Here is a 50,174-nt window from a genome sequence, read left to right on the forward strand (position 1 = left end):
TCGATGGGCGTGCCGTCCACCATCCCGTTCGTCTCGCGCTGGGTGAACAAGCGCTACCAATTCTACGACACCGACGCGAGTTCGCTGCTCTACTCGATCCGACACGCCTGCGCGCTCGACGAGGACCGCAAGTCCTTCGACATCACGCCGGTGAACAACATCCACAGGCTCAACCAGGCCTGGGCGCGCGCCCGGGGGCGGCAGGTGGACGATCCGGAGCAGCCGGACACCTTCGTCCGCTATGGCGACCGGCCGTTCCAGCAGCAGTGGTTTCCCGGCACGCACGGCTCGGTGGGCGGCGGCAACCGTCAGCACGGGATTTCGAGCGGCGCGCTGGTCTGGATCGCGGTCGGCGCGCTGCGGGCGGGCCTGAAACTGGACTGGAGCGCTGAGTCCGAGCTGGGCCGGGCGAAGAACCCTCAGAACCCGGGCGGCCGCAACGCGCTGGCGCCGTTCCGCATCGGCAAGCGGGGCGAGCTTCTGAAGCCGTGGCAGTTCGACTTCATCGGGTTCATGACCGGCTACGCCGACCGGGTCGGGACGATTCCGAAGTCGAAGCCCCCCGCGCCGAAGAACCCCACCACGGCGGACGAGCTGAACGCCATGGCGCTGGAGCGGGTCGAGAAGGATCCCGGCTACCGCCCGGCGACGCTGAAGTTCCTCACCGGCGAGGCGCAGAGTAAGCCGTTGCACCGCTCGGTGGCGGAGGTGGTCCGGGTGGTGGCGATCGCCGGGGTCCTCCTGCTGACGTGGGGGATCGTACGGGCGTGGCCGGCGATCGAGGCCGCCGTGAGGGGCTGGTTCTGCGGCGGTCAGTGCGCCCTGTAGACGACCCGGCCGTCCACGACCGTGAGCACGGCCCGGCCCTTGGGGATCTCGGCCTCGGGCGCCGTCATCAGGTCCACCGAGAAGGCCGAGAGGTCGGCGCGCTTGCCGACCTCGATGGTGCCCAGCTCACGCTCGGCGAAGCGGGCGTAGGCCGGCGCCGAGGTGAAGAGCGCGAGCGCCTCGGCGCGGCTCAGCTTCTGGCCGGGCCGCCAGTCCGGCGCCGAGAAGCCGGCCAGGTCCCGGCGTGACACGGCGGCGTAGAACTCGATCAGGGGATCCCCCCGCTCGACCGGCGCGTCCGACCCGCCCACCACCAGCACCTTCGCGTCGCGCATGGACTTCCAGGCGTAGGCGCCGTCGAGGCGCTCGTCGCCGAGCCGCGCCGGGGCGAAGTGGAGGTCCCCGATCGCGTGGCTGGGCTGCATCGATGCGATGACACCGAGCTGCGCGAAGCGGGCGATGTCGGCCGGCCTGACGACCTGGGCGTGCTCGATCCGCCAGCGCAGGTCCCTGGCGCCCACCGCCGCATAGAGGTCGAGGACGTTGGCGTTGCCGCGGTCGCCGATGGCGTGGCTGGCGACCTGGACTCCGGCGGCCTTGGCCTTGTCCATGGTCGCCCGCATCTGCTCGGGCGTCGTGCGCACCAGGCCCCGGGTTCCCGGCTCGTCGGCGTAGGGCTCGAAGAGCGCGGCGCCGCGTGAGCCCAGCGCGCCGTCCTCGTAGAGCTTCACGGCGCGCGTGGTGACGCGCCCGTCGGGGGTGGCGCGCGGGCCGCCGGCGAAGAGCGGGGCGGCTTCGCCGGCGTCGACGGCGTTGTAGACGCGGAGCGGCGCGCGGCCCTCGGCCGCGAGGCGCTCGAGCAGGCCCACGTCGGCCCAGGCGACGCTCATGGAATGCACGCCGGTCCAGCCGTAGGCGGCTTCCACCCGGAACGCGGCCTCGAACGCGGCCCGCCGATCGGCCTCGGTGGGCGGGGTCCGGAGCCTGGCGACCAGGGCCATGGCGTTGTCGACGAGCATGCCGGTGGGGGCGCCGTCCGGACCCTTCAGGATCTCGCCGCCCGCCGGCGCCTGGGTCGCGCCGTCGATCCCCGCCGCGCGCAGGGCGGCCGAGTTGGCCACCAGGGCGTGGCCGTCCGCGCGCGTGAGCAGCACCGGCTGGTCGGGTGCGACGGCGTCGAGGTCCCGCCGATCGAGGAACCGGCCCTCGGGCCAGCCGGTCTCGATCCAGCCCCGTCCCCACACCGGACCGGAAGGCTTGCGGGTCTCCAGATAGGCCTTGAGGCGCGCGGCGACCTCGGCGGCCGACTTCGAACCCTCGAGGTTCAGCGAAAGCTCGCGCTCGCCGATCCCGCGCAGGTGCGCATGGCCGTCGGTGAAGCCGGGAAAGAGGGCCGCGCCCTTCAGGTCGATGCGCTCCGTCCCCGGCTTCAGCCGGAACGGCGCGTCCGCGTCGCCGACGAAGGCGATGCGGCCGTCCTGCACGATCACCTTCCGCGCCGTCGGCTGCGCCGCCGCGCCCGTGTAGATCGGGCCGCCGGTGATCACGAGGTCCTGGCCGGCGGCCGGACCGGCCAGCGCGGCGAGGCAGAGGAGAGCGGCGGCGAGTGATCTCATGACCGCGAGGCTAGTCGGTTTCGGGGCCGACGCCACCCGATGCGGGCGTCAGTGCGAGCCTTCCCCGCTCATGAGGTGGTCGTAGACCGCCTTGGCCGTCCCCGCGAGCGTCGTGGCCGCGGTCTGCAGCGCCGCGTTGCCCACATAGGTCTCGGCCTGCTCCGCCAGCCTGGCCAGTTCGTCGGCCACCTCGGCCAACTTCAGGTACACGTCGCGGTCGGTCATGCCGAAGCTTTCCGATGCTTCGCGCAAGCGCGCCAGTCCGCCATGTGCTAAAGCCGCTGAATGTTCCCGCCGCCCCTGCGTACCCCGGGCTCCAACCCCCTGTCGTCCGCCATGCCCTGGGTCTGGACCACGGGCATGGTCGCGGTGGCGTTCGCATTGCGCTCGGCGATGGAGCCCCTGCTGGGCGGCGGTCCCTCGTTCGCCGTCTTCTATCCGGCGGTGATCCTGCCGGCCTACGCCTTCGGGCGCGCGCCGGCGATCGCGGCGACGGTGGTGTCCTCGGCCATCGGCTTCTGGTGCTTCATCGAGCCGGCCTATGCGTGGAAATCGACGCCGGACTCCATCGCGAGCCTCCTGTTCTTCGTGATCACCTGCGCGGTGATGATCACGGTGATCACGGGCGCGACCCGTGCGCTTCGCCAGCTTTCGGGCGAACTCGGCCGCGCCCAGGCGGTCGCCGACAACCATGCGGCCCTCTTCCGCGAGCTGAATGTCCGGATGAGCCACCAGATGCGGCTGGTGGCCGGCGTGCTGGCGCTGCAGGCGAAGGGGGAGCCCGAGCCGCAGGTGGCCGAAAGCCTGCGCCGGGCCATGGAGCGTTCGCTGCTGATATCCCGCGTGCACCGCGACCTGGGCGGGCAAGGCGAGCAGGCGGTGGACTTCGACGCCTTCGCCGCGGCGTTGGCCCGGGCCATCTGCCTGGAGCGCGAGCAGCCGGCGGACCGGATCGAGATCGAACCGTCCGGCCTGAGGCTGAGCGTGGAAGACACCACCTCCCTCGCCGTGGCGCTGGCGGAGTGCCTGGGCGCGCTGTTCGACGCGGGCGTCAGCGGCCGCATGCGGCTGCGGGTGGACGCCCAGGGCCGGCAGGCCGAGGTGGCGATCATGGAGGCGGGCGAGAACGCCGAGGGTACGCTGGTGTCCGTCAGCAACGGCTACCTGCTGCGCGCCATGATCGAGCAGCTGGGCGCGGGGCTCGCGCTGCGGGCCGACGCGCGGGGCTCGGCCCTGGTCGTCTCGATGCCGCGGAGCGGCGCGGGCGCGGCGGCCGATCCGGGGTCCGCCGCCACGCTGCACTAGCCGGCCGCCGGGGTCCGTACTCAAGACCCGGCCATCCCGGCGAAGGCGCGCCGATATCGTATGGAAGCCGGCGGCCAGAGCCTCACCCGTTCAGACGGAACTGCCTGAACGGGATAATGAGGCTCCAAATCACGAGCTTGAGCGTGTTGGGCACGCGCTAGTAGCGGTCGAGCAGCACCTCGGCGATGAGGCCCGTGGCGAGCGCCATCAGAACGAAGTTGCCGTCCGCGTACACCCAGCGATAGCCGCGGGGCGGGGCGCGCAGGCCGTAGTAGTAGGGATCCTGCACGTAGAAGCGCCGGTAGCTCGTGGGCACGTAGGCGCCGCGCCGCCACGAGTAGCCGCGCGCGACGGGCCGATAGCCATAGCCGGGGGCGTACCAGTAGCCATTGCGCGCGCCGCGGTATTCGCGCCATTCGGCGCGGTTGCGCCAGGTCTCGGCCTGTCGGCGGTCGTAGCGGAGCTCGCGCCGCCCTTCGCGGATTTCCGCCCGGTCGCGGCGCAGCTCCCGCGCCTCGTCGCGGGTGATCACGCCGTCGCGGCGGGCGTCCCGCCGGTCCTCGCGATACTCGCGCCGGTCTTCCCGCAGTTCGCGGCGATCTTCGCGGCGCTCGTGCCCCGGCTGGGCGGAGGCGGCGATGGGGGCGGAGACGGCCGCGATGGCGACCGCGGCATAAAGCATGTGTTTCATTCGGGTCCTCGGGTTTCCCCAGCGGGGTCAGTGGATGTCCCTCGCACTGAACCCGTCCTGAACCCGCGACAGGCGGATCAGTTCACCGAACCCGGCGGCCGCGCCCGCACGCTCAAGCCTGCAATCTTCCGGACTCATCGCGCGCCTATCCTCGGGTCCGAGCCAGACGCCGATGGCGCCGGACTTGCAGTTCGAGGGCCTGCGGCGCTTGCCACCGCCGCCGTCCCGGCGACGTAATTGCGAACGGTACATGAGCTCCAAGTCCGTCGTCCGCCTGTCCGACCTCCTCGACGCCCGTGCGCCCACGGGCGCGCCGGTGCGGCTGCTGCTCGATTCCTGGGCCGAGGTGGAAGACGCGGTGCGGGCCGACGCGGGCGACACCCGCGAAGCGCTGAACGCTGCGGCCGAGGCCTTGCCCCCCGTGGCCGGCGCCATCGCCGACCGCCGTACGCTGGCCACCGCGGTCCTGAACCCGCGCGGCGACGTCTTCTACGCGGACGCGGCCTACCTCGCGCTGTTCCCGGACTCGGCCGACCTGCGACCTCTGCTGAAGCGGGCGAGGCGCGAGGCTCCGCTCGTGAGCCTGGTGGACGGCGCGGCGGGCGCGGCCTTCGTCGCCTGGGTGGGCGATGCGGCCGCCGCGGCGCGCTGGCCGCTGGACCCCGAGGCCACGGCGGCGCTCCGGGCCAGTCCCGAGCGCCTGGTGGTGGTCGTCAGCGCGCCCTCCCGGTCCTCGGAGCTCGCCCGGCGCGCCGCGCAGGCGCTGGACCTGACGGCGCTCGAGGCGCGGCTCGCGGAGGCCTTGCTGTTCGCCCCGAACCTGGACGTGGCCGCCGCCGACGCGGGCGTGGGCCGCGAGACCGCGCGCGACGCGCTGCGCCGCATCAACGCCAAGCTGGGCGTGCGCCGGACGCCCGAGCTGATCTCGCGCCTGGTCGGCCTGATGTGCGCCGCCCAGAGCCAGCAGGCGGGCGGCGACCCGACCGACGACGAAGCGGTTGCGCAGCACGCCCTGAACCTGACGCCCGCCGAGGCCCGGGCGGCGGCTCTGGTGGCCCGCGGCGCCACCGCGCCGGAAGCCGCCAAGGCGCTGGGCCTGAGCGCCGAGACGATCAAGACCCACATGAAGTCCGTGCTGGCCAAGACCGGGGCCCACAGCGCCAAGGACCTCGCGCGGCTGCTGGCCGAGGCCCGGGAGCTGGTCGCCCTGACGTCGGCTGCCGAGCCGGTCTTCGCGGAGGAGGAGGGCGGCGGGCGGCTGCGCATCCTGCCGTCGCTGGACGGCGATCGCCGGATCGCCCTGATCGACTACGGCCCCTATGACGGCGAGCCGGTCTTCGTGTTCCACGGCGCCGCGGCGGGTCGCCGCCTGCCGGAGGGCCTGAGATCGCGCCTTGCGGCGGCGGGCCTGCGTGCCCTCGTCCTGCAGCGCCCGGGGTTCGGGCTGACAGACCCTGCGCGGGGCGACTACGTGGAAACGGGCGCCGCGGACATGGCCGCCGCGGTGGAGCGGCTGCGCCTCAGGTCCGCCCATCTCCTTGGACGCGACACGGGGACGCCGGTGGCCCTCGCGTTCGCCGCCGCGTACCCGGAGCGTCTCGGCCGCGCCGCGCTGCTGAACCCCCAACCGCCCATGCGGCTCGCCCCGGACCGCGACAACTTCACCGGCTCGGTGCAGAAGCACCTGCTGCGCAATCCGGACCTGGTGGCCGCCTTCGCCGAGTTCCTGCGCCGGCAGGCCACCACCCAGCTCCTCGAGCGCATTCTCGCGCGCATGCTCGGCGAGGCGGCGTGCGACGCCCAGGCGCTGTCGGATCCCGCTGTGCGCCGTTTCCTGATCCGTGACATCCAGGCGCTCTGCGCGCGCTCGGCGCATGGATTCGCGGCGGAGCACGCGGTCTACGCGAACGGCTGGGAAGCGCCCCGCGACCTTCCCGCCCGCGGCTGGACGGTGGCGATCTCCGCCGGCTTCCCGAACCAGGTCGACCCCAGCTGGCTGGGACTGCGCGACCTCAAGCTGGTGGAGCTCGCCGGCGCGGGGATGCTGCCCCAGTTCACCCATGCGGCGGAACTCGCGGCGCTCCTGACCGGCTGAACGGCGCCCCCAATCGGGGGAGGGCGCCCCGCGCCCGCCGCCCTAGTCTCCCGGGCGTCAGGTAACATGGGGGCGTCAATGATCAGACTTCTCGCCACGGGCGCGGCGTGCGCCCTGCTCGCGTCTACGACAGCGTTCGCGACGGAGCCGCTGCAGGTCAGCTATCCCGCGGACGCCCAGATGGACTGCGCCGCGATCGCCACCGAGTCCGGGCGCATGGACCAGGTCATCGCGGACGCGAACGCCCAGATCGCCAAGGCGGAAAGCTCGGCCAAGGGCGCGGGCGTGGCGGGCGCCGTCGCCGTGGAAGGCATGCTTCGCACCGGCCTGCTCGGGCGCATGCCCGGCGTGGGCCAGATGGCCAACCAGGCCACCAACATGGCGCGGCAGCGGGCGGAGCAGGTGAAGGCTCAGGCGGGCCAGACCATCAGCACCGCCGGGACCCGCAAGGCTCTGCTGGCCGGCCTCTACTCGGGCAAGGGCTGCGACGCGCCGGCTGCGGCGGCGGCCCCCACGGAGCCGACAGGCTTCTAGCTGCGGCCGGGATCGGTTTGGCGCGCGCTCGCCGCGTCGTCAGAGGCCGGTCACCCGTGGACTCCGCGCAGGCCGGACGGGCGGGCGTGAGCCCCCATGCGACCTCCCGCGCGTCCGGCTTCCACGGGTGACCGGAACCGCCCGATCGCGCTCGCGCCAGCGGCGAAGCCGGTTGCGTCACGAGAAGGGTTCGCCAAAGGTATCGCCATGGCACTGAAGAAACGGACCGCGAGCGTGGTCGCGAGCGCGCTGATCAGCGTCGTCGTCGCGGCCATCCTGGTCGGGGTCGCGACGGCGGTGCGGGCTTCGCTGACGCCCTACCTGGGCGCGCTCTCCCCGTTCATGCTCTACGTGGCCGCGGTGCTCGTCGCCGGCCTGATCCGGGGGCCGTTCTGCGGCGCGCTGGTGATGCTGGCGGGCGGCGTGATCGGCTATCGGTTCTTCCTGTCTCCCAACGGCGTGGCGCAGCATGGGGCGATGATCGCCCTGATGCTGTTCTGGGGCGTCTCGGCGCCGGTGCTCGTCACGGCCAACGAGCTACGCAACCAGCTGGGCCGCGCCATGGCCCGGCTTTCGGCCGCCCTGGACCGCAGCGGCCGCACCGCCTGAACGGCGCGACTGTCGGGTCGGTGACTCTCCTCCGGCGCGAATGGTGTATGGTGCCGCTGTCGCCGGACGACGGGCCGACGATAGAGAGACAGGGACAAATCCCCGTGCTCCCGCCAGCTGAGAGGGAGTTTCGACCAATGCTCTTCACGTTCTACCCCTGCCGAGCGGACGGTTCGTCCACGGCCCTGGAAACCTTCGACTGCGCGGACGACGACGGCGCCCTGAACCGCGCGGAGCGGGTGCTGGCCGAGCACCTGAGTTCGGTGGAGGTGGTCGTGTGGCAGGGCGAGCGCCGCGTCGGCGCCGTGAGCCGGGCGGCCCTGCCGGCCTGAAGGCCGCGCCCCCTTGCCCTGAGCGGCGGCATCAGCCAAAGCGTTCTCATGCCCAAGGTCTCCCGCGCCATCGTCGCGGTCCGTATCCTGACGGCCGTCAGCGTGGCGCTGGCGGTCATGTGCGCCGTGCTCGCCTGGGCCTGGAGCGCCGCGCGCGAGGAGGCCGCCTGCTGGCGCACCGCCGCGGAGTTCCAGCTTCAGCCCGAGGGCGGCTGCCCGGGCGGCTGACGCGGCCGGGCGCGACCCCTGCGGCGACGACGATCGCCGCGGCGCTCAGGCGTTGAAGCGGCCGCCGACCACGCAGCTCGCCTTGCCGTCCTGCATCCTGATCGTCGCCCGCTGGCCGTAGGGCGGCTGGAAGGTGACCGGCCCGTCGACCGTGGACACCGTCACGGCGCCCGGATTGTTGAACATGCAGACGTGGTAGGACTCGCCCGGCCACCACCACCGCTCGGGCACGGCCGCGCAGCTGACGGCGGCGAACTGCCGGGTGATCTGGTGGCCGCCATAGCTGAACTGCCGCGGCGCGCTGCGGTGGTTGGTGGCCCAGGACGCCGGCGTCTCGACGATGTCGCACGGGGGGCCCGTGAACGACCACTCGGTCTGCAGCGCCCGCGCCTCGCTCCAGGTCTGCCAGACGACGAAGCTGGGCAGGGCGCAGACGAGGGCGAGGCAGATCACGGCCTGCGCCGCCAGGGCCCACCAGGCCCGCCAGCCGCCGCCGAGGGTCCGGGGCGCATAGGTCTGCGTCATCCCGCCGGTTCCGCGCTCGTCATGCGAGGGAGGCTACTTGCTGAGCCCGCCGCCGTCGACGGACTCTAGTCGGAAAGGCGGATGTCCACGCGGCACCCGTCGGGCGTCGCCACCAGCTCGAGCGAGGCCGCGCCGAAGCGCCACAGCGCCGTGGCCGCACGCCCCGACCGATGAATCCGGACGCGGCCGAGGTAGAGGCTGACCTCGTCTGCGGTGAGCCGCAGGTCGCCGGCGGGATCGCCGCCTCGGCGAACGAGGGCGCTGAATGCGGTCGCCGGGCGGTCTCGCGGGGCGTGCGGATCGAGGGCGGCGGAAAGCGGTCGTACGAGCCCGGGCAGGAACGGCTGCGCCGTGGGGATCTCGACCCGGCCGTCCGTCTCGCCGAAACGCTGGACCAGGTCCGCCGCCGTCAGGCGCCAGGGGACGCCGCGCTGGTCGAGCAGGGTGTGTATGGGCGTCGCGTCGGGCGGTCCGCTCCAGCGCTGCGTGGGATCGTGCGCGCGGCGTCTCGACCGAAGGCTCCCGAACAGGCGGGCGAGCGGCATGGTCAGGGATGATGCGCTCCAGGCCGCGCAAGGCCAAGCTGTTTCGCCGCGCGGGTCGCGGGGCGGCTCAGCTCGACATCGCCTTCTCGAGCGCGAGCGCGAGGGAGACGCAGGCCCCGGCGGTGAGCGTGGTCGAGAGCATCGGATACCGGCTGGGCGTGTCGGGCGTCTGGTGGTCGAAGAGCCACTGGATCAGGAAGGCGGCGATGAAGCCGCCGAGAATCCAGGTGTCCGGCGCGCGGTTATGGGCGAGCAGCACGACCCACGCCGCGACGGCGCACATGGCCGAGAAGGCCTGCCGGGTCAGCCGCGGACTCGGCTCGCGGGTCTCGAGGCCCCACCGGACGCCCCCGAGGAACGCCAGAACCACGGCGCTCCAGCCGAGCAGGCCCGTCAGCGCCGCGCGCATCAGGTCGGCGGGGCCGAAGCAATACAGCAGCGCCGCGACCGGGAAGGGCGACAGGGCGAGGAGGGCGATCGCCCAAAGTCCCGCCGGGATGGATTCCGCCCGCGGAACGGACCGCACGTCATCCATGAGCAATCATTCTCTCCGGAATGCCGTCGAAGCCGCCCAACCGGCCCCAAGCGCAAACGCCATGGCGGCCAGACCGTAGGACCATGGGCCCTGATGAGCCCAGACGTAAAGAGCCCTTTCGATGCCGACCTTTTCGACCGTGAGGGTCCGGGTTCGCCGCGAGACGGCGCGCCCGTTCTGGAACAGCAGGATGTCGACGCGATAGACGCCTGTCGGCGCGCCCGTCGGAAGCGCGATCTCGGCCCGGAAGAGCCCGCGGTCCACAAAGCGCACGCCGCCGTCGTCCTCGTGGTAGAGCCCCGCCTTCTCCTTCAGCCGCACGACCGCCCGCCGCCACACGAAGTAGTCGCCGCCCAGGCGCGAGACCACGACGTCCTTGACGCCGTAGCGGGTCTCGACCCGCTGCTCGGCCGGCGCGTTGATGGTGAGGTGGTCGATGCCCGCGCCCAGGCGCCGCAGGGTCCCGAAGGTGGCGATGTCCCCCAGCGGCCGGTTCGAGGCGGCGCGGTAGAACCCCGGCGCGCCGCGGAAGACCACGGGGCGGCTGTTGAGCCATAGTCCGGCGACCTGCTGCTTGCGGGACAGGCGGACCGGCTGCTCGGGTCCGCGGACGAGGATCACCACGTCGCTGGGCCGGGCCGCGGCGTCGAAGACGGCGCCGTAGAGGACGATGCGGGCGCCCCGGAAGTCCGACTTCACCTGTACGGTCGCGTCGGTGAGCGCCGCCGAGATCACCGGCGACGCCGCGGCCGCCGGAGAGGGCGGGAGGGGCGGCGATGGCGGCCCGGGGGCGGCGATGGCCGCCAGCGCGGCGAGAGCTGCGATCATCCGCTTGCTCCCGACAGCAGGACGAAGGGCTCCTCCGGAGCCAGGAACAGGCCCAGCCCCATGCGCAGCCCGACGATGAGGACGATGAGGGCGAGGATGGCCCTGAGCTCCTCCGCCCGGAAGCGGGACGAGGCCCGCGCGCCGAACTGAGCGCCGATGATCCCGCCCAGGATCAGCAGCGCGGCGAGCAGGATGTCGACGGTCTGGTTGCGTCCCGCCTGCAGCACGCCGGTCAGGCTGGCGGTCACGATGATCTGGAGGAGGCTCGTGCCGACCACCATGCTGGCGGGCATGCGCAGGACGTAGACCATGGCCGGGACGAGGATGAAGCCGCCGCCGACGCCCATGATCGCCGACAGCACGCCCACGAAGGCGCCGAGCATGAGCGGCGGGATGACGCTGATGTAGAGCCGCGAGCGCGGGAACCGCATCTTCAAGGGAAGGCCGTACAGCCAGATCGGCCGGCGGTCGCGCCGGGGCGGCTTGGGCTCTCCCCGGCGGCGCCGCAGGATCGCGCCGAGGCTCTCGATCAGCATCAGGCCGCCGATCACGCTCAGGAACAGCAGATAGGACACCGACACCACCAGGTCGGCCTGCCCGAGGAGCCGCAGCCAGCGGAAGAACTCGACGCCGGCGAAGGCGCCGACGACGCCGCCGGCCGCCAGGACCCCGCCCATGCGCAGGTCCACCGCCCGGCTCCGGCTGTAGGCCATGACGCTGGACATCGAGGACGCCGCCACATGGTTGGCCATGGACGAGACGGCGACCGGGGCCGGAATGCCCAGGAACACCAGCATCGGCGTCATCAGGAAGCCGCCGCCGATGCCGAACATTCCGGAGATGAAGCCCACGACGGCGCCCAGGGCGACGATGAGCGGCGCGTTCACGGAGACTTCGGCGATGGGCAGATAGATGTCCACGGACCCGCGCTACGACCGGAGCGGGTTCGAGGTCAACGCGCCGCGGTGATGATGGGGCCGCCGTCGACCTGCTCGCGCCGGTATTCGGCCAGGGCGCGATCGTAGGCGACGCTGGCGCGACCATCGATGGGGCCGCTGTAGTAGCCGAGGCGGGCCAGGACGCCCTGGGTCTGCCGCACGTTCATGGACCCGCCGGCCAGGCTCGCCCCGCCGCCGGCGGCCGGCTCGCGGGACGCCATGGGCTTCGCCGCCGGCTTCGTCCGCGGGCTGAGGTCGCTCAGCGCGCGCCGGGCTTCCGCGTCGCCGCGCGAAGCCGCCTGACCGAACCAGTGGCGCGCTGCGGCGAGATCCCGCGGCACGCCGCTGCCGGACTGATAGAGCAGGCCGAGATTGTACTGGCTCTCGACGACGCCGGCCTCGGCCGCCTTCCGGAACCAGCGGGCGGCGCTGACCGCATCGGCCGGCCCGCCTTCCCCCCGGAAGAGATAGACCGCCAGGTTGTGCATGGCCTTGGCGTCGCCGGCCTCGGCCGCCAGGATCGTCAGGCGACGGGCTTCCACGGGGTCGCGCGGCAGGCCGGCTTCGCCGCTGTCGTAGAGCTGGGCGAGATACAGCAGCGCCGGGGCGTGACCCGTCTGGGCGAGGGCCTTCAGTTGCGGCAGGGCGCCCGGAAGGCCGGCCTCCACGTCCGCCCGGACCTGGGCGAAGACCGGGGGCGGGGCGCGGTCGGTCGCATCGACCGGCGTGGCGGCCAGCGACGCGGGGCCGCGGGCCATGGCGGCCCGCGACGTCTCGGGCAGCTTCGCCTGTTCGACGGCCGGAGCCGGGCCCTGCATGAGGGTGAGGCCCGCGGCGCCGACGCTCAGGAACGCCGCGCCGCCGGCGATCATCATCGCGGTCTGCAGCGCGGTGTTGGGCGCGGGCCGGCGAGGCTTGGCGCCGAACCCCTGGAACAGCCGCCCCGTCGCGGACGCGGAGTCGACCCGCGCGCGCATCTCGAGCGGCTGCGCCTTGGCCGCCCGCGCCGCGACCCTTGCGCGCTCGATGACCTCGCGCGTGGAAAGCTCCGCGTTCGCCTCGGCCGTTTCCTTGCGCGACTCGAACAGCGCCTCGTCGACGTCATCGGCGATCGGCGCGAACTCCTGCGGGATGTCCGCTTCGGGAACGTCCAGGTCGAGGCGGCGCCAAGGCGGGCTCACCACCTCGTGCTCCGGCTCCGCCTCCGCGCGCGACAGCAGCTCGGGCCCGAAGGGCGCGGCGGCCGGGTCGGCGGCGCCCGCGTTCAGGTTCCGCACGATGTCGGTCCAGTTCGGATCGGCCGCTTCGGTCTCCGGCGGGGCCGCAGGCGCGGCCTCGACGGCGGCGGCGAGGTCCTCGTCCTGTGCGGCTGCGTCCGCAGCCGGGCGCCCGGACAGGGATTTGGTGACCTTCGACAGCTCGGCCTGCAGGCGCTCGAACGCCTCGGCCTGCGTCTGCTCCTGGCGTGCGAGCCGCAACTCCACCGCGCCGGCGATGCGCGCCACCTCCGTCCCCACCTGATCGATGGCCTCGGCGCTCTTCGCGTCGACGTCGCCGAGCTTCCGGCTCACCGCCTCGGCCATGGCGAGCACCTGGCGGCCGATGTCTTCGACCGCCTGCACGGAGCGGCGCTCCGCCGCGCGGACCTGCTCGGTGAGCTCCGCGAACCGGGTCTCGATGCCGGCCCCGGCCGCCGTGGAGAGCATCTCCGCCACCTGGCCGCGGGTCGCCTCGACCTTCTCCGTGAGAGTCTGGGCCAGGGCTTCGAAGCGCGCGTCCAGGGGAGCCGCCGAGTGCCCCGCGCCCCCCTCGACCGCGGAGAGCCGCCGGTCGAGGCCCGCCAGGGCGTTCGTCAGGTCCTCGAGAGCCGTCGTCGTGTGAGCCTCAGCCGCCGCGAGGCGCTCGCCCAGGCGTTGCAGCACGGTCTCGACCACGATCTCGGGTTCGGCCCGGGCCAGTCGCGTCTCGAGCGCGCGGAGCGCCTCGGCCGACCGCGGGCCGGCCGGCTCCGACTCCAGCCGTCCCAGGCGCTCGCCCAGGCTGCCCTGGTGGGTCTGGGCCTCGGCGAGCAGGCTTTCCAGATGGTTCGAGCGCGCCTGCTGCTCGCGCTCGGACGCCTCGATCCGCGCCAGGGCCTGGCGGACCGAATGCTCGATGCCGTTGATCGCCAGGCCGGTGCGCGTTTCCGAGGCTTCGATGCGGTCGGTCAGGCGGTCCAGGGCCGCGGCGACGCCGGCGAGTTCCGGCTGTGGCGGCGCGCTGGGGACGGGGCGAAGGCGCGGCTCTTCCGCCATGCGCGACAGGCGCTCGCCGAACTGGCTCTCGACCGTGATCTCGTCGGGGATGTCATCCTCGAGGATGACTCGGTTCAGCCACTCGCCGAGCGTCATGCCCGAGCGCCTGGCGAGGTCCTTGGCGACCTCTCGGGCCTTGGGGTCGATCCCCTTCACGCTCCAGGGCGCCCCCGCGCTCATCCGAATCGCATCTCCGATGAAGGGAAACGCTACCGGCCATTTGTGGGGGTGTAAACGAAGCCTTAACGCAACATATAGTGGCGAACCACCGTTCCTGTGGATGGCGCGACGCGATTGCGCTAGGGCTCCCGCATGGATATCCGCACGGCGCTGGCGCTCTCAGGAGCCTGTCTGGCGGTCGGCGTCCTCGCGGGCTGGCGGGGCGCGCGACCACCGGATCCGATGCGGGGGCCGCGCATGGTTCCCTGGCGCTTCCTCATGCTGCTGGCGGTCTCGGGCGCGATCATCTTCGGCTTTGCCGCTGCGCAGCTCGCCGGGTTCGGGCCGCCGCCTCGCTAAGCCGCCGCCTTGGGCTCTGAGGCGCCGGGCGGGTCGCCGTTGCGCTTCGGTCGTTTCGCGAGGCCGGCCATGCCGCCCGAGGCCAGGAGGCCGGCGTCGGCCATCAGCCGCGGGATCGCCCATTTGCGCGGCGCGGCCACGAAGCGGGGCTGCCAGGTCGGGTCGTACTTCGCCTTGTAGTGACGCACGCCCTGGAAGTTGTAGATCTCCTCGCCCCGGTCATAGATCAGCCGGCCGACCCGGCTGAGCGTCGGCGCGAGGGGACGGTCGTCGAGCCCGGAAAGCGGCGCCATGCCGAAGTCGAACGCGGCGTATCCCTGCTCCTGGCCCCACCGGATGAGCTCCACGAACAGGAAGTCCATGATCCGCGGCGGGCCTTCGGGCACGAAGCGCATCAGGTCGATGGAGAAGGCGCTGCGGGAGGCCACCGGCCAGAGCGTGGCGAAGGCGATGATCCGGCCGTCCCAGCGCACGACGGCGATGGGGAACTCCAGCACATAGGGCTCGATGAAGCCGCCGAGGGAAAATCCCTTCTCGCCGCCGGCGTGCGTCTCGAGCCAGGCGTCCGAGATGCGGCGGAACTCGGGCATGAGGGGCGGGATGTCCGGAGGCTGGATCATCTCGAAGACGGCGCCGTCGTCCTTGGCGCGGCGCCACGCGCGGCGAAGGTTGCCCCGGCGCGTGCCTTCGATGGTGAAGCTCTCCAGGGGCGCCACCGCGCCCTCGCCCATCTTCTGGATGGCGAAACCCAGCTCGACGATGTCGGGCAGGTCGTCGGCCTCGAGATTGTAGAAGCCGGGGCGGGCCGCGTGGGCGTCCGCCAGTTCGCGGAACCGCCAGAGCAGTTCCAGGCGCTCGTCGCGCCGCCCCACGGTCGAGCCCAGGGCGATCCAGCTGCGCCCGCGGACGCCGAACATGAGGAAGCTCTCGCCCGAGGCGGAGAACAGGAACCGCTTGTCGCCGAGGAGGGCCAGGTTCGACGTGGGCCGCGCGACCTCGGCCTTCGCCAGGATCGCCCTGACGCGGTCCAGGTCGGGGTCTTCCTCGCCCACGATCGGCGGCATCGCGGCCGATCCCAGCATGCGCCAGACCCCGAAGACGAACAGCAGGATGGCCGCGCCGCCCCAGGCCCGGAGGGAACGCGCGGCGTCCTCGTCCGCCATCACCTGCCACCAGGGGAATTCGCCGTAGTCCGCGTTCTGGAACGACCACAGGCCGATCATCCCCGCGCCGAGCAGGAAGCAGGCGGCGGAGAACAGCCACCCGGGGGTCACCTCCATCCGCGTGAGCGCGGCCTTCCGGGGAAACGCATGGTGGAACGGCGCGAGGGCGACCGCGAGCGCGGCCAGCATGGCCGTCTCCTCCCACACGAAGCCCTTGATCAGGCTCAGCGGGGCCGCGACCAGCAGGGTCACGATGGTGGCGGCCCAGGCGGCGTCGAGCCGGGCGCGCAGGCCGAAGGCCAGGACCACGAGGACCAGCCCGAGGATGCTCGACAGGAAGTGGCTGATCTCGATCAGGATCGCCGGCTCGATCTCCATCACGCGTATGAAGCGCGTGGGGATCGAGGGGCGCGCGCCGGACGCGAGCAGCAGCACCCCCAAGGCCAGCGTCAGCAGCGCAGCGCCCCAGGGGGCGAGGGCGGTGACGGCGGGATGGCGGAGAAAGCGCATCGAATCGCTTGTATAGGCGACGTTGGCTGCGGTGTGCTCAAACGTCCGTTTGATTGCCCTTGCCCGTGGTCCGGCGGTCGCTAGAGTTGGCGATCAAAGTGCAAGTATCTTGGGAGACCGGCATGGCCGATTTCGGCGCCTCGGAGCTCGACGCGTTCGCCCGCGAAGTTCGCGCGGAACTCGCCGCAATGTATCCGCCCGAGCTGAAGGACGGCAGCGCGCGGACGGACCCGGAAGCGGTCTGGGGCGGTCGCCGCTTCGCCGGCTCGGACGATCCCCAGGTCACCTGGATGAAGCGCGTGGCGGCCAAGGGCTGGACCACGCCCACGTGGCCCAAGGCCTACGGCGGCGCCGGGCTGTCGGCGGCCGAGGCGCGGGTGGTCGAGAAGGAACTGGCGAAGTACCGCCCGCCGCTGCTGGCCTTCGGCATCTGGATGCTGGGGCCGGTCCTGCTCGAGTACGCCAACGAGGAGCAGAAGCAGGAGCACCTGCCGAAGATCGTCAACGGCGAGATCCGGTGGTGCCAGGGCTACTCCGAGCCGGGGGCCGGCTCGGACCTGGCCGGGCTCGCCACCCGCTGCGAGGACAAGGGCGACCACTGGCTGATCAACGGGTCGAAGATCTGGACCAGCTATGCCGATAAGGCGGACTGGTGCTTCTGCCTGGTCCGTACCGATTTTTCGAAGAAGCACGAGGGCATCAGCTTCGTGCTGATCGATATGGCCTCGCCGGGCGTCGAGACGAGGCCGATCCAGCTGATCTCGGGCGAGAGCCCGTTCTGCGAGACCTTCTTCACGGACGTGAAGATCCCCAAAGGCAACCTCGTCGGCCGGGTGAACGGCGGGTGGGAGATCGCCAAGCGCCTGCTGCAGTACGAGCGCCAGAACATCTCGGCCGGCTTCGGCGAGGGCGGCTCGGCGGGCGGCGCCTCGGGCGACCTGGCCTCGATCGCGAAGACCTACGGCGCGGCCGAGGACCCGGACCTGCGCCGCCGGATCACCGAGAACAAGATGAACTTCCAGGCGCTGCGGCAGACCATCGCCCGCTCGGCCGCGGAGTCCCGGGCCGGCAACGGCCCCTCGGCGACGACGTCGATCATCAAGTACGCGGCCGCCGAGTTCGCCAAGGAACGGTCCGAGCTGATGATCGAGGCGCTGGGCCACCAGGGCCTCGGCTGGGACGGCCCGGGCTTCGAGACGCCCGAGATCATGGCCACCCGCGGCTGGCTGCGGACCAAGGCCAACTCGATCGAGGGCGGCACCTCGGAAGTGAACCTCAACGTGGTGGCCAAGCGCGTGCTGGGCCTGCCCGACCCGAAATAGGAGTACCCCGATGGCCGACTTCGGCGGCGCGGACCTGGACGCCTTCCGGGTCGAGGTGCGGGACTGGCTGGACGCCAATTTCCCGAAGAGCCTGGCGAACGACGTCAACGCCCAGCTGGCCAAGCTGCAGGCGCGGCCCGAGAGCGAGGACGCCCTGAAGTGGCGCCGTGCGCTGGGCGCCAAGGGCTGGGGCACGCCGACCTGGCCGACGAAATACGGCGGCGGCGGGCTGTCGCGCGATCAGGCGCGGGTGCTGGCCGAGGAGATGGCGAAGGTGGGCGCCCGCAACCCCATCGGCGGCATGGGCGTGTCGATGTTCGGCCCGACCCTGCTGGAGTACGGCAGCGAGGCGCTGAAGCAGGAGCACTTCCCCGGCATCGTCTCGGGCGATGTCTGGTGGTGCCAGGGATACTCCGAACCCGGCGCGGGTTCCGACCTTGCGAGCCTGCAGACGCGGGCCGAGGACAAGGGCGACCACTTCCTCGTAAACGGTTCAAAAATTTGGACTTCTGGAGCTCAGTACGCCGATAGGTGTTACTGCCTGGTGCGTACCGATACCTCAAAGAAGCACGAGGGGATCAGCTTCTTGCTGATCGACATGAAGGCGCCGGGCGTCGAGGTGCGGCCGATCCTGCTGATCAACGGCACGTCGCCCTTCTGCGAGACCTTCTTCACCGACGTGAAGGTGCCGAAGGACCAGCTGTTCGGCCCGCTGAACGGCGGCTGGACCATCGCCAAGCGCCTGCTGCAGCACGAGCGCGACGGGATCGGGGCCAGCCTGGGCGCCGGGAACATCGGCGGGGCCGCGGTCGTGCCGACGGTGATCGAGGCGGCGAAGGCCAATGTGGGGCTGGACGCGTCCGGCCGGTTGGCCGACCCCGACCTGCGCCGGCGGGTCACCGAGCACCTGATGGAGAACCGGGCCTTCCAGCTCACCGTCAGCCGCCAGCGCGACGAGGCCAAGGCGGGCAACGGGCCGTCCAACCTGGCCGCCGCGATGAAGTACGCCGGCGCCAAGATCGCCCAGGACCGCAACGAGCTGGTGATCGAGAGCCTCGGCCACCAGGGCCTGGGCTGGGACGGCGAGGGCTTCGGCGCCGGCGAACTGGCCGCCATGCGCTCCATGCTGCGCTCGAAGGCCAATTCCATCGAGGGCGGCAGCTCGGAGATCAACCTCAACGTCGTCTCGAAAAGGGTTCTCGGTCTGCCGGACCCGAAGTAAGGTCTTAGAAGAAGCGGTACGAGAAGCCGCGAATAGGGAGAAACGGCGATGGCGGATTCCGGCGGCGCCCTGGACGCGTTCCGCGCCGAGGCGCGGGCGTGGCTCGAGGAGAACTATCCGAAGTCGCTGCGCGAGGACCGGCGCGCCGGCGAGCGCGCCATGGTCGGCGGCTTCAAGCCCGAGGGCGACCACCTGCTCTGGAAGCAGCGCATGGCCGAGAAGGGCTGGGGCACGCCGACCTGGCCGAAGAAGTACGGCGCGGGCGGCCTGTCGCCGGCCGAGGCGCGGGTGCTGCAGCAGGAGATGGAGCGCATCGGGGCCTACAACCCGATGGTGGGCATGGGGCTCTCCATGTTCGGCCCGACGCTGCTGGAATACGGCACCGAGGAACAGAAGCAGCGGCACATTCCGCCCATCGTTCGTGGTGAAATCCGCTGGTGCCAAGGGTATTCGGAGCCCGGCGCAGGGTCTGACCTGGCGTCTCTGCAGACAAAGTGCGAGGACGCCGGAGATCACTGGAAGATCAACGGCCAAAAGATCTGGACAAGCGGAGCGCAATACGCCGACTGGTGCTTCTGTCTTGTTCGAACCGACACCTCGAAGAAGCATGAAGGCATCAGCTTCGTCCTGATCAACATGCACCAGCCGGGCGTCGAGACGCGGCCGATCCGGCTGATCGCCGGGTCGTCGCCCTTCTGCGAGACCTTCTTCACCGACGCGCGGGCCGAGAAGGACGACATGGTCGGGCCGCTGAACGGCGGCTGGACCATCGGCAAGCGCCTGCTGCAGCACGAGCGCTCGGGCCAGGGCGGCGGCCGGATGACCGGCGGCGCCTCGATCTCGGACCTCGCCAAGAAGTACGTGGGCCTCGACGACGAGGGCCGGCTGGCCGACCTGGACCTGCGCTCGCGGGTCGTGGCCAACCAGATGAACGCCAAGGCCCACGCGCTGACCATCGTCCGCGCCATCGAGGAGTCGAAGGGCAACGTGAATCCCTCGGCGACGACCTCGGTGATGAAGAACTCCGGCACCTGGATCGGCCAGGAGCGGGCCGAGCTGGCGCTGGAGATCATGGGCCACCAGGGCCTGGGCTGGGAGGGCGAGGCCTTCGACAAGGACGAGCTGGAGGCGGTGCGCAACTGGCTGTCGGGCAAGGCCTGGACCATCTTCGGCGGCAGCCAGGAAATCCAGTCGAACATCGTCTCGAAGCGGATCCTGGGCCTGCCGGACACGACGCAGGCGGTGTGACATCCGTCATGGCCCGGCTTGTCCGGGCCATCCACTGGGCTGTGAGGTGACGGTTAGAGTGCGGGGCGCCGCCATCCGTCGCCTTCGACTCACAGCCCAATGGGTCCCCCGGACAATCCCCCGGACGAGCCGGGGGAGGGGGATGACGACGGGCAGCGGCGACGATGGGCTGGGAACAGGGAGGAGCTGGGCATGGCTGACTTCGGCGGACCTGATCTGACGGCGTTCCGGGGCGAGGTCCGGGACTGGCTGGCGGCCAGCTTCCCCGCGTCGCTGAAGGGGCAGGCGCCTCCGGAGGGGCGGGAGCTGACGCCGGATCAGGACGCGTGGCGCAGGGCCATGGGCGAGAAGGGGTGGGGCGTGCCCACCTGGCCCAAGGCCTATGGCGGCGGCGGGCTGTCGCGGGCGGAGGCGAGGGTCATCGCCGAGGAGCTGGCCGCCATCGGGGCCTACAATCCGATCGGCGGCATGGGCGTCATGATGTTCGGGCCCACGCTGCTGGAGTACGGCAACGAAGAACAGAAGCAGCGCCACATCCCGCCGATCGTCCGCGCCGACCTGCGCTGGTGCCAGGGCTTCTCGGAGCCCGGCGCGGGCAGTGATCTGGCGTCGCTACAGACCAAGGCGGAAGACAAGGGCGATCACTGGCTTGTCAGCGGCCAGAAGATCTGGACAAGCGGAGCCCATACGGCCGACTGGTGCTTCTGCCTCGTCAGGACCGACAACACGAAGAAGCATGAAGGCATCAGCTTTCTGCTGATCGACATGCGCTCTCCCGGCGTGGAGACGCGGCCGATACTGCTGATCAACGGCACGACGCCCTTCTGCGAGACCTTCTTCACCGACGTGAAGGTTCCGAAGGAGAACCTCGTGGGGCCGCTGAACGGCGGCTGGACCATCGCCAAGCGGCTGCTGCAGCACGAGCGGCAGGGCATCTCGGGCGCCAACCAGACGGGCGCCCCGGGCGTGACGCCGGGCGGGCCCATCGCGGCGAAGGCGGCGGCCTATGTGGGCCTCGACGACACCGGCCGGCTGGCCGACCCCGACCTGCGCCGCCGGCTGACCGAGCACCTGATGGAGGAGCGGGCGTTCCAGCTCACCGGCCGGCGCGCGGCCGAGGAGGCGCGGTCGAACTCGGGACCGTCGGCGGCCAGCTCGGTGCTGAAGAACGTCGGCTCGAAGGTGCGGCAGGACAAGGCCGAGCTGACCGTCGAGCTCCTGGGGCACCAGGGCCTGGGCTGGACGGGCGAGGCGTTCCACGCGGACGAGTTGGGCGCCACGCGGGCCTGGCTGCGCGGCAAGAGCGGGACGATCGCGGGCGGGTCCTGGGAGGTCCAGCTCAACATCATCTCGAAGCGCATCCTGGGACTGCCGGAGGCGACGCAGAAGGGGTAATGTCGAGCTTTCCAGTCATCCCGCGGCTTGTCCGCGGGATCCATGCCGAGGCCGAGCGCGGCGGAACGATGGGTCCCGCGGACAAGCCGCGGGATGACGGTCAGAGATTTTAGCGAGGACGGATATTTCCGATGGCTGATTTTGGTGGCGGTGCGGATCTCGACACCTTCCGCAAGGAGGTCCGCGAGTGGGTGGAGGCGAATTTCCCCGCCTCGCTCAAGGGCAAGCCCAACCCGATGGCGGGCGAAGGCCGGGCCGAGAAGCCCACGGCCGATCAGGAAGCCTGGCGCAAGGCCGTCGGCGAGAAGGGCTGGGGCACGCCCACCTGGCCGAAGGCCTACGGCGGCGGCGGGCTCTCGCCGGCCGAGGCGCGCGTGATCCAGGGCGAGTTCGCCCGGGCCGGCGCCTACAACCCCATCGGCGGCATGGGCGTCATGATGTTCGGCCCGACGCTGCTGGAATACGGCACCGAGGCGCAGAAGAACGAGCACATCCCGCCCATCTGCCGCGGCGACCTGCAGTGGTGCCAAGGGTTCAGCGAGCCGGGCGCCGGCTCCGACCTCGCGGCGCTGTCGACGAAGGCCGAGGACAAGGGCGATTACTTCGCCATCACCGGCCAGAAGGTGTGGACAAGCGGCGCGCAGTACGCCGACTGGTGCTTCTGCCTGGTGCGGACCGACCCGTCGAAGAAGCACGAGGGCATCTCGTTCGTGCTGATCGACATGCACCAGCCGGGCGTCGAGGTGCGGCCGATCGTCCTGATCAACGGCCAGGCGCCCTTCTGCGAGACCTTCTTCACCGACGCGCGCGCCGAGAAGAAGGACCTGGTAGGCCCGCTGAACGGCGGCTGGACCATCGCCAAGCGCCTGCTGCAGCACGAGCGCAGCGGCATCTCGGGCATGGGCGGCGGCATGATGGGCCCCTCGCTCTCGGACCTCGCCAAGAAGTACGTGGGCGTGGACGAGGAAGGCCGCATCGACGACCAGGACCTGCGCAACCGGATCATCCGCAACGCCATGGAGACCAAGGTCTTCCAGCAGACCGCGTTCCGCGTGATGGCCGAAAGCCGGGGCAATTCCGGTCCGTCGGCCGCCACCTCGATCATGAAGAACGCCGGCACCTGGATCGCCCAGGAGCGCCACGAGCTGACGCTGGAGATCATGGGCCACCAGGGCCTGGGCTGGGAGGGCGAGGCCTTCGACAAGTCCGAGCTCGAGATCGTCCGCGCCTGGCTCTACGGCAAGGCCTTCACGATCTTCGGCGGCAGCCAGGAGGTGCAGTCGAACATCGTCTCCAAGCGCATCCTGGGCTTGCCTGACCTTACGCAAGCGAAGTGATGGATTGACCACGGACCACACGGACAACACGGACGAACGCGTGACAGGACCAGCCGCGGGAAACTTGAGTGGAGGCGCGCCGACGGCGCGCGGTCCTGCCAGCGGCATGTCGATTGTCGGTGTGGTCCGTGTGGTCCGTGGTCGAAATTATTCTGGTCGCCGCGCCGGCGGCGGACTTTATTGAAAACGCACAGAATTTCACGAGGAAAGACATGGCCGTACTGACCGAAGAACAGAGCATGCTGCGGGACTCGGCGAAGAGCTGGGTCCAGGAGAAGTCGCCCGTCACCGCCTTCCGCAAGATGCGCGATAGCGGGGCCGAGCTGGGCTACGACGTGGCCGCCTGGAACGAGATGGCCGAGATGGGCTGGGCCGGGGTGATCATCCCCGAGGAGTACGGCGGCTCGAACTTCGGCTACCTGAGCCTGGGCCTGGTGCTCGAGGAGCTGGGCCGCACGCTCACCGCCTCCCCGCTGATCGCCTCGGGCCTGGCCGCGGCCTCGGCCCTGATCCTGGGCGGCAACGACGCCCAGAAGGGCGAGTGGCTGCCGAAGATCGCCGACGGCTCGGCCGTGGCGACCCTGGCGGTCGACGAGGGCCCGCACCACCGGCCCGACAAGGTCGAGGCGACCGTCTCGGGCGGCAAGCTGACCGGCAAGAAGACCTTCGTGCTGGAGGGCATGGCCGCCAACGTCTTCGTGGTCTCGGCCAAGGAGAACGGCCAGGTCGAGCTCTTCCTGGTGAAGGCCGACGATCCGGGCGTGTCGCGCCAGAAGCTGTCGCTCGCCGACAGCCGCGGGGCGGCCAATGTCGAGTTCAACGGCGCGGCGGCCGAGAAGCTCTCGGGCGGCGCGGCGCTGCTCGAGAAGGTGCTGGACCGGGCGCGGGCGGGCATCTCCGCCGAGATGCTGGGCGCCGCCACGCAGGCCTTCGAGACCACGCTGGACTACCTGAAGACCCGCGTGCAGTTCGGCCAAGTCATCGGCAGCTTCCAGGCCCTGCAGCACCGCGCGGCCAAGATGTTCACCGAGCTGGAGCTGTCGCGCTCGGCCGTCGAGGCGGCGCTGGCGGCCATCGACGCGGACTCGCCCGACGTGCCCGAGCTGGCCAGCCTGGCGAAGGCCAAGATGGGCGACACCTTCCACCTGATCTCGAACGAGATGGTGCAGATGCACGGCGGCATCGGCATGACCGACGCCCACGACGCGGGCTTCTACCTGAAGCGCGCCCGCGCGGCCGAGGCGGCCTACGGGAACCAGGCGTTCCACCGCGACCGCTACGCGCGGATCCAGGGGTACTGATCGCCCCGACATCGCCGAGTTGACGGAGCCCCGTCGGTCGAGAGACCGGCGGGGTTTTCGTTCCTGGGGGAGGGGCTCTCGTCTTCCTTTCCCGCTCGCGGGAAAGGGGGACCGTCCGCCGACGCCGGCGCAGGCCGGCCGGAGAGCGGATGGTGGAAAGGGCAGGCGGCCGGCAGGGCGGATGGGCTCGCTGCAGCATGGCGTCGGGACTGAAGCTTTCCCTCTCCACCCCCCGCTCTTCGGCGGGCGGTCCCCCTCTCCCGCTCGGCGGGAGAGGAAGGGCGTCCGGGTCTGGCGTGGGTGGGGGGCAGGTGGCCTAGCGCCCGCCCTGCAGCACGAAGAACTGGCGGTCGGGGTCGGTCTGGGGGAGGCGCTGGCCGTCGGGGAGGACCACGACGGCGCCGTCGGGGGCGTATTGCAGGATGTAGGCCTTGCGCACGGCGTCGCCGAGGTTCGGGCCGGTGCGGTGCGGGGCGAGGGAGGAGAAGACCACGACGTCGCCGATCCGCGCGGGGGCGGCCACCGCGTCGGGCGCGGCGTCCAGGCAGACGAGGCCGATGTCGGTGGGGCGGTGCTCGAGCGTGCCCAGGCGGTGCAGGCCGGGCGCGATCCAGGGGCAGCCGTTGGCCTCGTCCACGTCGACCAGCGGGATCCAGAGGGTCAGGTACTGCTGGGGCTCGACGAACGAGTAGCCGTTGTCCTGGTGCCAGGGGAAATCCTGCGGCTTCTCGGTCTTCTTGTAGACGGCCTGGTCCCAGTAGAGGCGCACGTCGGGGCCGATGAGGTCGTGGACGATGTCCTTGATCGCCGGATGGGCGGCGAAGGCCCGCAGGACCGGGGAACGCTTCACCAGGTGCAGGGTGAAGGTGATGGCCTCGGCGTCGGTGAGCCGCACGCGGCCGCCGCGCGCGCGGGCGAACTCGGCGTGGGCGGCCTCCATCGGGTCGATCTCGGCGGCGACGGCGGCGATCTCGGCGGGGGTGAAGGCGCCGCGGACGACACAGAAGCCGTCGCGGTTGAAGCCGTCGATCGCGGCCGGCGACAGGCGGCGCGCGGGCTCGGGACGGGCGGGGCGCCATTCGAAGCCCTCGCTCTGCGGGTGGCGGCGCGGGGCCGTGCGTTCGAGGGGGCCGGGATCGTCCATGGGGGCGGCTTCACATTGCTGTCGGCATAGGTAAATGCTGCGCGGCCAGCCGAGTCGAGGACCCACGCATGAAGACCCGCGCCGCCGTCGCCTTCGCGGCCAAGACGCCGCTCGAGATCGTGGAGCTGGACCTGGAAGGCCCGCGCGCCGGCGAGGTGATGGTCGAGATCAAGGCGACGGGGGTGTGCCACACCGACGCCTACACCCTGGATGGGCTGGATTCGGAAGGCATCTTCCCGTCGATCCTGGGCCACGAGGGCGCGGGCGTGGTGGTGGAGGTGGGGCCGGGGGTGACCTCGGTGGCCGTGGGCGACCACGTGATCCCGCTCTACACGCCGGAATGCCGGCAGTGCAAAAGCTGCCTCTCCCGCAAGACGAACCTGTGCACGGCGATCCGGGCGACCCAGGGCAAGGGCCTGATGCCCGACGGGACCAGCCGGTTCTCGTACAAGGGCCAGACGATCCACCACTACATGGGCTGTTCGACCTTCTCGAACTACACCGTGCTGCCCGAGATCGCGGTGGCCAGGATCCGCAAGGACGCCCCGTTCGACACCGCCTGCTACATCGGCTGCGGGGTGACCACGGGCGTGGGCGCGGTGGTGAACACCGCCGGCGTGGAGCCGGGCAGCCGCTGCATCGTGTTCGGCCTGGGCGGCATCGGGCTGAACGTGATCCAGGGCCTGAAGATGGTGGGCGCGAGCCAGATCGTGGGCGTCGACATCCAGCCCAAGCGCGAGGAATGGGGCCGCAGGTTCGGCATGACCCACTTCGTCGACCCGCACCGGCTGGGCGACAAGGACCTGGTGGCGCACCTGGTGGAGCTGACCGACGGCGGCGCGGACTACACCTTCGACGCCACGGGAAACACGACGGTCATGCGCCAGGCGCTGGAGGCCTGCCACCGCGGCTGGGGCGAGAGCATCATCATCGGCGTGGCCGAGGCGGGCAAGGAGATCGCCACCCGGCCGTTCCAGCTGGTCACCGGGCGCGTCTGGAAGGGCACGGCGTTCGGCGGCGCGCGGGGCCGCACCGACACCCCGAAGATCGTGGACTGGTACATGGACGGCCAGATCGAGATCGACCCGATGATCACCCACCGGCTGCCGCTGGACCGCATCAACGAGGCCTTCGACCTGATGCACGCCGGGGAGAGCATCCGCACCGTCGTGGTCTATTAGGACCCGCAGAAGTAGTACGTCCGTTCGCGGGGCGCCGCAGGATCCCGGGTCCCGCGCCGGCTCCGGACCCGCTCCGCCGAGCGCCCAAGAGGTGGGCGCCGTTAACCATGTTACACAACTCACAGAAGAATCCCGTCGGGTCCCCAGCACGCCGTGGTATCTGGTTAGCCAGGCTTTAACGCCGCCACGGGCCATGGAGGCGCCGGGGCGGCCCGCTGTCTGGGGGTCATGACACATGCGTAGCTTGTTCCTAGCGGTCGCTTCGGTGGCTCTGTTGACGGCGACGTCGGCGGCGGCCAGCTCGATCAGCAACATCAACGCCACCGCGGGTTCGCGGGCGAACGTTCCGGGCAGCGGGGAGTGCGTGTCCTCCGTCTGCAACAACAACATCGACCTGCCGGGCGGCGAGGGCGTGCTGCGCAACGCCCCGGGCTCGACCGGCGGGGCGGCTTACAACTCGTTCGTGAACATTGGGCCCTCGTCGATCTTCTTCGAGAGCTCGAACTCGACGTCCGAGGGGAATTTCAGCTCGTTCCAGTCGTTCTCGACGGTGAGCTTCGACTTCCTCAACTCCGAGGACGCGCCGGTGGCGTTCCACTCGGAGATCACGCCCCAGGGGCTGGGCATGTACCTGGCCGACACCAGCGGCGGCTGCCTCTTCACCAACAGCTGCGTCCAGGTCTCGCACCACGTGGCGCAGCTGTCCGACCTGTACGCGCCCGGCGAGACGAACGGGATCATCGGCGCCGTCGGCTTCCAGTTCGACATCCTGGACAACGGCGACACGCTCTACACCCTGTCGGGCTTCCTGGCGCTGGCGCGCAACGCGCTGGGCTGCGACGGCTACTGCGTGGTCGACGCCCTGGGCGAGGAGGCCTTCTACGAGGGCGACTTCCTGGTGGAGGCCACCGGCGCGCGATCGCTGAACGGCTTCGCGCGGCAGACCGACCCGACCGACACCTCGGCCATCGCGTTCGGCTGGGACGCCACCCCGGTGCTGCTGTCGCTGCTGCCCGGCGAGCACACCATCGAGTACCGCACCTCGGTGTTCAGCATCACCAACACCGACTGCATGGGCATGACGAGCGAGATCTGCCTGGTGGCCTACTCGGGCTTCGGTGATCCCATCGGCCGGGGCGGCGGGATCGACGCGCTCCGCGGCGACCTCCGCGCCGGCATGTCGTTCGGCAACATGCCGGGCGGCCTGGGCGGCTTCGACGCCGAGCCGTTCCACGACCTGCCGGGCGGGCTGATCCAGGGCCTGAACTTCTCGCCGGCCCGCTTCTCGCTGCCGGTGTTCCGCAACGGCGTGCTGACCTACGACTCCAGCACGAGCGGCGCGGTGCCGGAGCCCGGCACGTGGGCCCTGATGATCCTCGGCTTCGGCGCGATGGGAGCGGCGTTGCGGCGCCGTCGCATTCCGGCGCATATCTAGCGTCGGCATGACGCAAACAGAGTCGCCCGGGGGCGCGCCGTCGCAAGGCGGTCGCGCCTACCGGGCCTTCATAAGTTACAGTCACCGCGACAAGCAGCACGCGGCGTGGCTCCACCGCACGGTGGAGGCCTACCGCATTCCGAAGAAGCTGGTGGGCAAGGAGACCCCGATCGGGCCCGCGCCCGCCCGTCCGTCCCCCATCTTCCGCGACCGTGACGAACTGCCGGCGTCGGCCGACCTCGGCGGCGAGCTGATGTCGGCCCTGCAGCGGTCGATGTTCCTGATCGTCATCTGCAGCCGCGCCTCGGCCAAGTCGCACTGGGTGATGCAGGAGATCCTCAGCTTCAAGCGCATGCACGGCGAGAGCCGGGTGCTGGCCCTGATCGTCGACGGCACGCCCTACGCCTCGAACACGCCGGGCCAGGAGGACGAGGAGTGCTTCCCGCTCAGCCTGCGCTTCAAGCTGGGGCCCGACGGCCAGCTCTCGGACGTCCCGGCCGAACCGATCGCGGCCGACATGCGGCCCGAGGGCGACGGCAAGCGCCTGGCGCAGATGAAGCTGATCGCGGGCCTGACCGGCCTGCGGCTGGACGAGCTGGTGCAGCGCGAGGCGCAGCGCCGGAACCAGCGGCTGATGATGGTGGCCTCGGGCGCCATGGCCGGCATGGTCGTGACCGGCGGCCTCGCGGTCTACGCCAACTTCCAGCGCATCGAGGCCGACCGGCAGCGCCTGATCGCCGAGAAGGAGAGCGCCGCCGCCCGGGCCGCCTCGGACTACCTGGTCGGCACCTTCGAGCTGTCGAACCCCGCCACCGAGAACCCGCGCACCATCACCGCCCTGACCATCCTGGGCCGAAGCGCCGAGCGGGCGCGCACCGAACTGGCCAACCAGCCCGAGATCCAGGTGCGGCTGCTGGCGACTCTGGGCCGCGCGTACAACAACCTCGGCCTGCTGGGCGAGGCGAAGACCGCGGTGGAGTCGTCGCTGCCGGCGATCCGCAAGGCCGGCCCGGACGGCGCCGAGGCGCTGCTCGTGCTCTCGGCCACCTATGTGCGCCAGGGCGCGCTGGACAAGGCGGCGGCCACCGTGAAGCAGGCGGTGGCGCTGCTGGGCCCGGACCCCGAGGACCACCCCGAGCTTCGCGCGCAGGCCGCGCTGACCGAGGGGCGGATCGCTACCTCGCGGTCCGACGTGAAGGCGGGCGTCGCCGCCTTCGACCGCGCGCTGGCGTTCTATCGGGTCGCGCCCGACGCTTCGCCGCGCGACATGGCGGTGGCCTACAACAACCGCGGCCTGCTGCTCTCGGACGACGGCCAGTTCGACCAGGCCGAGGCGTCGCTGAAGCAGTCGCTGGCCATCTTCCGCCGCGCCTCGGGCGAGAACCACCTGCTCACCGGCCGCGCCTGGTTCGCGCTGGCGCAGAACTCGTTCAACGCCGGGAAGCTGGAGGGCGCCGAGAGCGAGATCGCCCAGGCGCTGAAGATCCAGCGCGTGGTGCTGGACGGCGACAACCCCCTGCTGGCCGACACGCTGTCGATGCAGGGCCAGATCCTGCAGGGCCGCGGGAAGCTGGCGGAGGCCGAGCGGGCGCTCCGCGAGGCGGTGTCCATCTACCGCAAGGCCTTCGAGGGCCAGCCGCACTACCTGATCGGCATCGCCGACGTGTACCTGGCGCTGATCGAGAGCGAGACCGGCCGCACCGAGGCGGCGCTGGCCACCCTGGCCGACGCCAAGCGGAACTACGACGGCAGCTACGGCGAGATCCACCCCAACCACGGCGACCTGCTGGTGAACCGGGCCAAGGTGCTGGCGCGCGCGGGCCGCATGGGCGAGGCGCGCGTCGACTGCGCGGCGGGTATCGACATCCTGCGCAAGACCCTGGGGGCGAACGCCAGCTTCACCCGGCAGATGGCGGCCGAATGCGGCGCCCTGGGGACCTCGCGCCAGGCGCGGCTCTGATCGCCGCGCACGTTCGGGAAGCACGGAGTCTGTGGGTCCCGGTCTTCACCCGCGGCGAAACCGGGATGGCAGCGGGAGGAGGAGCGGTCAGTCCTCCAGTTCGTACACCACCATCTCGGTCCCCTTGAACCGGCGGCTCTCGTAGAGGCCTCGCGCCTCGACGTTGTCCAGTTCGGTGCCGAGCCAGGCGTACGCGCAGCCGCGCTCGCGGCCCCACGCCAGCAGTTCGTCGAGCAGCCGTCCGCCGATTCCGCGCCGCCAGAGGGCCGGCGTCACGCCCATGTTGTCGATGTAGAGCCCCGGCGGCTGGTCGGGCGACAGGTGCACGATCCCGCGGGTCTGGCCCACCACCTGACCGTCGGCCATCGCCAGCACCATGAGGTGCCGGTCGTCGGCCAGGTAGCCCGCCAGGAAGGCCGGCGAGATGTCCTCGTCGAAGACATCCTGCGCCACCCGGTCCAGGAGGCCGGCGTCCGCGGGCCCGACGCGCACGATCTTCGTTTCCATGGCCGCGACCTTAAGGGTTGCCACCGGCTTGTGAACAGCGGCAGGGTCCAAACCTGAACGGGGCGTCAATTCCGGTCTCACCGACGCGAAGGCCGGGGCCCCGAGGGAGGCCGGATCCATGACCCGTTTCGCCATCGCCCTTCTGGCCGCCACCGCGCTTGCGGGCGCCGCCGGCGCGAAGACGCTCACCGTCACCCCGGGCCCCGACGCCCAGGAGCGCATCCAGACCGCGCTGCTCGACGCCAAGCCGGGCGACGTCGTCGAACTCGCCGCAGGCCGCTACGACCTCACCGACGGCCTGTCGCTGGACGTCGACGACGTGGTGGTGAAGGGCGCGGGCCCCGACAAGACCGTGCTCTCCTTCAAGGGCCAGAAGGGCGCGGGCGAGGGCCTGCTCGTGACGTCCGACCGGGTGACCCTGCGCGACTTCGCCGTCGAGGACACCAAGGGCGACGGGTTGAAGTCGAAGGGCTCGGACCAGATCAGCTTCATCAACGTGCGCGTCGAGTGGACCGGCGGCCCGAAGGAGACCAACGGAGCCTACGGCGTCTATCCGGTCTCATCCTCCAACGTGCTGGTGGACCGGACCCTCGTGCGGGGCGCGTCCGACGCCGGCATCTACGTGGGGCAGTCGAAGAACATCGTGGTCAAGCGCAGCCGCGCCGAGTTCAACGTCGCCGGGATCGAGATCGAGAACTCGATGAACGCCGACGTGTTCGACAACGTGGTCACCCGCAACACCGGCGGCATCCTGGTGTTCGACCTGCCGAACCTGCCGGTCATGGGCGGCCATTCGCACCGCGTGTTCCGCAACCAGGTGGTCGACAACGACACGCCGAACTTCGCGCCGAAGGGCAACATCGTCGCCGGCGTCCCCGTGGGCGCGGGCATCATGGTGATGGCCAACCGCGACGTGCACGTCTTCGAGAACCGCATCGACGGCAACCAGACCGCCGCCGTCATGCTGGTCAGCTACACCCAGAAGTTCGACGACAAGGCCTACAATCCCCTGCCCCGCGACATCGTGGTGCGCGACAACCAGCTGGGCCGGAACGCCTGGGACCCGCAGTTCAGCGGCGGGCAGGTCATCAAGGCCATGCTGGGCGGCAAGGTCCCGCCGATCATGTGGGACGGGGTCACCACCCACGCCCAGAGCCCGGGCGTCGCCAAGGTCCGCATCTCGGACGGCCCGGTGCTGAACCTCAACCTCCCGGCGCCGGGGCAGGTGGAGGCCGCGAAGCCCGCCATCACGCCCACCGTGGGCGACGTGCACGTCGCCGAGCCGAAGGCCGTCGTGCTGCCCAAGACGCAGGCCGACCTTGGCGCCTGAGTCCGATCCGGTGTGATGCGTCTGGGTCTTGCCCTTCTCGCGGCGCTGGCCAGCCTCGGCGCCGCCCCGAAGCCCGAGCCGGTCGCGCTCGAGGCGCTGCTGGCCGAAGCGCCCGCCCCCAGGCTCAGCGACTACCGCCTGTTCGCCGACGCTGCCGGCCGGCGGCCGAACGGGGGCGTCACGCCCTACGCCCTCAACACGCCGCTGTTCACCGACTACGCCGAGAAGTTCCGCTACCTCTACCTGCCGCCGGGGGCCAAGGCGCGCTACCGCGCCGACGGCGTCTTCGACTTCCCGGTGGGCGCCGCCCTGGTGAAGACCTTCGCCTATCCGGCCGACCTGCGGCGCCCGGACCAGCAGGTCCGCTACCTCGAGACGCGGCTCCTGGTGCGCAAGGCGGACGGCTGGGTCGCCCTGGCCTACGTCTGGAACGCCGAGCAGACCGAGGCCGTGCTGAAGCGCGCCGGCGCGCGCTTCGAGGTCGCGTTCACCGACGGCCAGGGCGCGCAGCGGCGCATCGACTACGCCGTCCCCAACCAGAACCAGTGCAAGGAGTGCCACCAGCTCGACAGGACGCTGCAACCGGTCGGGCCCAAGGCGCGCAACCTCAACGGCGACTTCGCCTACGCCACCGGCCCGGAGAACCAGCTCGCGCACTGGACCCGCCAGGGCCTGCTGGCCGGCGCGCCGCCGCCGGGGCGGGCGCCGCGCACCGTACGCTGGGACGACCCGGCCGAGCCGCTCGAGGCGCGGGCGCGCGCCTACCTCGACGCCAACTGCGCCCACTGCCACCAGCCGCGCGCCATCGCGTCCAACTCGGGCCTCTTCCTCAACGTGGAGGAGACGCGGCCCTCCCACCTCGGCGTCGGCAAGGGGCCGGTGGCGGCCGGCCGCGGCTCGGGCGGGCTGAGCGTGGGCATCGCGCCCGGGCGGCCGGACGCCTCGATCCTCGCGTTCCGCATGGCCTCGAACGAGCCCGGCGTGATGATGCCCGAACTGGGGCGCTCGCTCGTCCATGACGAGGGCGTCCGCCTGATCCGCGAGTGGATCGCCGCCATGCCGGCCTCATGAGGGTCACCCGGCGCGCCGCGCTGGCCGCGGGCCTCGCCACGTTCGCCGTTCCGGCCGCGGCCGACGGGATCCGCGACGCCGCCCCGCCCGCCACGGACGTGGCCGCCTGGCGCGCCTACGAGGCGCGGCTTCGCGCCCGCATGGCCGACGCGGGCGGCGGGCGCTTCGACCAGACGGCCGCCCGCGCGGCCTTCGACCTCGGCAACGCCGCGCGCCGCGCGGCCGGCGCGCCTCCGCTCGAATGGCACGAGGACCTCGCCCAGGCGGCCCGCGCGCATGCCGGCGACCTCGCGCGGCGGGGCTACGTCGAGCACCTCTCCCCCGAGGGGTTCGACCCCAGTCATCGCTTCTGGCTGCTCGCCCGCCGCACCATAGGCTCTCCGTCCGAGAACATCGGCTACCACTCGGGTGCCCCGGTCGGCGCCGACCACTTCCTGCGCACCTGGCGGCGAAGCCCGGGGCACTGGGCCAACCTGCTGCGCGCCAGCCACTCCCACGGCGGCTACGCCTTCGTCCGCGGGCCCCGCCAGGCCGTGGCGGTCGGCCTCTACTGCCGGCCGCTGGCCGAGCTGGACGAACCGCTGCCCTTCCAGGCCACCGGACCGGACATCGCACGCGCCTTGCGGAACCTGCCGGCCGAGCTGCGGCCGCGCCTCGCCGTTCCCCAGGGCTCGCGCCTCGGCCGCGTCGAAGGGGCGCCTCCGGTGATGCAGATCACCGCGCTGCGCCGCGTGGACGTCGGCCGCGCGGACGTCATCGGCGGCCCGATCTTCCTGGCCGCCCCGGGTCCCGCGGCGGGCTGAACCGGCGCAGGGCGGCCTCCAGGCTGACGGCGCTTGCAGAAAGGCTGGTTTGCCGGACGCCGCGGAACCCCGCTAACCCTCGCAGCCACGCACTTCCGGAGCTTCGCCTTGGCCGACCTCTTCTCGCCGCTGTCCTTCGCCCACGGCCCCGCCATGAAGAACCGCTTCATGCTGGCCCCGCTCACCAACCTGCAGAGCCATCCCGACGGCCGCCTCTCGGACGACGAGTACAAGTGGCTCACCATGCGGGCGCAGGGCGGCTTCGGCCTGACCATGACCTGCGCGGCCCACGTCCAGGCGGTGGGCCAGGGCTTTCCGGGCCAGCTGGGCATCTTCGGCGACCAGCACCTCGAAGGCCTGACCCGCCTCGCCGCCGGCATCAAGGCCGCCGGCAGCGTCTCGTCCGTGCAGCTTCATCACGCCGGCAACCGCAGCCCGAAGGACCTGGTCGGCACGCCCGTCTGCCCCTCCGACGATCCCGAGACCGGCGCGCGGGGCCTCTCCCTGGGCGAGGTGGAGCAGCTGGTGGAGGACTTCGTCGCCGCCGCCGTCCGCGCCGAGCGGGCCGGCTTCGAGGGTGTGGAGATCCACGGGGCCCATGGCTACATCCTGGCCCAGTTCCTCTCGCCCGAGCTCAACCGGCGCGAAGACCGCTACGGCGGCTCGGTGGAGAACCGCGCCCGGATCGTCCGCGAGATCCTCGACGGCGTGCGCGCCCGCACCGGCCCGGACTTCCAGCTCGGCCTGCGCCTGTCGCCCGAGCGCTTCGGCCTCAAGCTGGCCGAGATCCTCGAGACCGCGCAGGCGATCCTCAGCGACGGCAAGATCGACTACCTCGACATGAGCCTGTGGGACGTCGCCAAGGAGCCGGTCGAGCCCGAGTTCCAGGGCCGCAGCCTGATGAGCTGGTTCACCGCGCTGGACCGCGGCCAGGTCCGGCTGGGCGTCGCCGGCAAGGTGACCTCGCCCGCCATCGCCGCGAAGATGCTGGACGACGGCGCCGACTTCGTCCTGATCGGCCGCGCCGCGATCCTGCATCACGACTTCCCGGAGCGGTCGCGCGACCCGGCCTTCACGCCCGCGCCGCTGCCGGTCACCGCCGAGCACCTGCGCAACGAGGGCCTGGGCCCGGCCTTCGTCACCTACATGTCCACCTGGCCCGGCTTCGTTCAGGCGCCGGAGACCGTCGAGGCCTGATCAGCGCGTAGGGGTCCCGGTCTTCCGCTGCGCGGAAACCGGGATGACAGCGAGGGAGAAGCGCCCGGGGGCGGCCTATTCGGGGGGCCGTACGGCCGTGGGGGCGATGGCGGCTGGCATCGGGCCGCCGGTCGCCCAGTCGAGCAGCTCGACCGGATGCACCACGGGCATGCCCACCGCCGGCGAAAGCTGCGCCATGCAGCCCACGTTGCCCGCGGCCAGCACCTCGGCGCCCGTGGCGAGGATGTTCGCCGCCTTGCGGTCGCGCAGCCGCCCGGCCATCTCGCTCTGAAGGATGTTGTAGACCCCGGCCGAGCCGCAGCAGAGGTGGCCCTCGGCGATGGGACGCACCTCGAAGCCGGCCTCGGCCAGCAGCCGCGGCGGCGCCGCCTTGATCTGCTGGCCGTGCTGCAGCGAGCAGGCCGCGTGGTAGGCCACCGTCGGGCGGCGGATGCGGACCACCTCGGGCAGGCCCGCCTCGGCGATGAACTCCAGCACGTCCCGGGCCTGGGCCGCGGCGCCCGCCCCCGGCTCGCCCAGCAGCCGGCCGTAGGCCTTCAGCGCCGTGCCGCAGCCCGCCGCCGTGGTGACGATGGCGTCGACCCGTCCCGCGCGGGCCCAGGCGGCCAGGTTGGCCCGCGCCATCGCCCGGGCCTCGTCGGCGCGGCCCAGGTGTTCGGAGATCGCCCCGCAGCACCCCTCGCCCTCGGCCAGGATCACCTCGTAGCCAGCCCGCGTGATCAGCCGGATCGCCGCGGCGCGGACCTGCGGCGTCATGGCAGGCTCGACGCAGCCCTGCAGCAGGATCACCCGCCCGCGGGTCTTGCCGCGCGGCGGCTGAGGCGCCTGCGCGGCCCGGACCCGCGCCGGCACGAGCCGAAGCAGCGCCGCCAGGGGCGCGAGCTTCAGCCGCGCGAACGCCGGCTCCAGCGGCCGCGCCAGCCGTCCCAGCCGCAACGCCCAGCGCAGGCGCGTCCGGTTGGTCAGCACCGCCGGGATCAGCGCCCGCAGGGTGCGCTCGAACCACGGCCGGCGATGGTTCGCCTCGATGTGCGCCCGCGCATGGTCGATCAGCTGCGCGTAGTCGACGCCCGAGGGGCAGGTCGTCGTGCAGGCGAGGCACGACAGGCACCGGTCGATATGCGTCACCGTGGACGGCGCCGGCGGGCCGCCGTGCTCGAGCATCTCGCGGATCAGCTCGATCCGGCCCCGGGGACTGTCCCGCTCGTCGCCGGTGAGCACATAGGTCGGGCAGGTCGCCGTGCAGAAGCCGCAGTGCACGCAGGTACGGATGGCGGCGGCGGACGCAGCCGTCTTCGGATCGGCGAGCTGCGCCGGGGTGAACGCCGTCCTCACGCGCGGCCCCGCGTGTCAGGCGGCCGGACCGGCCGGCGGCGGGACGTCGGCCGCAAGGCCCTCGAGGGGCGACTCGAATCTCCAGCGCAGGCCATCAGGCGCGTAGCTTACCTCGGATTTGCGCCCCGCGCCCCGCAGCGCCGTCTGGATCAGCCGCGACCCGAAGCCCAGGCGCTGCGGGGCCGCGACCGGCGGGCCCCCGCTCTCGACCCAGTCGACGATCAGCTTCGATCCCTCCGGACGCCACGAGATGGAGACCCGGCCGCCGGGCGACGTGAGCGCGCCGTACTTCATGGCGTTGGTCGCCAGTTCGTAGAGCACGAGCGTGAAGCCGAGCACCACGCCGCTCGCCAGCATCAGGTCCGGCCCCTCCAGCTCCACCTGCGCCGGGTCGATGCGCGGGACCCGGAGCGTCGCCTCGGTCAGCGCGCGCAGCGGGGCCGACTGCCAGTGGGCGGCGAAGAGCAGCTCGTACGCCTCGGCCATCGCCGCCAGCCGCTCGTCGATCAGCGCCGTCGCGGCTTGCGGATCGGGCGCGGCTCGCAGGGTCTGGCGGACCAGCGACTGCACCACGCTCAGGGTGTTCTTCACACGGTGCTGCAGCTCCTGCACCAGCAGCGCGTGCTGGGCCTCGATCCGCTTCATGTCGGTGATGTCGCGCGAGATGGAGAGCAGGTGTCCGACACGGCCGTCGCCGCTGCGGATCGGCGAGACCATCACGTCCCACCACTTCATCGTCCCCTTCGCGGTCGGCGCCTCGGCCTGGAAGCGGCCCACCTCGCCCGCGGCGGCGGCGGCGAGCGCGGCCATCGCCGCCGTGCGCCCCGGCTCAGGGAAGTTGTCGGGCCAGTACACGCCGCGCAGGAGGGCGAAGTCGTCGACCTCCATCACCCGGCGGCCGCCCTCGCTCATGAACTGCAGCCGGCCCTCCCGGTCGATCAGCTTCACGCAGTCGTGGCTGGCCGACATCAGGTCGTTGAGCAGCACGCCCCGCTCCACGAGGTCGGTGTCCAGTCGCCGCAGGTCGTCGAGTTCGGAAGCGGCGTCGCTGCTCATGTCCGTCGGCGGGCTTTCCTTGCATCCGCGCCGATGTCGGCGCTCGTCCCGGGGGGCCGGGCCAGATAGCACAGGTTTTCGAATTCAGGCGCCCTCCATGCGCCCGGGATTGAGGATGCCCAGCGGATCGAACGCCGCCTTCACGCGCGCCTGCAGCGCGCCCAGCGCGCCCTCCCGCGGGCCGAAGGCCTCGCCGCCGCGCAGCCGCAGGGCGTGCCCGCCGAGGCCCGCCGCCACCGCCCGCACCTTCGCCGCCGGCTCCTCGGTCAGCAGCCAGGCCAGGCCGCCGCCCCAGTCGTAGAGCGCGTCCCCCGGCAGCCCGTGCGGCCCTTTCCAGCCCGAGGCCGGCGGCAGCGAGAGCCGCCACAGCGGCCGCGGGTCGCCCGCGAACGCCTCGACCTCGCGGATCTGGCCCCAGAACTCGGCCGAGTGGGCGCCCGAGAGCTCGTCGATCCGGCCGAAGCCCTTCAGCGCGCCGTAGAGCGCCTCGGCCCGCGCCGCCACCGACGTGTCGAAGCCCTCCAGCCGCAGCGCCGTGACCGGCATCTCGGCCTTCAGCGGCCGCGCGCGGGCGGCGAAGCTGGGCAGGTGCGCCGCGGCCGACACCTCGAACGGCCCGTTCAACGCCGCGGTCATCGCCTCGCTCGCGCGCACGTCGGCCAGGCCGAACAGCAGCAGGGTCGCCTCGGCGCGCGGCGCGGGCATCACCTTGATCGTGACCTCGGTCAGCACCGCCAGCGTGCCCCACGACCCGGCCATCAGCTTCATCAGGTCGTAGCCCGTGACGTTCTTGACCACGCGCCCGCCGGCCTTGAACGCCTCGCCCCGGCCCGACACGGCCTCGAAGCCCAGGAAGTGGTCGCGCGCCGCGCCCGCCCGGATGCGTCGCGGCCCGGACAGGTTCGCCGCCAGGATCCCGCCCAGCGTCGGCTCGCCGAGCGCCGACAGGAGCCGCGTCCAGCGCGGCGGCTCGAAGGCCAGCATCTGGCCCTTGGCGGCCACCAGCCGCTCCAGGTCCGCGATCCGCACGCCGGCCTGGGCGGTCAGCGTCAGCTCCTCGGGCGAATAGTCCACGATCCGGTCCAGGCGCGCCGTCGAGAGCACCGCATCGACCGGGTCCATGCCGCCCAGGCCCCGCTTGGTGCCGCCGCCTACGACCTCCACGTGGCGCGCCGCCGCGCCGGCCTCGGCGACGATGGCGCAGACCTCCTCGGGGCTTGAGGGCTTCAGGACCTTGATCGCCTCGTCCAGCATCAGAACCGCGGCAGCTCCGGGAACGCCAGCTTGCCGCGGTGTACGTGCATCCGGCCCAGCTCGGCGCAGCGGTGCAGCGTCGGGAACACCTTGCCGGGGTTCAGCAGCAGGCCGGGATCGAACGCGCACTTCACGCGCTGCTGGCAGGCGAGGTCGGTGGCGTCGAACATCTCGCCCATCAGGTCCCGCTTCTCCACCCCCACGCCGTGCTCGCCGGTCAGCACGCCGCCCACGGCCACGCACAGCTTCAGGATATCGGCCCCGAACGCCTCGGCCTTGTCCAGATCGCCCGGCCTGTCGGCGTCGTACAGGATCAGCGGGTGCAGGTTGCCGTCGCCGGCGTGGAAGACGTTGGCCACGCCCAGCCCGTACTGCGCCGACAGTTCGCCGATGCGGGTCAGCACCTGCGGCAGCGCCCGCCGCGGGATGGTGCCGTCCATGCAGAAGTAGTCGGGGGCGATCCGGCCCACGGCCGGGAACGCGGCCTTGCGGCCCGCCCAGAAGGCCAGCCGCTCGGCCTCGTCCTGCGACACCTTCACGAAGTCGGCCCCGCGCTGCGCCGCCAGCGCCCGCACATGGCCGGTCAGCTCGGCGCACTCGGCCTCGGGGCCGTCCAGCTCGACGATCAGCAGCGCGGCGGCGTCCACCGGGTACCCGGCGCCCACGAAGGCCTCGGCCGCGCGGATCGCCGGGTTGTCCATCATCTCCAGGCCGGCGGGGATCACGCCTGCGGCGATGATGTCGCCCACACAGGCGCCGGCCGCCTCCACCGACGGAAAGCCCAGCAGCAGCGCCTGCGCCGTCTGGGGCTTCGGCAGGATGCGCACGGTCACCTCGGTGACCACGCCAAGCAGCCCCTCGGATCCGGTCACCAGGCCCAGCAGGTCGTAGCCGCCGGCGTCCATCGCCTTGCCGCCCAGCCGGACGATCTCGCCGCTCATCAGGACCAGCTCGCAGCCCAGCAGGTTGTTGGTGGTCAGCCCGTATTTCAGGCAGTGCACCCCGCCCGAGTTCTCGGCCACGTTGCCGCCGATGGTGCAGGCGATCTGGCTGGACGGATCGGGCGCATAGTAGAAGCCCTGCGCCTCCACGGCGGCGGTGACCCCCAGGTTCGTGACCCCCGGCTGCACCACGGCGCAGCGGTTGGCGTAGTCCACCTCGAGCACGCGGTTGAACTTGGACAGGCCCAGCACGACCCCGTCGGCCAGCGGAAGCGCCCCGCCCGACAGCGAGGTCCCGGCCCCGCGCGGCACCACCTTCACGCCGTTCGCCTGGCACCAGCGCAGCACCTGCGACACCTGCGCCGTCGTCTCGGGCAGCACGACGGCCAGGGGCGTCTGCCGATAGGCCGACAGGCCGTCGCTCTCGAACGGGACCAGCGACGCGGGGTCCGACACCACGCCTTCGCCGGGCACGATCCGGCGCAGGGCGCGGACGATCTCGGCCTTGCGGGCGATCAGCGCGTCGTCGGGCGCGGGCATCCTCATGGGCGGGACCGTAGGCGCAGACTCGACCCCGCGCCAGCGCGCCGGCGCCAGGCTCTGGCGTGACCCCACGGCAGGGCCGGAATACTCGCCCCCGCGCGGCTCCAGACCCCTGCAGGAAGGCATCCATGACCGACATCCTCGACCTTTCGGGCCGCGTGGCCCTCGTCACCGGCGCCGGGCAGGGCGTCGGCCGCCAGATCGCCCTGCACCTGGGCGGCGCCACCGGCAGCGGCGGCGTGGTGGTGAACGACTACGTCCTCGACCGCGCCGAGGCGGTGGCCGAGGAGATCCGCGCCGCCGGCGGCAAGGCGGTCGCCGCCCAGTGCGACGTCTCGAACCACGAGGCGGTGAAGGCCATGGTGGCCAAGGCGTCCGCCGACCTCGGCCCCATCGGCATCCTGGTCAACAATGCCGGCAATGCGGGCGCGACCCCCTCGGCCGAACTGGGCAAGCCCTTCTGGGAGACAGGCCCCGACGTCTGGCAGAGCTTCATCGGCGTCAACCTGTACGGGGTCATGAACTGCACCGCGGCGGTCATCCCGGGCATGCTGCAGCGCCAGGCCCCCGGGCGCATCGTCACCATCATCTCCGACGCCAGCCGCTGGGGCGACGCGGGTCTCGAGATCTACGCGGGCGCCAAAGCCGGCGCGGCCGGCTTCATGCGCAGCTGCGCCCGCTCGCTGGGCCGCTACGGCATCACTGCCAACTCGGTGGCCATCGCGCTGACCGCCACGCCGGCCGTCGAGCGGACCCTCAAGGGCGACCCCGAGCGGCTGAAGCGCACCCTGGAGAAGTACATCATCCGCCGCCCGGGCCAGCCCGACGACGTGGCCAACATGGTGCTGTTCCTGGCCTCCGACGCGTCCAGCTGGATCACCGGCCAGGTCTATCCCGTGAACGGCGGCTTCTCGTTCGCGCTATAGGACGTCTGGCTCAAACAGACTGTCATCCCGCGCGGCGCCTGGCGGTCAGCGGATTTGGCGGAGCGGCGACGCGGCCGCGGCGTCGCGCTTGTCCGCCGGGCCGCGGCCTGCCATGCCGCTTCGGGCGGGTGCTCGCGGCCTGGACATGAGCGGGGTGGGGCGATGAACAGCAGCGGCGCAACCGCCCGCAACGCCGCCGGCTTTCCGGCCTACCTCTTCGCGCACGGCGCCTGGTTCCTGGCGTTCGGCGTGCAGATGGTCATCTTCCCCTACCTCGTGCGGGTGGTGCTGCAGGAGAACGAGGTCCGCTTCGGCGTGGCCCAGATGTGCCTGCAGCTGCCGACCACGCTGCTGATCCTGCTGGGGGGCTTCGTCGCCGACCGGGCCGACGGCCGCCGCATCGTCGTCGCCGCCTGCGTCGCGGCCACCGTCACCTTCCTGGGGCTCGGCCTCGCCGTCGCCGCCGGACGGCTCACCTACGGCCTGATGATCGCCTACGCCCTGATCGTGGGCGTGATCGGCGCCTTCGCCACCCCCGCCCGCGACGCGCTCCTCAGCCACGTGGCGCCCGACCCGGCGAACATCCAGCGCGCCGTCTCCGGCGCCTTCCTGGCCCAGTTCGTGGGGCAGATCCTCGGCATGCTGCTCGCCATGGCGACGCCGATCATCGGGGTGACGGCGCTGCTCCTGGGCCAGGCTGGCCTGCTGGGGCTCGCGGGCGTCGCGGCCACGCGCATGCGGCCCCGGGCGAGCGGTGAGCGGCCGCCGCGCGAAGGCCATCCGTTCCGCTTCCTCGGCCGCCAGATCGCCGAAGGCTTCGCCGCCGTGCTCGCCTCGCCGGTGATCGCCCCGGTGCTGCTGCTCTCCATCGGCATGGGCGTCTGCTTCTTCGGCGCCTTCTCCGTGCTCCTGCCGCTCATCGTGCAGGGATACTTCCCGGACACCGCCGACGGCCGCGCGAACCCGGCCATCGCTACCGCCCTCGGCGCCTTCACGCTCTGCTTCTGGGTCGGCTCCACGGTCTCGGCGGTGCTGCTGATGCGCCGCGGCGCGCCGCGCCGGAAGGGCGCGGCCTATCTCGCCGCCCTGGCGTCCGGCGCGCTGGTGCTGCTCGCCTGCGCCCTGCCCATGCCGCTCTGGACCCTCTGCGCGCTGAACTTCGCCTGGGGCCTCGGCGGCGGGGTCGCCATGACCCTGGGCCGCGGCTTCGTCCAGGAACACGCCCCGCCCGAGACCCGGGCGCGGGTGCTGTCCATCTTCACCCTCGGCCAGATGGGCGGCGCGCCGGTGGGCGCCGTGGTCTACGGCGTGCTGGCGCACGCGGTCGGGCCGCGCCTGGCCATCGTGGCGCCGGCCCTGCTGATGGGCGCGATCGTCGCCGCCGTGGCCGCCCGCTCGCGCCTGCTCCAGCTCAGAAGCTGAAGATCCGGTCGCCGACCCCGCGGGTCTGGACTTCCCCTTCGTCGCCCTGCGAAGGTGCCGAGGACCCACGCCAAGGACCTTCGCCATGAACGACGTGCCCGCCTCCAAGCTCGCCCGCGACCCGCGCATCGATCCGCGCATCAAGGCGGTCTTCGGCTGGCCCGACCGGCCGCCTGTGGGCGACATCGCCTCGCGCGAGGCCCTGATCGCCGAGGCCAACACCCCCGCGGCGCTGGCCGCCGAGGCCGCCATGCAGGCGCTATTCGACGCGTGCGACAGCGAGGCCAACGCGCCGAGCGCCGGGCTCTCCATCCGCCGCGAGACCTACGTCTCCCAGCCCGACGGCAACACCATCCAGGCCGCGGTCATCCGCCCCGACACGGCCGAGCGCCTCGCCTGCGTGGTCTACCTCCACGGCGGCGGCATGCAGTCCATGAGCGCCTTCAACGGCATGTACGCGTCCTGGGGCCGGATCATCGCCGCCGCCGGGGTCTGCGTGGTGATGCCCGACTTCCGCAATGCGCTGCGGCCCTCCTCCGCGCCCGAGGTGCTGCCGTTCCCGGCCGGCCTGAACGACTGCGTCTCGGCCGTGAAGTGGGTGGCGGCGAACGCCGAGGCGCTGAACATCGACCCGGGCCGCATCGTCGTCGCCGGCGAGAGCGGGGGCGGCAACCTCACGCTGGCCACCGGGCTGAAGCTGCTGAAGGACGGCGACATCGGCCTGATCCAGGGCCTCTACGCCCTGTGCCCCTACATCGCCGGCCAGTGGCCCCACCCCGACAACCCTTCGTCGGTGGAGAACAACGGCCTGCTGCTGGAGTTGCACAACAACCGCGGCGCCATGGCCTACGGAATCGAGCATCTGCACGCGAAGAACCCGCTGGCCTGGCCCGGCTTCGCCACCGAGGCCGACGTGCGCGGGCTGCCGCCGGTGGTCATCAGCGTCAACGAGTGCGATCCGCTGCGCGACGAGGGCGTGAACTTCTACCGGCTGCTCCTGCGCGCCGGCCAGCCCGCCCGCTGCCGCCAGCTCATGGGCACGATCCACGGGACCGAGATCTTCTCCATCGCCTGCCCCGAAATCAGCCGCGACACCGCCGTCGACCTCGCCCGCTTCGCCCGCGGCGCCTGAGCCGGAACGGCCCCGTCATCCCGGTTTCGCCGCCAGGCGAACACCGGGTCCCGGTCTTCCGCTGCCGCGGAAGCCGGGGTGACAATGCCCCTAGTTCGCGGCGGCGTAGGCTTCGAGCGCGGCGATGTGGGCGGCGGCCTGGTCAGGCGGGAGGAACGAGCCCTGGAAGCTGTTGCGGGCCAGGGTGACGAGGTCGGCCCGGGACAGGTCGAGGGCATTTGCGATCTGCACGTAGTTCTCGCCCACGTAACCGCCGAAATAGGCGGGATCGTCGGAATTGACCGTGGGCCTGAGGCCCAGGTCCAGCATGCGCTTCAGCGGGTGCTGGCGCAGGTCGCTGACGCCGCAGAGCTTGAGGTTTGAGAGCGGGCAGACGGTGAGCGTCAGGCCCTCGGCGGCGAGGCGCTTCACCAGCGCGGGATCCTCGAGCGCGCGGTTGCCGTGGTCGATCCGGTCGACGTGCAGCAGGTCGAGCGCCTCCCAGACGTAGGCGGGCGGGCCCTCCTCGCCGGCGTGGGCGACGCGCTTGAGGCCCCGCTCGCCCGCGGCGGCGAACACCCGGGCGAACTTCGACGGCGGGTGGCCGACCTCGGAGGAGTCGAGGCCGACGCCCACGATGCGGTCGAGGTAGGGTTCGGCGGCCTTCAGCGTGGCGAAGGCGGCGTCCTCGTCCAGGTGGCGCAGGAAGCACAGAATGAGGCTGGAGGTGATGCCGAGGTCGCGCCCAGCCTCGGCCATGGCGCCCAGCAGGCCGTCCGCGGCCACCGCGAACGGCACGCCGCGGTCGGTGTGCGTCTGGGGGTCGAAGAACAGCTCCACGTGGCGGACGCCGTCGGCGGCCACGCGGCGGAAGTAGGCCATCCCCATGTCGTGGAAGTCGCGCTCGGTGAGCAGCACCGCGGCGCCCTGGTAGTAGATGTCGAGGAAGTCCTGGAGGTTGCCGAAGGCGTAGGCCGCCCGCACCTCCTCCACGCTGCGGAAGGGGATCGCCACCCCGTTGCGGCGCGACAGCTCGAACATCAGCTCGGGCTCGAGGCTGCCCTCGATGTGCAGGTGCAGCTCGGCCTTGGGCAGGCCCCGGATGAAGGCGGAGAGGTCGCTCATCCGATTGTCGTCGCGCCTGCGGCCCCCAGGGTCAAGGGGCGGGTCAAGGGCCGGGTCCAGGCTTGCGGAAGCGCAGCATGAACTGGTCGGTGCGGCCGCGCACGGCGGGGTCGAAGACCGATGCGGTCCGCGGGTCGGCGGGATTGGCGAGCTGGTCGCCCGCGGCCTCGAAGCGGAACCCAGCCGCCTCGGCCTCGCGCCGGACCTGGGCCGGATCGATCCGGTGCAGGCGGTCGGGTTCGTCGCCGCGGTGGTCGACGACGACGTAGGTCCCGCCCGGCTTCAGCGCCCGGAAGACGGCGGCGTTGAAGGCCGCCGCGGCGCCCGGCGGGGCGAAGCGGGTGTGCAGGTCGTGGTAGTTCTGGGCGGTGAAGACGAGGTCCAGCGCCTCGGGCGCCGCGAAGGCCGCGGTGGCGCCGGTGACCACGGTCACGTTCCTCAGCGGCGCGGCCGCCGCGCCGGCCCTGGCGTCCGCGAGGTGGCGCGGCAGGAGGCGCACGATTTCGTCCGGGGGATAGGCATAGACGTGGCCGGCGGGTCCGACCGCGGGCGACAGGAGGCGCGTGAAGTAGCCGCCCCCGGGCGTGTACTCGCCCACCTTCCAGCCGGGCTGCACGCCCGAGAATTCCAGCACCTGCAACGGCCTGCGGGCCGCGTCGGCGCCGCGGTCGGCCTCGGTCCGGCCGGGGGCCGCGAGGATGGCGGCCAGCGCGGCCGCAAGGGCGATGAAGCTCATGCAGGTTCCTCCTGCCGGAAAGACGTTCGAAACCCGGCGGATTCGACGCGTCCGCTTCGCGCGTTCCCGGAGGGCTCGTGGGGCCCGCGCCCGGGCTCCCGACCTCGCGGTGGGGGATGTTAACCCTGCGTGAGGTTAGGTGTCGACGCGCAGAGCTGCAGCGGGGAGTCCGAGGTCGAGGTGAGCCTGGAGATCACGATCCGGCCGGAGCGCCTGGCGCTTTCCGCCCCGTTCCGCATCTCGCGGGGGGTGAAGACCCACGCCGACGTGGTGACCGTGGGGCTGCGGGACGGCGAGGCCGAGGGCTGGGGCGAGTGCGTGCCCTATCCACGCTACGGCGAGACCACCGACACCGTGGAAGCCCAGTTGCGGGCCGCGGCGCTTCGGCTGGCCGAGGGCGAGGACGCGCGGCGCGTCGTCGCTGAGCTGCCGCCCGGCGCGGCCCGGAACGCCCTCGACTGCGCGCTCTGGGATCTTGCGGCGCGGCGCGACGGCCGGACGGTCGGCGCGCGCCTGGGCCGCAGCCGCCCGGGGCGTATGGCGACCGCGGTGACGATCAGCCTGGACTCGCCCGAGGCCATGCGCGCCGCCGCCGCGGCCATGGCCGACGCCCCGCTGCTGAAGGTCAAGCTGGACGCGGAGTCGCCGCGCGAGCGGCTGCTGGCGGTGGCGGAAGGCGCGCCCGAGGCGCGGCTGATCGTCGATCCCAACGAGAGCTGGACCCCCGACGTCCTGGACCGGATGGCCGACCTCGTGGCGCGGCTGCACGTGATCCTCGTCGAGCAGCCGCTGCCGGCGGGCGACGACCTGGCCCTGGAGGGGCTGGACTATCCCGCGCCCATCTGCGCCGACGAGAGCGCGCATGTGGCCGGCGACGTCGGCCGGCTGCTGGGGCGCTACCAGAGCGTCAACGTGAAGCTCGACAAGGCCGGCGGCCTCTCCGCCGCGCTGGCCATGGTGCAGCAGGCGCGGGACCTGGGCCTGGGCGTGCTGGCCGGCTGCATGGTGTCGAGCTCGCTGTCGATCGCGCCCGCGATGTGGGTCGGCGCGATGGCCGACGCGGTGGACCTGGACGGGCCCTGGTGGCTCGCGCAGGACCGGGCGGGCGGGTGCCGGATCGAGCGGGGCGTGCTCTATCCGCCACAGCTTGGCTTCTGGGGTGAGGCTGCGCCCGCATCGCGTTGACTTTGCCGGCGCATCATCGATGTCATCGTTCCGTGAAATGACGGAGTCCCCGTGTCGGGCGCTGCGACAGAGACATTCGGCGCCCTCGAGGTGGCCCTCGAGCACGCGGCGCGCCTGCTTCCCCTGGACGCCGCCGCCGCCGAGGAACAGGCCCGGGAAATCCTGAGGGCCGTGGGGGAGGAGCCCCAGGCGCTGCGCCTGCTGGGCGCGGCCCTGCGGCGGCAGGGCGAGACCGAGGCGGCCGAGGCCGCCTACCTGCGCTCGGTGAAGGCTTCGGTGAGCGACCCCGAGCTGGTGCGCGCCGCGGCGGCGCTTTGCGAGAACCGGCTGGCCGTGGCCGAGCAGACCCTGCGCGGCGTCCTGATGCAGCGCCCCACCGATGTCGCGGCGATCCGGATGCTGGCCGAGACCGGCATGCGCCTGGGGCGCTACGACGACGCGGAGAAGCTGCTGGCGCGTTGCGTCGAACTGGCGCCCGGCTTCTCGGCCGCCCGGCACAACTACGCCACCGTCCTCTACCGGCAGAACAAGCCGGTGGCGGCCATCGCCGAGGTCGACCGCCTGCTGGCGGAGGACCCGGCCAATCCCGGCTACCGCAACCTCAAGGCCGCGGCGCTGGGCCGGATCGGCGAGTTCGAGGCCGCGATCGAGCTGTACGGCTCGGTGGTCCGCGACCAGCCCCGCCAGCCGAAGGTCTGGATGAGCCTAGGGCATGCGCTGAAGACGGTGGGCCGGCAGGCCGAGGCGATCGACGCCTACCGCCGGTGCGTGGCCCTGGCCCCCCAGTTCGGCGAGGCCTGGTGGAGCCTGGCCAACCTGAAGACCGTGCGGTTCTCGGACGCCGACGTGGCGGCCATGGAGGGCCAGCTGCGCCGGGCGGACCTGAGCGAGGAGGACCGGTTCCACCTGGAATTCGCGCTGGGCAAGGCGCGCGAGGACGAGGGCGCGTTCGAAGCGTCGTTCGGACACTATGCGCGCGGCAACGCCCTGCGCCGCGAGGGCCTGGACTACGACGCCGACGAGACCCGCGACCAGGTCCGCCGCGCGAAGGCGCTGCTGGCGCCGGCGTTCCTGGCGGCGCGGGCGGGGCAGGGATGCCCGGCGGCCGATCCGATTTTCGTGGTCGGCCTGCCGCGGGCGGGCTCGACGCTGGTTGAGCAGATCCTGGCGAGCCACAGCCAGGTCGAGGGCACCCAGGAACTGCCCGACATCATCAGCCTCGCGCGGCGGCTGGGCGGCCGGGCGAAGCGGGCGTCCGAGGGGCGCTATCCCGAGGTCCTCGCCGACCTGGGCCCGGACGACCTGGCGGCGCTGGGGGCGGAGTACCTCGAGCGGGCGCGGCCGCACCGCAAGCTGGGCCGGGCGTTCTTCATCGACAAGATGCCCAACAACTGGGCCCACGTGGGGCTGATCCACCTGATCCTGCCCAACGCGAAGATCGTCGACGCGCGGCGCCACCCGATGGGCTGCGGCTTCTCGGGCTTCAAGCAGCACTTCGCCCGCGGCCAGGGCTTCACCTACGATCTCACCGACATCGGCCGCTACTACGCCGACTACGTGGACCTGATGGCGCACGTCGACCGCGTGCTGCCGGGCCGCGTCCACCGTGTGATCTACGAGCGGATGGTGGCCGATCCCGAGAGCGAGACGCGGGCCCTGCTCGCCCACTGCGGCCTGCCGTTCGAGGAGGCCTGCCTGCGGTTCTACGAAAACGACCGGGCCGTGCGTACGGCCAGCTCCGAGCAGGTGCGCCGGCCGATCTTCACCGACGCCGCCGACCACTGGCGGAACTACGAACCCTGGCTCGGCCCGCTGAAGGCCGCGCTGGGGGACGTGCTTACGGCCTATCCGGAAGCTCCCGGGGGCGACTGACCCGAAGTTTGTGGGGGATCACATGAGACAACGCCTACCCATCACTCTGCTGGCGACGACGGTGCTTACGGCCGTGGGCTCGCCCGTGTTCGCCCAGACGGCGGCGCAGGACACAGCCGTCGGCCTGGAAGAGGTGGTGGTCACCGCCCAGAAGCGCAGCGAGAACCTGCAGGACGTGCCGATCTCGATCCAGGCGATCGGGACCGAGCGCCTGGAGGCTCTGCAGGTTTCCGACACCAACGACTATGTGCGGTTCATGCCGAGCGTCACCGCGCCCACGGGCGCGCCGGGCTTCTCCAACTTCTACATCCGCGGCGTGGCGTCCGGCGAAAACAACAACCACTCGGGCCCGCTGCCCTCGGTCGGCGTCTACCTGGACGAACAGCCGGTGACGACGATCACCGGGCCGCTGGACATCCACATCTACGACATCGCCCGGGTCGAGGTGCTGGCCGGGCCGCAGGGCACGCTCTATGGCGCGAGCTCGCAGGCCGGCACCATCCGGATCATCACCAACAAGCCCAGCACCTCGGGCTTCGAGGCCTCGTACGACCTTGAGGTCAACGCGGTCAGCCACGGCGACGTGGGCTATGCCGCCGAGGGCTTCGTGAACCAGCCGCTGGGCGACCGGGCGGCCATCCGCCTGGTGGCCTGGGCGCAGCATGACGCCGGCTACATCGACAACGTCCCGGGCTCTTTCGTCTTCCCGACCGGATCGGTCCGCGTGAACAACGCCCGCGAGGTGGAGAAGGACTACAACGAGGTCGACATCGTGGGCGCCCGCGCCGCGCTGAAGATCGACCTGAACGAGAGCTGGACGGTGACGCCCCAGCTGATGGGCCAGCGCACCCAGGCCGACGGCGGCTTCGCCGCCGACCCCACCGTCGGGGACTACAAGATCCGCCGCTACTACCCTGAGGGCTCCGATGACAAGTGGGCGCAGGCGGCGCTGACCATCGAGGGCCAGCTGGCCAACCTCGACGTGCTGTACTCCGGCGCGCACATGCGCCGCTGGATCGACACCGACAGCGACTATTCGGACTACAGCTACTTCTACGACGTGCTGTTCGGCTACGGCGCCTACACCACCGACAACGCCGGCAACTTCATCAACACGTCGCAGTACATCCAGGGCCGCGACTACTTCAAGAAGAGCAGCCACGAGCTGCGGATCGCGAGCCCCGCCGAGAACCGCTTCAAGGCCGTCGCGGGCCTGTTCTACCAGCGGCAGACCCACAACATCGAGCAGCGGTACCGCATCGACAACCTGCAGGACCTGATCGAGGTCCCCGGCTGGAACGACACGCTGTGGCTGACCAAGCAGCTGCGGACGGACCGCGACTACGCGGCCTTCGTCGACGCCACGTTCGACGTCACCGAGCAGTTCTCGATCACCGGCGGCGTGCGGTTCTTCAAGTACAAGAACTCGCTGCAGGGCTTCTTCGGCTTCGACCGCGACTTCTCCTCGCGGACCGGCGTGGCGGCCTGCTTCAATCCCACGGCGGTGGTGGAGGGCGGGCCCTGCACCAACATCAACACGACCACCAAGGGCGACGGACGAACCTACCGGATCAACGCCCAGTACAAGTTCGACGACCGCCGGATGGTCTACGCGACCTATTCGACCGGCTTCCGGCCGGGCGGCGTGAACCGGCGCGGCGGCCAGCCGCCCTACGACGCCGACTTCCTGAAGAACCGCGAGGTGGGCTGGAAGACGAGCTGGGCCGACAACCGGCTGCGGTGGAACGGCGCCTTCTTCTACGAGACGTGGAACGACTTCCAGTTCTCGTACCTCGGCGCGAACGGGCTCACCGAGATCCGCAACGCCGGCAAGGCCAAGATGAAGGGCGTGGAATCCGACATCAACTGGCTGGTCACGGACGGCCTCACGGTGATCGGGTCGATGGCCTACACCGACGCCGAACTGGGCGAGGACTACATCCCCGACCCGACGGCGGCGCCCGAGGCGCGCAAGGGCACGCGGCTGCCGGTGACGCCGAAGTTCAAGGGCAACCTGATCGCGCGCTACGAGTGGACCTGGAACGACTGGGACGCGCACGTGCAGGGCGCGCTGGTCCACACGGGCTCGGCCTTCCCGG

At 71.8% G+C, this 50,174-nt stretch carries 45 protein-coding genes; 27 read left to right on the forward strand and 18 right to left on the reverse strand.

Annotated elements, in window-relative coordinates; genetic code table 11:
• On the forward strand, positions 1–828 hold an 828-nt coding region (locus tag JNK30_RS12990), incomplete at its 5' end, for a DUF2235 domain-containing protein (RefSeq protein WP_293482731.1).
• Here the strand turns inward: JNK30_RS12990 and JNK30_RS12995 are convergent.
• Positions 813–2,444, reverse strand: a complete 1,632-nt coding sequence (locus JNK30_RS12995; RefSeq protein ID WP_293482733.1) for an amidohydrolase — start codon at positions 2,442–2,444, stop codon at positions 813–815. The two genes, JNK30_RS12990 and JNK30_RS12995, sit on opposite strands and share 16 nt — an antisense overlap.
• A 48-nt stretch (positions 2,445–2,492) precedes the next feature.
• On the reverse strand, positions 2,493–2,669 hold the full coding sequence (locus JNK30_RS13000) for a hypothetical protein (protein ID WP_293482735.1): 177 nt from the start codon (positions 2,667–2,669) through the stop codon (positions 2,493–2,495).
• A gap of 60 nt (positions 2,670–2,729) precedes the next feature.
• Here JNK30_RS13000 and JNK30_RS13005 point away from each other — a divergent pair, with 60 nt between their 5' ends.
• On the forward strand, positions 2,730–3,749 hold the full coding sequence (locus JNK30_RS13005; protein WP_293482737.1) for a DUF4118 domain-containing protein: 1,020 nt from the start codon (positions 2,730–2,732) through the stop codon (positions 3,747–3,749).
• A 157-nt stretch (positions 3,750–3,906) separates the two neighbouring features.
• Here JNK30_RS13005 and JNK30_RS13010 read toward each other — a convergent pair whose 3' ends face one another.
• On the reverse strand, positions 3,907–4,440 hold the full coding sequence (locus JNK30_RS13010; protein ID WP_293482739.1) for an RcnB family protein: 534 nt from the start codon (positions 4,438–4,440) through the stop codon (positions 3,907–3,909).
• 250 nt (positions 4,441–4,690) lie between these two features.
• Here JNK30_RS13010 and JNK30_RS13015 point away from each other — a divergent pair, with 250 nt between their 5' ends.
• The 5 genes from JNK30_RS13015 to JNK30_RS13035 all read left to right on the forward strand — a co-directional run bounded on the left by JNK30_RS13015 (position 4,691) and on the right by JNK30_RS13035 (position 8,238).
• A complete protein-coding gene (locus tag JNK30_RS13015) occupies positions 4,691–6,535 on the forward strand; it encodes an alpha/beta hydrolase (protein WP_293482741.1) in 1,845 nt (614 codons plus the stop codon).
• A gap of 78 nt (positions 6,536–6,613) precedes the next feature.
• Positions 6,614–7,069, forward strand: a complete 456-nt coding sequence (locus JNK30_RS13020; protein ID WP_293482743.1) for a hypothetical protein — start codon at positions 6,614–6,616, stop codon at positions 7,067–7,069.
• 207 nt (positions 7,070–7,276) lie between these two features.
• Positions 7,277–7,678: a DUF4118 domain-containing protein gene (locus JNK30_RS13025; RefSeq protein WP_293482745.1), complete on the forward strand. Its 402-nt coding sequence runs from the start codon at positions 7,277–7,279 to the stop codon at positions 7,676–7,678.
• A gap of 137 nt (positions 7,679–7,815) precedes the next feature.
• Positions 7,816–8,010 carry a hypothetical protein gene (locus JNK30_RS13030; RefSeq protein ID WP_293482747.1) on the forward strand — a complete coding sequence of 65 codons (195 nt, stop codon included), beginning with the start codon at positions 7,816–7,818 and terminating at the stop codon, positions 8,008–8,010.
• Between the two features lie 48 nt (positions 8,011–8,058).
• A complete protein-coding gene (locus tag JNK30_RS13035; RefSeq protein ID WP_293482748.1) occupies positions 8,059–8,238 on the forward strand; it encodes a hypothetical protein in 180 nt (59 codons plus the stop codon).
• A 45-nt stretch (positions 8,239–8,283) separates the two neighbouring features.
• On the opposite strand, the gene JNK30_RS13040 is transcribed toward JNK30_RS13035, so the two are convergent.
• The 6 genes from JNK30_RS13040 to JNK30_RS13065 all read right to left on the reverse strand — a co-directional run bounded on the left by JNK30_RS13040 (position 8,284) and on the right by JNK30_RS13065 (position 14,083).
• Positions 8,284–8,763, reverse strand: a complete 480-nt coding sequence (locus JNK30_RS13040; RefSeq protein ID WP_293482749.1) for a hypothetical protein — start codon at positions 8,761–8,763, stop codon at positions 8,284–8,286.
• Between the two features lie 65 nt (positions 8,764–8,828).
• A complete protein-coding gene (locus JNK30_RS13045) occupies positions 8,829–9,308 on the reverse strand; it encodes a hypothetical protein (RefSeq protein ID WP_293482751.1) in 480 nt (159 codons plus the stop codon).
• A gap of 67 nt (positions 9,309–9,375) precedes the next feature.
• Complete coding sequence (locus JNK30_RS13050; protein WP_293482753.1) at positions 9,376–9,843, reverse strand: DUF3429 domain-containing protein; 468 nt, start codon at positions 9,841–9,843, stop codon at positions 9,376–9,378.
• A gap of 6 nt (positions 9,844–9,849) precedes the next feature.
• Positions 9,850–10,671 carry a TIGR02186 family protein gene (locus JNK30_RS13055; RefSeq protein ID WP_293482754.1) on the reverse strand — a complete coding sequence of 274 codons (822 nt, stop codon included), beginning with the start codon at positions 10,669–10,671 and terminating at the stop codon, positions 9,850–9,852.
• Positions 10,668–11,591 carry a sulfite exporter TauE/SafE family protein gene (locus JNK30_RS13060; protein ID WP_293482755.1) on the reverse strand — a complete coding sequence of 308 codons (924 nt, stop codon included), beginning with the start codon at positions 11,589–11,591 and terminating at the stop codon, positions 10,668–10,670. The genes JNK30_RS13055 and JNK30_RS13060 overlap by 4 nt, the downstream gene beginning before the upstream one ends.
• Before the next feature lie 32 nt (positions 11,592–11,623).
• Complete coding sequence (locus JNK30_RS13065; RefSeq protein ID WP_293482756.1) at positions 11,624–14,083, reverse strand: hypothetical protein; 2,460 nt, start codon at positions 14,081–14,083, stop codon at positions 11,624–11,626.
• Between the two features lie 132 nt (positions 14,084–14,215).
• Between JNK30_RS13065 and JNK30_RS13070 the strand changes: the two genes are divergently transcribed.
• Positions 14,216–14,422, forward strand: coding sequence for a hypothetical protein (locus tag JNK30_RS13070; protein WP_293482757.1), 207 nt, complete (start codon positions 14,216–14,218; stop codon positions 14,420–14,422).
• On the opposite strand, the gene JNK30_RS13075 is transcribed toward JNK30_RS13070, so the two are convergent.
• On the reverse strand, positions 14,419–16,095 hold the full coding sequence (locus tag JNK30_RS13075; protein ID WP_293482758.1) for a phosphatidylglycerol lysyltransferase domain-containing protein: 1,677 nt from the start codon (positions 16,093–16,095) through the stop codon (positions 14,419–14,421). The two genes, JNK30_RS13070 and JNK30_RS13075, sit on opposite strands and share 4 nt — an antisense overlap.
• A 122-nt stretch (positions 16,096–16,217) precedes the next feature.
• On the opposite strand from JNK30_RS13075, the gene JNK30_RS13080 reads away from it, so the two are divergent.
• From JNK30_RS13080 to JNK30_RS13105, 6 genes are all read left to right on the forward strand, one after another.
• Positions 16,218–17,417: an acyl-CoA dehydrogenase family protein gene (locus tag JNK30_RS13080; protein ID WP_293482759.1), complete on the forward strand. Its 1,200-nt coding sequence runs from the start codon at positions 16,218–16,220 to the stop codon at positions 17,415–17,417.
• 10 nt (positions 17,418–17,427) lie between these two features.
• Positions 17,428–18,639 carry an acyl-CoA dehydrogenase family protein gene (locus tag JNK30_RS13085; RefSeq protein ID WP_293482760.1) on the forward strand — a complete coding sequence of 404 codons (1,212 nt, stop codon included), beginning with the start codon at positions 17,428–17,430 and terminating at the stop codon, positions 18,637–18,639.
• Between the two features lie 48 nt (positions 18,640–18,687).
• Positions 18,688–19,887, forward strand: coding sequence for an acyl-CoA dehydrogenase family protein (locus JNK30_RS13090; RefSeq protein ID WP_293482761.1), 1,200 nt, complete (start codon positions 18,688–18,690; stop codon positions 19,885–19,887).
• A 192-nt stretch (positions 19,888–20,079) separates the two neighbouring features.
• Positions 20,080–21,282, forward strand: coding sequence for an acyl-CoA dehydrogenase family protein (locus JNK30_RS13095; RefSeq protein WP_293482763.1), 1,203 nt, complete (start codon positions 20,080–20,082; stop codon positions 21,280–21,282).
• Positions 21,283–21,413: 131 nt separating this feature from the next.
• Positions 21,414–22,619 (forward strand): acyl-CoA dehydrogenase family protein, encoded by a 1,206-nt coding sequence (locus tag JNK30_RS13100; RefSeq protein ID WP_293482764.1) that lies wholly within the window; start codon positions 21,414–21,416, stop codon positions 22,617–22,619.
• 212 nt (positions 22,620–22,831) lie between these two features.
• Positions 22,832–23,920 carry an acyl-CoA dehydrogenase family protein gene (locus JNK30_RS13105; RefSeq protein WP_293482765.1) on the forward strand — a complete coding sequence of 363 codons (1,089 nt, stop codon included), beginning with the start codon at positions 22,832–22,834 and terminating at the stop codon, positions 23,918–23,920.
• A 316-nt stretch (positions 23,921–24,236) separates the two neighbouring features.
• Here JNK30_RS13105 and JNK30_RS13110 read toward each other — a convergent pair whose 3' ends face one another.
• On the reverse strand, positions 24,237–25,064 hold the full coding sequence (locus JNK30_RS13110; RefSeq protein WP_293482766.1) for a phytanoyl-CoA dioxygenase family protein: 828 nt from the start codon (positions 25,062–25,064) through the stop codon (positions 24,237–24,239).
• A gap of 68 nt (positions 25,065–25,132) precedes the next feature.
• On the opposite strand from JNK30_RS13110, the gene JNK30_RS13115 reads away from it, so the two are divergent.
• From JNK30_RS13115 to JNK30_RS13125, 3 genes are all read left to right on the forward strand, one after another.
• Entirely contained in the window at positions 25,133–26,245 is a 1,113-nt protein-coding gene (locus JNK30_RS13115; protein WP_293482767.1) for an S-(hydroxymethyl)glutathione dehydrogenase/class III alcohol dehydrogenase, read from the forward strand.
• 265 nt (positions 26,246–26,510) lie between these two features.
• The gene (locus JNK30_RS13120; protein WP_293482768.1) at positions 26,511–27,680 is read left to right on the forward strand and encodes a PEPxxWA-CTERM sorting domain-containing protein; all 1,170 of its coding nucleotides are present in this window, start codon (positions 26,511–26,513) and stop codon (positions 27,678–27,680) included.
• A 7-nt stretch (positions 27,681–27,687) separates the two neighbouring features.
• Positions 27,688–29,640, forward strand: a complete 1,953-nt coding sequence (locus tag JNK30_RS13125) for a toll/interleukin-1 receptor domain-containing protein (protein ID WP_293482769.1) — start codon at positions 27,688–27,690, stop codon at positions 29,638–29,640.
• Positions 29,641–29,727: 87 nt separating this feature from the next.
• Here JNK30_RS13125 and JNK30_RS13130 read toward each other — a convergent pair whose 3' ends face one another.
• The gene (locus tag JNK30_RS13130; protein WP_293482771.1) at positions 29,728–30,147 is read right to left on the reverse strand and encodes a GNAT family N-acetyltransferase; all 420 of its coding nucleotides are present in this window, start codon (positions 30,145–30,147) and stop codon (positions 29,728–29,730) included.
• Between the two features lie 118 nt (positions 30,148–30,265).
• Here JNK30_RS13130 and JNK30_RS13135 point away from each other — a divergent pair, with 118 nt between their 5' ends.
• The 4 genes from JNK30_RS13135 (at position 30,266) to JNK30_RS13150 (ending at position 34,548) form a co-directional block, all read left to right on the forward strand.
• Positions 30,266–31,477, forward strand: coding sequence for a parallel beta-helix domain-containing protein (locus JNK30_RS13135; protein WP_293482772.1), 1,212 nt, complete (start codon positions 30,266–30,268; stop codon positions 31,475–31,477).
• Positions 31,478–31,492: 15 nt separating this feature from the next.
• On the forward strand, positions 31,493–32,548 hold the full coding sequence (locus JNK30_RS13140; protein WP_293482773.1) for an SO2930 family diheme c-type cytochrome: 1,056 nt from the start codon (positions 31,493–31,495) through the stop codon (positions 32,546–32,548).
• Positions 32,545–33,351 carry a CAP domain-containing protein gene (locus tag JNK30_RS13145; protein ID WP_293482775.1) on the forward strand — a complete coding sequence of 269 codons (807 nt, stop codon included), beginning with the start codon at positions 32,545–32,547 and terminating at the stop codon, positions 33,349–33,351. Before JNK30_RS13140 ends, JNK30_RS13145 begins: the two co-directional genes overlap by 4 nt.
• A gap of 108 nt (positions 33,352–33,459) precedes the next feature.
• The gene (locus JNK30_RS13150) at positions 33,460–34,548 is read left to right on the forward strand and encodes an NADH:flavin oxidoreductase (protein ID WP_293482777.1); all 1,089 of its coding nucleotides are present in this window, start codon (positions 33,460–33,462) and stop codon (positions 34,546–34,548) included.
• A gap of 75 nt (positions 34,549–34,623) precedes the next feature.
• Here the strand turns inward: JNK30_RS13150 and glcF are convergent, their stop codons facing one another.
• The 4 genes from glcF to JNK30_RS13170 all read right to left on the reverse strand — a co-directional run bounded on the left by glcF (position 34,624) and on the right by JNK30_RS13170 (position 39,701).
• Positions 34,624–35,904 carry a glycolate oxidase subunit GlcF gene (gene glcF / locus JNK30_RS13155; protein WP_293482779.1) on the reverse strand — a complete coding sequence of 427 codons (1,281 nt, stop codon included), beginning with the start codon at positions 35,902–35,904 and terminating at the stop codon, positions 34,624–34,626.
• Between the two features lie 15 nt (positions 35,905–35,919).
• On the reverse strand, positions 35,920–36,960 hold the full coding sequence (locus JNK30_RS13160; RefSeq protein ID WP_293482781.1) for an HWE histidine kinase domain-containing protein: 1,041 nt from the start codon (positions 36,958–36,960) through the stop codon (positions 35,920–35,922).
• Between the two features lie 84 nt (positions 36,961–37,044).
• A complete protein-coding gene (gene glcE, locus JNK30_RS13165) occupies positions 37,045–38,214 on the reverse strand; it encodes a glycolate oxidase subunit GlcE (RefSeq protein WP_293482783.1) in 1,170 nt (389 codons plus the stop codon).
• Positions 38,214–39,701, reverse strand: a complete 1,488-nt coding sequence (locus JNK30_RS13170; RefSeq protein ID WP_293482785.1) for an FAD-linked oxidase C-terminal domain-containing protein — start codon at positions 39,699–39,701, stop codon at positions 38,214–38,216. The genes glcE and JNK30_RS13170 overlap by 1 nt, the downstream gene beginning before the upstream one ends.
• 125 nt (positions 39,702–39,826) lie before the next feature.
• Here JNK30_RS13170 and JNK30_RS13175 point away from each other — a divergent pair, with 125 nt between their 5' ends.
• From JNK30_RS13175 to JNK30_RS13185, 3 genes are all read left to right on the forward strand, one after another.
• The gene (locus JNK30_RS13175) at positions 39,827–40,624 is read left to right on the forward strand and encodes an SDR family oxidoreductase (protein ID WP_293482787.1); all 798 of its coding nucleotides are present in this window, start codon (positions 39,827–39,829) and stop codon (positions 40,622–40,624) included.
• Positions 40,625–40,786: 162 nt separating this feature from the next.
• On the forward strand, positions 40,787–42,046 hold the full coding sequence (locus tag JNK30_RS13180) for an MFS transporter (protein WP_293482789.1): 1,260 nt from the start codon (positions 40,787–40,789) through the stop codon (positions 42,044–42,046).
• 85 nt (positions 42,047–42,131) lie between these two features.
• On the forward strand, positions 42,132–43,178 hold the full coding sequence (locus tag JNK30_RS13185; protein WP_293482791.1) for an alpha/beta hydrolase fold domain-containing protein: 1,047 nt from the start codon (positions 42,132–42,134) through the stop codon (positions 43,176–43,178).
• A gap of 90 nt (positions 43,179–43,268) precedes the next feature.
• Here the strand turns inward: JNK30_RS13185 and JNK30_RS13190 are convergent, their stop codons facing one another.
• On the reverse strand, positions 43,269–44,282 hold the full coding sequence (locus JNK30_RS13190; protein WP_293482793.1) for an adenosine deaminase: 1,014 nt from the start codon (positions 44,280–44,282) through the stop codon (positions 43,269–43,271).
• Between the two features lie 43 nt (positions 44,283–44,325).
• Entirely contained in the window at positions 44,326–45,018 is a 693-nt protein-coding gene (locus JNK30_RS13195) for a methyltransferase (protein WP_293482795.1), read from the reverse strand.
• A gap of 129 nt (positions 45,019–45,147) precedes the next feature.
• Here JNK30_RS13195 and dgcA point away from each other — a divergent pair, with 129 nt between their 5' ends.
• The 3 genes from dgcA to JNK30_RS13210 form a co-directional block, all read left to right on the forward strand.
• Positions 45,148–46,203, forward strand: a complete 1,056-nt coding sequence (gene dgcA / locus JNK30_RS13200; RefSeq protein WP_367118750.1) for an N-acetyl-D-Glu racemase DgcA — start codon at positions 45,148–45,150, stop codon at positions 46,201–46,203.
• A gap of 90 nt (positions 46,204–46,293) precedes the next feature.
• The gene (locus tag JNK30_RS13205; protein WP_293482797.1) at positions 46,294–48,075 is read left to right on the forward strand and encodes a tetratricopeptide repeat-containing sulfotransferase family protein; all 1,782 of its coding nucleotides are present in this window, start codon (positions 46,294–46,296) and stop codon (positions 48,073–48,075) included.
• Between the two features lie 22 nt (positions 48,076–48,097).
• The coding region (locus tag JNK30_RS13210) for a TonB-dependent receptor (protein WP_293482799.1) at positions 48,098–50,174 on the forward strand (2,077 nt) is incomplete at its 3' end.

The organism is Phenylobacterium sp. (genome assembly GCF_016793225.1).
In the GTDB taxonomy this organism is placed as follows: domain Bacteria; phylum Pseudomonadota; class Alphaproteobacteria; order Caulobacterales; family Caulobacteraceae; genus Phenylobacterium.

Bases quoted from the DNA above. Each gene is read 5' to 3' on its own strand.
- JNK30_RS13085 (WP_293482760.1), top strand. From the start codon at position 17,428: ATGGCCGACTTCGGCGGCGCGGACCTGGACGCCTTCCGGGTCGAGGTG.
- JNK30_RS13075 (WP_293482758.1), bottom strand. From the start codon at position 16,095: ATGCGCTTTCTCCGCCATCCCGCCGTCACCGCCCTCGCCCCCTGGGGC.
- JNK30_RS13180 (WP_293482789.1), top strand. From the start codon at position 40,787: ATGAACAGCAGCGGCGCAACCGCCCGCAACGCCGCCGGCTTTCCGGCC.
- JNK30_RS13115 (WP_293482767.1), top strand. From the start codon at position 25,133: ATGAAGACCCGCGCCGCCGTCGCCTTCGCGGCCAAGACGCCGCTCGAG.
- JNK30_RS13020 (WP_293482743.1), top strand. From the start codon at position 6,614: ATGATCAGACTTCTCGCCACGGGCGCGGCGTGCGCCCTGCTCGCGTCT.
- JNK30_RS13190 (WP_293482793.1), bottom strand. From the start codon at position 44,282: ATGAGCGACCTCTCCGCCTTCATCCGGGGCCTGCCCAAGGCCGAGCTG.
- JNK30_RS12995 (WP_293482733.1), bottom strand. From the start codon at position 2,444: ATGAGATCACTCGCCGCCGCTCTCCTCTGCCTCGCCGCGCTGGCCGGT.
- JNK30_RS13025 (WP_293482745.1), top strand. From the start codon at position 7,277: ATGGCACTGAAGAAACGGACCGCGAGCGTGGTCGCGAGCGCGCTGATC.
- JNK30_RS13105 (WP_293482765.1), top strand. From the start codon at position 22,832: ATGGCCGTACTGACCGAAGAACAGAGCATGCTGCGGGACTCGGCGAAG.
- JNK30_RS13185 (WP_293482791.1), top strand. From the start codon at position 42,132: ATGAACGACGTGCCCGCCTCCAAGCTCGCCCGCGACCCGCGCATCGAT.
- JNK30_RS13090 (WP_293482761.1), top strand. From the start codon at position 18,688: ATGGCGGATTCCGGCGGCGCCCTGGACGCGTTCCGCGCCGAGGCGCGG.
- JNK30_RS13010 (WP_293482739.1), bottom strand. From the start codon at position 4,440: ATGAAACACATGCTTTATGCCGCGGTCGCCATCGCGGCCGTCTCCGCC.
- JNK30_RS13045 (WP_293482751.1), bottom strand. From the start codon at position 9,308: ATGCCGCTCGCCCGCCTGTTCGGGAGCCTTCGGTCGAGACGCCGCGCG.
- JNK30_RS13095 (WP_293482763.1), top strand. From the start codon at position 20,080: ATGGCTGACTTCGGCGGACCTGATCTGACGGCGTTCCGGGGCGAGGTC.
- JNK30_RS13035 (WP_293482748.1), top strand. From the start codon at position 8,059: ATGCCCAAGGTCTCCCGCGCCATCGTCGCGGTCCGTATCCTGACGGCC.
- JNK30_RS13160 (WP_293482781.1), bottom strand. From the start codon at position 36,960: ATGAGCAGCGACGCCGCTTCCGAACTCGACGACCTGCGGCGACTGGAC.
- JNK30_RS13175 (WP_293482787.1), top strand. From the start codon at position 39,827: ATGACCGACATCCTCGACCTTTCGGGCCGCGTGGCCCTCGTCACCGGC.
- JNK30_RS13070 (WP_293482757.1), top strand. From the start codon at position 14,216: ATGGATATCCGCACGGCGCTGGCGCTCTCAGGAGCCTGTCTGGCGGTC.
- JNK30_RS13055 (WP_293482754.1), bottom strand. From the start codon at position 10,671: ATGATCGCAGCTCTCGCCGCGCTGGCGGCCATCGCCGCCCCCGGGCCG.
- JNK30_RS13140 (WP_293482773.1), top strand. From the start codon at position 31,493: ATGCGTCTGGGTCTTGCCCTTCTCGCGGCGCTGGCCAGCCTCGGCGCC.
- JNK30_RS13005 (WP_293482737.1), top strand. From the start codon at position 2,730: ATGTTCCCGCCGCCCCTGCGTACCCCGGGCTCCAACCCCCTGTCGTCC.
- JNK30_RS13030 (WP_293482747.1), top strand. From the start codon at position 7,816: ATGCTCTTCACGTTCTACCCCTGCCGAGCGGACGGTTCGTCCACGGCC.
- JNK30_RS13170 (WP_293482785.1), bottom strand. From the start codon at position 39,701: ATGAGGATGCCCGCGCCCGACGACGCGCTGATCGCCCGCAAGGCCGAG.
- glcE (WP_293482783.1), bottom strand. From the start codon at position 38,214: ATGCTGGACGAGGCGATCAAGGTCCTGAAGCCCTCAAGCCCCGAGGAG.
- JNK30_RS13195 (WP_293482795.1), bottom strand. From the start codon at position 45,018: ATGAGCTTCATCGCCCTTGCGGCCGCGCTGGCCGCCATCCTCGCGGCC.
- JNK30_RS13130 (WP_293482771.1), bottom strand. From the start codon at position 30,147: ATGGAAACGAAGATCGTGCGCGTCGGGCCCGCGGACGCCGGCCTCCTG.
- JNK30_RS13040 (WP_293482749.1), bottom strand. From the start codon at position 8,763: ATGACGCAGACCTATGCGCCCCGGACCCTCGGCGGCGGCTGGCGGGCC.
- JNK30_RS13100 (WP_293482764.1), top strand. From the start codon at position 21,414: ATGGCTGATTTTGGTGGCGGTGCGGATCTCGACACCTTCCGCAAGGAG.
- JNK30_RS13145 (WP_293482775.1), top strand. From the start codon at position 32,545: ATGAGGGTCACCCGGCGCGCCGCGCTGGCCGCGGGCCTCGCCACGTTC.
- JNK30_RS13110 (WP_293482766.1), bottom strand. From the start codon at position 25,064: ATGGACGATCCCGGCCCCCTCGAACGCACGGCCCCGCGCCGCCACCCG.
- JNK30_RS13065 (WP_293482756.1), bottom strand. From the start codon at position 14,083: ATGAGCGCGGGGGCGCCCTGGAGCGTGAAGGGGATCGACCCCAAGGCC.
- JNK30_RS13050 (WP_293482753.1), bottom strand. From the start codon at position 9,843: ATGGATGACGTGCGGTCCGTTCCGCGGGCGGAATCCATCCCGGCGGGA.
- JNK30_RS13125 (WP_293482769.1), top strand. From the start codon at position 27,688: ATGACGCAAACAGAGTCGCCCGGGGGCGCGCCGTCGCAAGGCGGTCGC.
- JNK30_RS13080 (WP_293482759.1), top strand. From the start codon at position 16,218: ATGGCCGATTTCGGCGCCTCGGAGCTCGACGCGTTCGCCCGCGAAGTT.
- JNK30_RS13015 (WP_293482741.1), top strand. From the start codon at position 4,691: ATGAGCTCCAAGTCCGTCGTCCGCCTGTCCGACCTCCTCGACGCCCGT.
- JNK30_RS13135 (WP_293482772.1), top strand. From the start codon at position 30,266: ATGACCCGTTTCGCCATCGCCCTTCTGGCCGCCACCGCGCTTGCGGGC.
- JNK30_RS13000 (WP_293482735.1), bottom strand. From the start codon at position 2,669: ATGACCGACCGCGACGTGTACCTGAAGTTGGCCGAGGTGGCCGACGAA.